41 protein-coding genes, 1 pseudogene and 1 riboswitch (2 of these 43 cut by a window edge) are annotated in these 57,671 nt (G+C 39.3%); of the genes and pseudogenes, 18 read left to right on the forward strand and 24 right to left on the reverse strand.

Annotation, left to right across the window (positions count from 1 at the left end):
- The 3 genes from MLE13_RS04085 to MLE13_RS04095 form a co-directional block, all read left to right on the forward strand.
- Nucleotides 1–376, forward strand: partial view of a methylthioribulose 1-phosphate dehydratase gene (locus MLE13_RS04085; protein ID WP_240748187.1) — the 3' portion only. The gene continues 239 nt to the left of window position 1, outside the view; only the last 376 of its 615 coding nucleotides appear in the window; its start codon lies beyond the left edge, outside the window; the stop codon is at nt 374–376.
- Nucleotides 377–391: 15 nt separating this feature from the next.
- Nucleotides 392–922 carry a 1,2-dihydroxy-3-keto-5-methylthiopentene dioxygenase gene (locus MLE13_RS04090; RefSeq protein WP_240748188.1) on the forward strand — a complete coding sequence of 177 codons (531 nt, stop codon included), beginning with the start codon at nt 392–394 and terminating at the stop codon, nt 920–922.
- Between the two features lie 141 nt (nt 923–1,063).
- Entirely contained in the window at nt 1,064–4,264 is a 3,201-nt protein-coding gene (locus tag MLE13_RS04095; RefSeq protein ID WP_240748189.1) for a hypothetical protein, read from the forward strand.
- 74 nt (nt 4,265–4,338) lie between these two features.
- Here the strand turns inward: MLE13_RS04095 and MLE13_RS04100 are convergent, their stop codons facing one another.
- A complete protein-coding gene (locus tag MLE13_RS04100) occupies nt 4,339–5,208 on the reverse strand; it encodes an amidase (protein ID WP_240748190.1) in 870 nt (289 codons plus the stop codon).
- Nucleotides 5,209–5,255: 47 nt separating this feature from the next.
- Nucleotides 5,256–5,343, reverse strand: a riboswitch (cyclic di-GMP riboswitch).
- Between the two features lie 125 nt (nt 5,344–5,468).
- On the opposite strand from MLE13_RS04100, the gene mgtE reads away from it, so the two are divergent.
- The 4 genes from mgtE (at nt 5,469) to MLE13_RS04120 (ending at nt 8,914) form a co-directional block, all read left to right on the forward strand.
- Nucleotides 5,469–6,827 (forward strand): magnesium transporter, encoded by a 1,359-nt coding sequence (gene mgtE / locus MLE13_RS04105; RefSeq protein WP_240748191.1) that lies wholly within the window; start codon nt 5,469–5,471, stop codon nt 6,825–6,827.
- Nucleotides 6,828–6,919: 92 nt separating this feature from the next.
- Nucleotides 6,920–7,333: a DUF4395 domain-containing protein gene (locus MLE13_RS04110; protein WP_240748192.1), complete on the forward strand. Its 414-nt coding sequence runs from the start codon at nt 6,920–6,922 to the stop codon at nt 7,331–7,333.
- Between the two features lie 204 nt (nt 7,334–7,537).
- A complete protein-coding gene (locus MLE13_RS04115) occupies nt 7,538–8,407 on the forward strand; it encodes an IS4 family transposase (RefSeq protein WP_240748193.1) in 870 nt (289 codons plus the stop codon).
- A gap of 9 nt (nt 8,408–8,416) precedes the next feature.
- Entirely contained in the window at nt 8,417–8,914 is a 498-nt protein-coding gene (locus MLE13_RS04120) for a transposase (protein WP_346429154.1), read from the forward strand.
- Nucleotides 8,915–9,444: 530 nt separating this feature from the next.
- Here MLE13_RS04120 and MLE13_RS04125 read toward each other — a convergent pair.
- The 9 genes and pseudogenes from MLE13_RS04125 to MLE13_RS04165 form a co-directional block, all read right to left on the reverse strand.
- Nucleotides 9,445–10,722: a glutamate-5-semialdehyde dehydrogenase gene (locus MLE13_RS04125; RefSeq protein ID WP_240748195.1), complete on the reverse strand. Its 1,278-nt coding sequence runs from the start codon at nt 10,720–10,722 to the stop codon at nt 9,445–9,447.
- A 28-nt stretch (nt 10,723–10,750) separates the two neighbouring features.
- Entirely contained in the window at nt 10,751–11,521 is a 771-nt protein-coding gene (gene proB, locus MLE13_RS04130) for a glutamate 5-kinase (RefSeq protein WP_346429151.1), read from the reverse strand.
- A gap of 439 nt (nt 11,522–11,960) precedes the next feature.
- Nucleotides 11,961–13,404: pseudogene (locus MLE13_RS04135) on the reverse strand (carbon starvation CstA family protein).
- Nucleotides 13,405–13,696: 292 nt separating this feature from the next.
- Nucleotides 13,697–14,341 (reverse strand): DUF4352 domain-containing protein, encoded by a 645-nt coding sequence (locus MLE13_RS04140; protein ID WP_240748196.1) that lies wholly within the window; start codon nt 14,339–14,341, stop codon nt 13,697–13,699.
- Between the two features lie 22 nt (nt 14,342–14,363).
- On the reverse strand, nt 14,364–15,782 hold the full coding sequence (locus tag MLE13_RS04145) for an alkaline phosphatase (protein WP_240748197.1): 1,419 nt from the start codon (nt 15,780–15,782) through the stop codon (nt 14,364–14,366).
- A 148-nt stretch (nt 15,783–15,930) separates the two neighbouring features.
- The gene (locus MLE13_RS04150) at nt 15,931–17,136 is read right to left on the reverse strand and encodes a multidrug effflux MFS transporter (protein WP_240748198.1); all 1,206 of its coding nucleotides are present in this window, start codon (nt 17,134–17,136) and stop codon (nt 15,931–15,933) included.
- 149 nt (nt 17,137–17,285) lie between these two features.
- Nucleotides 17,286–18,359 carry a branched-chain amino acid aminotransferase gene (locus MLE13_RS04155; protein ID WP_240748199.1) on the reverse strand — a complete coding sequence of 358 codons (1,074 nt, stop codon included), beginning with the start codon at nt 18,357–18,359 and terminating at the stop codon, nt 17,286–17,288.
- Between the two features lie 146 nt (nt 18,360–18,505).
- Nucleotides 18,506–19,120, reverse strand: a complete 615-nt coding sequence (locus tag MLE13_RS04160; protein WP_240748200.1) for an NUDIX hydrolase — start codon at nt 19,118–19,120, stop codon at nt 18,506–18,508.
- A 61-nt stretch (nt 19,121–19,181) separates the two neighbouring features.
- Nucleotides 19,182–22,328 carry a DEAD/DEAH box helicase gene (locus MLE13_RS04165; protein ID WP_240748277.1) on the reverse strand — a complete coding sequence of 1,049 codons (3,147 nt, stop codon included), beginning with the start codon at nt 22,326–22,328 and terminating at the stop codon, nt 19,182–19,184.
- Between the two features lie 424 nt (nt 22,329–22,752).
- On the opposite strand from MLE13_RS04165, the gene MLE13_RS04170 reads away from it, so the two are divergent.
- Both MLE13_RS04170 and MLE13_RS04175 read left to right on the forward strand, forming a co-directional pair.
- Nucleotides 22,753–24,012 carry a YeeE/YedE family protein gene (locus MLE13_RS04170; protein ID WP_240748201.1) on the forward strand — a complete coding sequence of 420 codons (1,260 nt, stop codon included), beginning with the start codon at nt 22,753–22,755 and terminating at the stop codon, nt 24,010–24,012.
- Between the two features lie 136 nt (nt 24,013–24,148).
- On the forward strand, nt 24,149–25,132 hold the full coding sequence (locus tag MLE13_RS04175; RefSeq protein ID WP_240748202.1) for a cation diffusion facilitator family transporter: 984 nt from the start codon (nt 24,149–24,151) through the stop codon (nt 25,130–25,132).
- A 79-nt stretch (nt 25,133–25,211) separates the two neighbouring features.
- Here MLE13_RS04175 and MLE13_RS04180 read toward each other — a convergent pair whose 3' ends face one another.
- Complete coding sequence (locus MLE13_RS04180) at nt 25,212–26,093, reverse strand: HAD family hydrolase (protein ID WP_240748203.1); 882 nt, start codon at nt 26,091–26,093, stop codon at nt 25,212–25,214.
- A 231-nt stretch (nt 26,094–26,324) separates the two neighbouring features.
- Between MLE13_RS04180 and glcT the strand changes: the two genes are divergently transcribed.
- From glcT to MLE13_RS04195, 3 genes are all read left to right on the forward strand, one after another.
- A complete protein-coding gene (gene glcT, locus MLE13_RS04185) occupies nt 26,325–27,167 on the forward strand; it encodes a glucose PTS transporter transcription antiterminator GlcT (protein WP_240748204.1) in 843 nt (280 codons plus the stop codon).
- Between the two features lie 159 nt (nt 27,168–27,326).
- Nucleotides 27,327–29,363: a glucose-specific PTS transporter subunit IIBC gene (gene ptsG / locus MLE13_RS04190; RefSeq protein ID WP_240748205.1), complete on the forward strand. Its 2,037-nt coding sequence runs from the start codon at nt 27,327–27,329 to the stop codon at nt 29,361–29,363.
- A gap of 166 nt (nt 29,364–29,529) precedes the next feature.
- Nucleotides 29,530–30,072 (forward strand): ECF transporter S component, encoded by a 543-nt coding sequence (locus tag MLE13_RS04195; RefSeq protein WP_240748206.1) that lies wholly within the window; start codon nt 29,530–29,532, stop codon nt 30,070–30,072.
- A gap of 76 nt (nt 30,073–30,148) precedes the next feature.
- Here MLE13_RS04195 and MLE13_RS04200 read toward each other — a convergent pair whose 3' ends face one another.
- The 4 genes from MLE13_RS04200 to MLE13_RS04215 form a co-directional block, all read right to left on the reverse strand.
- Entirely contained in the window at nt 30,149–31,648 is a 1,500-nt protein-coding gene (locus MLE13_RS04200) for a malate:quinone oxidoreductase (protein WP_240748207.1), read from the reverse strand.
- A gap of 284 nt (nt 31,649–31,932) precedes the next feature.
- Nucleotides 31,933–33,072, reverse strand: coding sequence for a mannitol-1-phosphate 5-dehydrogenase (locus MLE13_RS04205; RefSeq protein WP_240748208.1), 1,140 nt, complete (start codon nt 33,070–33,072; stop codon nt 31,933–31,935).
- A 5-nt stretch (nt 33,073–33,077) separates the two neighbouring features.
- Nucleotides 33,078–35,165: a BglG family transcription antiterminator gene (locus tag MLE13_RS04210; RefSeq protein ID WP_240748209.1), complete on the reverse strand. Its 2,088-nt coding sequence runs from the start codon at nt 35,163–35,165 to the stop codon at nt 33,078–33,080.
- Nucleotides 35,166–35,259: 94 nt separating this feature from the next.
- Nucleotides 35,260–37,158 carry a PTS mannitol transporter subunit IICBA gene (locus MLE13_RS04215; RefSeq protein WP_240748210.1) on the reverse strand — a complete coding sequence of 633 codons (1,899 nt, stop codon included), beginning with the start codon at nt 37,156–37,158 and terminating at the stop codon, nt 35,260–35,262.
- Between the two features lie 524 nt (nt 37,159–37,682).
- Between MLE13_RS04215 and ahpC the strand changes: the two genes are divergently transcribed.
- Both ahpC and ahpF read left to right on the forward strand, forming a co-directional pair.
- Entirely contained in the window at nt 37,683–38,252 is a 570-nt protein-coding gene (gene ahpC, locus MLE13_RS04220) for an alkyl hydroperoxide reductase subunit C (RefSeq protein WP_240748211.1), read from the forward strand.
- 12 nt (nt 38,253–38,264) lie between these two features.
- The gene (gene ahpF, locus MLE13_RS04225) at nt 38,265–39,812 is read left to right on the forward strand and encodes an alkyl hydroperoxide reductase subunit F (protein ID WP_240748212.1); all 1,548 of its coding nucleotides are present in this window, start codon (nt 38,265–38,267) and stop codon (nt 39,810–39,812) included.
- 74 nt (nt 39,813–39,886) lie between these two features.
- Here the strand turns inward: ahpF and MLE13_RS04230 are convergent, their stop codons facing one another.
- The gene (locus MLE13_RS04230) at nt 39,887–40,228 is read right to left on the reverse strand and encodes a winged helix-turn-helix transcriptional regulator (protein WP_240748213.1); all 342 of its coding nucleotides are present in this window, start codon (nt 40,226–40,228) and stop codon (nt 39,887–39,889) included.
- Between the two features lie 134 nt (nt 40,229–40,362).
- On the opposite strand from MLE13_RS04230, the gene MLE13_RS04235 reads away from it, so the two are divergent.
- The gene (locus MLE13_RS04235; protein WP_240748214.1) at nt 40,363–40,857 is read left to right on the forward strand and encodes a lactoylglutathione lyase family protein; all 495 of its coding nucleotides are present in this window, start codon (nt 40,363–40,365) and stop codon (nt 40,855–40,857) included.
- 67 nt (nt 40,858–40,924) lie between these two features.
- Here the strand turns inward: MLE13_RS04235 and MLE13_RS04240 are convergent, their stop codons facing one another.
- Nucleotides 40,925–42,037 (reverse strand): diguanylate cyclase, encoded by a 1,113-nt coding sequence (locus MLE13_RS04240; protein ID WP_240748215.1) that lies wholly within the window; start codon nt 42,035–42,037, stop codon nt 40,925–40,927.
- 69 nt (nt 42,038–42,106) lie between these two features.
- A complete protein-coding gene (locus MLE13_RS04245; RefSeq protein ID WP_240748216.1) occupies nt 42,107–42,481 on the reverse strand; it encodes a DUF1761 domain-containing protein in 375 nt (124 codons plus the stop codon).
- Between the two features lie 342 nt (nt 42,482–42,823).
- Here MLE13_RS04245 and MLE13_RS04250 point away from each other — a divergent pair, with 342 nt between their 5' ends.
- Together MLE13_RS04250 and MLE13_RS04255 are read left to right on the forward strand one after the other, a co-directional pair.
- Nucleotides 42,824–43,669 (forward strand): alpha/beta fold hydrolase, encoded by an 846-nt coding sequence (locus MLE13_RS04250; RefSeq protein ID WP_240748217.1) that lies wholly within the window; start codon nt 42,824–42,826, stop codon nt 43,667–43,669.
- Complete coding sequence (locus tag MLE13_RS04255) at nt 43,669–44,880, forward strand: PP2C family protein-serine/threonine phosphatase (RefSeq protein ID WP_240748218.1); 1,212 nt, start codon at nt 43,669–43,671, stop codon at nt 44,878–44,880. Before MLE13_RS04250 ends, MLE13_RS04255 begins: the two co-directional genes overlap by 1 nt.
- 70 nt (nt 44,881–44,950) lie before the next feature.
- On the opposite strand, the gene MLE13_RS04260 is transcribed toward MLE13_RS04255, so the two are convergent.
- Nucleotides 44,951–47,362 (reverse strand): bifunctional diguanylate cyclase/phosphodiesterase, encoded by a 2,412-nt coding sequence (locus tag MLE13_RS04260; RefSeq protein WP_240748219.1) that lies wholly within the window; start codon nt 47,360–47,362, stop codon nt 44,951–44,953.
- A 333-nt stretch (nt 47,363–47,695) separates the two neighbouring features.
- Between MLE13_RS04260 and MLE13_RS04265 the strand changes: the two genes are divergently transcribed.
- Complete coding sequence (locus MLE13_RS04265; protein ID WP_240748220.1) at nt 47,696–48,631, forward strand: NADP-dependent oxidoreductase; 936 nt, start codon at nt 47,696–47,698, stop codon at nt 48,629–48,631.
- A gap of 78 nt (nt 48,632–48,709) precedes the next feature.
- Here the strand turns inward: MLE13_RS04265 and MLE13_RS04270 are convergent, their stop codons facing one another.
- The 5 genes from MLE13_RS04270 to MLE13_RS04290 all read right to left on the reverse strand — a co-directional run.
- The gene (locus tag MLE13_RS04270) at nt 48,710–49,957 is read right to left on the reverse strand and encodes a hypothetical protein (RefSeq protein ID WP_240748221.1); all 1,248 of its coding nucleotides are present in this window, start codon (nt 49,955–49,957) and stop codon (nt 48,710–48,712) included.
- A 90-nt stretch (nt 49,958–50,047) separates the two neighbouring features.
- Nucleotides 50,048–52,264 (reverse strand): catalase/peroxidase HPI, encoded by a 2,217-nt coding sequence (gene katG, locus MLE13_RS04275; RefSeq protein WP_240748222.1) that lies wholly within the window; start codon nt 52,262–52,264, stop codon nt 50,048–50,050.
- 263 nt (nt 52,265–52,527) lie between these two features.
- Nucleotides 52,528–54,972 carry an EAL domain-containing protein gene (locus MLE13_RS04280; protein ID WP_240748223.1) on the reverse strand — a complete coding sequence of 815 codons (2,445 nt, stop codon included), beginning with the start codon at nt 54,970–54,972 and terminating at the stop codon, nt 52,528–52,530.
- A gap of 312 nt (nt 54,973–55,284) precedes the next feature.
- A complete protein-coding gene (locus MLE13_RS04285) occupies nt 55,285–56,634 on the reverse strand; it encodes a GH1 family beta-glucosidase (RefSeq protein WP_240748224.1) in 1,350 nt (449 codons plus the stop codon).
- Nucleotides 56,635–56,681: 47 nt separating this feature from the next.
- Nucleotides 56,682–57,671 carry the 3' portion of a LacI family DNA-binding transcriptional regulator gene (locus MLE13_RS04290; RefSeq protein ID WP_240748278.1) on the reverse strand. It continues 48 nt past the right edge of the window, so 990 of the gene's 1,038 nt are visible here — the last part of the coding sequence; its start codon lies off the right edge, out of view; it ends in the stop codon at nt 56,682–56,684.

Genomic DNA, 57,671 nt, shown 5'->3' on the forward strand with positions numbered 1-57,671 from the left:
CTTATTGCATTGTGCAATTTACAGAAAGACCCAAGCCGGTTGCAGTCTTCACGTCCATACGGTTGCCAATAATGTCATTTCCGAATTATATGGCGATGCTGGAAAAATCGATTTTCAAGGACAGGAACTGATTAAAGCTTTCGGATTATGGGAAGAAGATGCTGTTCTAACAATTCCCATTATTGCTAATCACGCAGATATCCCAACACTCACCCGTGAGTTTGAAGCCACTATTTCGGCAGATAAAGGAGCCGTGCTAATCCGTAATCACGGCATTACCGTGTGGGGGAAAAATAGTTTTGAGGCAAAAAAACTACTTGAAGCCTGCGAGTTTTTATTTCAATACCAATTAGCATTACAACTACAGTTAAAATAAGAGAGGAAGATTAGTATGGCCATCATTAAAATTCAAGGAACAAAAAAGACAATTGAAGCGCACGACGACGTAGCCGCATTTTTGGAACAACAAGAGGTCGTTTATGAGCATTGGGATATCGATAAATTACCAGCGCATCTACGTGAAAAATTCGATTTAACGGATGCCGAAAAAGATGAAATTCTTCAAGCATTTCAAACAGAAGTCAGTGATATCTCAGAACGTCGGGGCTACCAGGCAGCGGATATTATTTCATTATCAGATTCCAACCCTAAATTAGATGAGTTATTAAAAAACTTTCAACGCAAACACATCCATACAGATGATGAAGTGCGCTATATCGTCAGCGGACATGGGGTTTTCATCATTCAAGGAAAAGACGAAAATTTCTTTGAAGTTCATCTGACGCCAGGCGATCTCATTTCGGTTCCTGAAAACATTACGCATTACTTTACACTTGCTGAAGATCGAAAAGTCGTAGCCATTCGTATTTTCGTCACAACTGAAGGATGGGTACCTGTTTACCAAGAAGAAAGCAGCGTATAAATTTACTATCTAATAAGAAGAGACTCGACTATATCGAGTCTTTTTATTTTGAGAAAAAAGGTAATTTCTTTCTATTTATAATGTCTTTTAAGCTATAATGGCTTTTGAGTTATATTTTAAAATTAGAAATGAGCGATTCATATGAAAAAAATGATTTGGTTTTTTGGTGGAGTGATACTTTTACTTGCCCTTCCTATCCTAATTTGGTTTTTAAAAGAAGAAAAAATAGTCAATATTGCGATTATCGATAAAACTGTTCCAACTGAAAGTTATAGGGAACATAAAGGCTTAACATGGCTATTAAATCATCAGCGCTACGTTTCTGAAACAGAAGAAGCCTACAATGCTACGACCGATTACTACGGCTTTGTTCCAGATGAAAAAGATGAAAGCTATACGATTCGTGAATTACCTACAGATTATTCCGGAACTGACCTCATTTACTTGGCAGATTCTTATGGAGTTTACGAAGAAGATCTCCCTTGGCAGACTAAAGAAAAAACACCAGGTAGTTCATCCATGATTGCAGGCGGCCTCCAAATGGATGAGTGGCAGGCGATTAAACAACAAGTACAGTCTGAAGGTACAGACTTAGTCATGGAGTTCAACACGTTCGCTTCTCCGACTTCTAAAGAAGTTTCACAAGATATGAACACATTTTTAGGTCTCGAATGGAGTGGTTGGAGTGGTCGCTATTTTGAAGAGCTACAAACTTCTAAAGGTGCCGTTCCTCAATGGATTGTTACTAATTATGAAAAAAACGATGTGCAATGGCAGTTTGAAGGTGCGGGTTTTGTACTAGTTAACGACGATTCCGGTGAAATTGTTGTTCTTTCTGAAGATGCTGAGGAAATTGGCAGCGATGGTCTTAACCTTGCATTTACTGAGCAAGGCATTGCTCAGTTTGATTTGAAAGAAAGCCCTTCTTTCGATTATTGGTTTGATATTAATCTAGCTGCTCCCGAAACTGAAGTTCTCGCAGATTATCAATGGGACTTGCAGGATTCAGGTAAAGAGAAATTGAAAAAAGCGGGCATTCCACAGAACTTCCCAGCAGTATTCCACCAATCCAAATACGGTGCAGACCTTTACTATTTCGCAGGGGATTTTGTTGATATCAATGATGTTCCGAATTTCTATCGCTTTGCAGGTTTCTCAAAACTGCGCTCTTTCCTGTCTACAGAATCACTGGATGCTGAAAAGAGTTTTTACTGGAAAACATATATCCCAATGATGGAGTCCATTTTGGCAAATGCCGAAGACAAAAAAGCACCTATTGACAAGGCACAAAAAACGCTGGCTGTCGAAAATGGCATTTCATATCCTTCTCGTATAAACGATCAAACATTTGAAGTTTACGAAGACGGCGAATGGCAACCTCTTACTATTAAAGGTGTAAACTTAGGCATGGCCAAACCTGGAACGTTCCCTGGTGAAGCAGCTATTACACGTGCGGAATATGACCGCTGGTTTAAAGCAATTGGTGATATGAATGCGAATGCGGTGCGTGTTTATACCCTTCACCCCCCTGCTTTTTATGAAGCGTTTGCTGCTTATAACGCTAGCGCAAAAGAACCACTTTACTTGTATCACGGGGTTTGGATTGACGAAGAGCCCTTAGTAGAATCTTTAGATGCTTTTGATCCTGACATTACCGAGCGCTTTCAGGCAGAAGTCAAAAAAATTGTGGATGTTGTCCACGGCGATGCTGTCGTTGAACAACAGCCGGGACATGCATACGGCAACTATAAAACAGACATCTCTCCTTATGTGATTGGTTGGATGGTTGGTATCGAATGGTACCCGGTAATGGTCGATCAAATGGAGCAAGATTATCCCAATCTTGGCGAATATCAAGGCCAGTATGTCTACACAGAAAATGCTAATCCGATGGAAAATTGGTTAGCCCAGCAATTAGACCTTCTCGCTTCTTATGAACTCGATACATACGAAAGTATGCGCCCTTTAAGCTTTACTAACTGGGTGACAACCGATAATATCGATCAGCCCGCAGAGCCAAGTGTTCAAGAAGATATGGCTACTGTTGATCCGAATCATATCAAAACCAAGGATATAATAGATACAGTCGGCATGTTCGCTTCGTATCATGTTTATCCATACTATCCGGATTTCTTGAATTTAGAAGAACGTTATACAGAATACGTTGATCATCGCGGAGAATTCAATAATTATGCCGGATACTTGAAAGATTTAAAAGACTCTCACGACATGCCGGTTCTTATTGCTGAGTTCGGAATTCCCGCCTCGCGTGGCATGACGCATGAAAATCCATTTGGCTGGAACCAAGGGTTTATCTCTGAAAAAGAGCAAGGTAACATTGTTAGTCATATGTACGAAGACATTCTTGAAGAAGGCATGCTAGGCGGTATGGTCTTTACTTGGCAAGACGAGTGGTTTAAGCGAACATGGAATACAATGGATTACGACAATCCGAACGAACGACCATTTTGGTCTAATGCTCAAACAAACGAACAACAATTTGGTCTCTTGAGTTTCGATCGCCATAAAGTAAAAGTAGATGGTATAGACGATTGGAAAGATGGAAAACTGTTGTACGAAAAAGATGCGGGCGCGCTCAATAGCGTTACGATGGATTCCGATGAGCGATATGTCTACATTAAAGCCCAATTCGATCCTGCTAATAAGAAATGGTGGACTGAAAAAGACTTTAATCTATATTTTAGTATCCGTAATGACAAAGGGATTGCCATCGAGGATTTCGAAAAAACTGAGTTTTTGGCGGACTTCCAGTTGAAGATTGAAAATCTAGAACAAGCACAGCTGCAAATCGCTGGCGATTACGATAGCTTTTACTATGATTATCATGAGCGTTTGAAAATGATTCCTGCAGAAGAAAACATTGAATCGACATTCCATCCAATTCGACTCGCTCTAAATAAAGAATTTGTACGACCGGACACTAAAGAAACTGTCCCGTTCGCTTCATATGAAACAGGCGTGTTCCAATTTGGGATTGCTAATCCAGAGCATGAAGATTATGATTCGTTGAATGACTATTATTATGACGAAAAGACCGGGGTTATGGAAATTCGCATTCCATGGATGTTGTTAAATGCGAAAGATCCCGCAAAACGAGAATTTACAGGTGACCTTCAAAAAGATGGCATCGAAGCTTCTCAAACAATCAAAGGTCTAGATATTGCGGCGAACTTAACAAGCAAAGACGGAGAAGTTGTAGAGGCTTTTGATTCTAAGAAAGTTGCTCAATATTCGTGGGAAACATGGGGATTACCACAGTCTGAAGAACGATTAAAACAATCCTATTACATTCTCCAAGAAACGTTTGGAGAAACCGAATAATATGAGAAAAATTAAAAACTGACGGAGAAAAGGACCATCCTTTTCTCCATCAGTTTTTTAGATTTTAATAAACTTTAGGGTTTCATTGTTTTCCAGCTATCTACATGATGAACAGCTACGCCACCAAATCCAGATGCTGTCGAATAATAAGCCGACACTTTCGCTAACTCACCATTCATGAAAGCTTCGCCTTCTTCAAAGAAAGAAATATTATTGCCTTCATCGGTTTGCCCAGTTTCAACTCCGACTACAACGGTTTTCCCATATTTCTCTGCATAAGCTACTTCATTTTTTACGAGTTCTGTAATCATTGCTGCTGAATCTCGGTATGCCATTAACGTAACACTATCTGTATTAGCAATTACCCATTCGGCGAGTACACCTTTGCCGTACGTATTTTTATAAGCGATTTCATCGAACCAGAAAGGCATATCCGCCTCAAGTGGTAAATTCATCGCTGCTGTACTAGATGCTGCTTTACTTAAAAGAGCTTGATAAGATTTAATCGTTGCTGCTCGGTTTGTATTCCAACCACTATATAAATAAGGCTCAACGTCCAAGTGAACACCTGCAAACTTCTGAGCCGGTAAAGCTCTCTGTTGATAAGTAGATAGCCAGTTCATCAAACGATCCTGTTTAGCAAAGCCTTTAGGTGCTACCCAGTCATTTGCTCCGTCCAATGCATAAATGGTCATGCCTGCTGCTCCTGCTTTTTCGATAAAACTCTGATAAGTCGTAGCTGGAATGTCTTCGTCAATTTGTACATAGACCTTATTGACGTCTTTGCTTTCTAGAAATGCTAGTGTGCCCGCTTCATCACTATAAATCATCCACGGATTCCATAACCATGTCGCTTTTACATCTAACTCCATCGCATGAGCGTTGACACCCGTTTGTGTCAGCATAAACAACAACAATACACCCGCCATCATTAATTTTTTCATTTTCCAATACCCTCCCGTTCTGTAAGCCGTGGCTCAAAGAACGAGACCCTGGCAACCTGACGACCTTGCGTTTTTCAACGGTTAGGCTCATGGCTTTGCGTCCTCCCCTTTCGGTGGAGTTTGCCTTTTTCAGATTTTTATCATTATATGTTAAATAATGCATTTTTGCCATCTTTTTAAAAAAATTCTTTTCATATGAAAGATTTAACGTAATAATCAACAATAGCATCTCAGTATTTTTTACAAAAGGAGTGGATCCCATGTCCATAGCATTACGTGAAGACGAAATTACATTGGCTTTGATCAAGTCGTTAAAAGAAGGCAAACTAACTGAATTTCAAGAAATTCTAGATGAGCTACAGCCATACGATATGGCTATTCAATATCGACACTTGCCAGACAAGCACCGCAATAAATTCCTTCTCTATTTATCTATTCGGCAATTAACAGAGTTGATGCAAGAACTTCCTAAAATTGAACAAATCGACATTCTTCAGAAATTAGGGGTAGAAAAGTCTTCCAAAGTATTGGACCGCATGGATAACGACGATTTGGCATTGCTACTGGCAGACCTTGAACCGGAACGCATTGAAGAGCTATTGTCTCAAATAAATCAAGACGATTCTAAGTTTGTCCAAAGCACGATGACCTATCCTCCTGAAACAGCCGGTCGACTAATGAATAACCGTTATGTCTGGATTCCGCGTCATTACACAATTCGTGATGCCATTGATAAGATTAGGCATTTTGCAGAATTAGCGGAATACCTCAACTATCTTTATATTGTCGATGAAGATAAAAAACTGCTTGGAGTGGTTTCCTATAAGGATTTAATCCTTGGGAACCTTGAAGACAAAATTGAAGAAGTGATGTATAAGCGCGTTGTCAAAGCTGACGTGTTGATGGACCAAGAAGATGTGGCTCAAATCATTAGCCGTTATGATTTTGTCACGTTACCAATTGTTGAAAATGACAATACACTTGCTGGGATTATCACCGTAGATGACGTAATCGATGTCGTCATGCAAGAAGCGAATGAAGATATTGAAAAATTATCAGCTTCTGGTAAATCGATCGACTTTAACACTCCTGCTTGGACAGCGGCTTATCGGCGACTGCCTTGGCTGATTTTACTCTTGTTTATCGGATTGTTTTCAGGCAGTATTATTAGTCGCTTCGAAAATACGCTACAAACCGTTGTAGCTTTAACGTTTTTTATGCCGTTAATTGCCGGGATGACTGGAAACACTGGTACGCAATCCCTGTCTGTCGTTGTTCGCGGACTGGCTTCGCAAAAGCTTGATTTTAAGCAAACCATTAAGCTGATCATTCGAGAATTATGGGTCGGTATCATTATTGGCGTTATTTGTTCTATCCTTATTTTACTCATTGCTTATGTGTGGCAAGGCAATTTGGCGTTAGGCATTGTCGTTGGTGGATCATTATTAATGACATTAATCATCGGAACGTTAGCTGGAACGATTATCCCTCTTATTTTGTACAGATTCAATATTGATCCAGCTGTTGCTTCCGGTCCTTTAATTACGACCATTAACGATATTCTGTCTTTATTGATTTATTTCGGTATGGCGACTTTGTTTATTTCTCAGTTGATGTAAAAAAAATAATAAAAAAATCTTTTTCTAAGCATTTTTCTTTAAACCTAGTAAGTCTCTTGGTATAATGGGTTGAAACCTAAGGAGGCGTGTTTATGACTATTCCAAAACCCCTTGTCCAAACCAACCAAGCTTTTATCGTCGTTACAGTCGTTATGGCATTATTGCTCCACCCAGCTATTTTATTATTCCCATTTGTTGTTGGAGCTTATACATTAATCACTAAGAAAAACCCCGTTATTTTATGGAGCCGCCGTTTTTTGAAAAAGCCCATGGCGAGCTACCTGCAAGAAGATCGAGATCAACAATTGTTTAACCAATGGATTGCCACTATCTGTTTAGGTTTATCACTCGTTTTCTTTTCTGTTGGTTTGCCGTTACTTGGATTTGCCTTCAGTGTGATGGTTATTATCGCTGCAGGCGTTGCATTGATGGGTTACTGCATCGGCTGTACGATTCGTTACCGTTATATGATGTGGAAACACAACCGCACCAAAGTACAGGCATAAAAAAGACGGCGAGCAACTGCTCACCGTTTCAGACTGTAGACAAAGTCTATTGAAAATGTATAGTTGTGTATAACCACAACCGTTCCAGCCACTGCGCTTTCCATGGGCTCAGCTTCAGCCCATAGCTGTCAACTTAAGAAAAAGGACTAACTTCTCTCGAAAGATGGTATGGAAGACTATCCATCAACGAGAGGAGTTTTTTCTATGACAGCTCCAGATACACTCAACTACCTCGATCCACTATTTGCATTCCTGGCACCAGAGAAGGTCGATGCCCTAGCCAAAGAAACGGGATTTATTCAACGAAAAAGAAAACTAACCGCCAGCGATTTTCTGTCGTTGCTTTTTCAGGCCCATGGAAATTTCATCGATCCTAGCTTGCAAGAACTCAGTACCAAGCTTCTGGCCGATCAGGAAATCGACATCAGTCGTACCGCAGTCGATAAGAAATTCACTAAGCAAGCTGTCCATTTTCTTCAACGGTTGGTCGAAGAGTTATTCCAGATTCAACAATCTCTTGAACTAGTGAAACATCCAGTGGCAGTGGATTGGCCGTTTACTAGCTTGCGCATCTTAGATGCCACGCACCTCGAGGTGCCCAATTCGTTGAAAGCACACGCGAAAAAAACACGCCAAAGCTCGGTGAAAATCCAACATGAATTTGATGTGTTGACGGGACGGCTGACCTTTTTGCGTATCGATTTTGGCAACGTCAACGACACCATTATGGGTGGGAAACGGGTGCCGTTTCTGGACGAGCAAGAATTGTGCTTGCAAGACCTTGGCTATTTTCATTTCCACTCATTCGAGCAGATTGATGAAAACCACAACTACTTTCTCACCAAGTTTCGGAATGATGCTTATTTAGCCTATCAAAACCCGTTCCCTGCCTATCATCCGGATGGATCTGTGGTGAAGAGTAGCGAGTATCAGCGCATTGAACTCGAGCGCCTTTGTGAGAACATGGCACCGGGAGAAATCTTGGAACTGGAACAAGTTTACTTTGGGCGAGATGCGCATTTTTCAGCACGATGTGTGCTATTTGCCCGAAGCGAAGAACAACGCCAACAATGACTGCAAAAAATTCAGCGCCGGGCATCCAAAAGTGGGAAGAAACCCAAGCAGCTGGTTCGTGATTTAGCTGGAATAACCGGCTATATGACCAACCTACCCGAACCTGTTTCAGGTTCGCACCTTGTTGAATTGTATCGCATGCGTTGGCAAATTGAATTGAATTTTAAGGCGTTGAAATCCTATTTGGAAATCGATCATTTCCGATTGGTCAAACAAGAGCGTTGGCTCTGCCATATATATGCCACATTACTGGTTTTCCTGTTAAGCCAATTGATTGCGTATCAAATTCGGAATGCGATTTGGGGAGTCGAGGAGAAAGAAATTAGCGAAACCATTGCGATTCGAAGCATCGCCTGTGAGTTTTTGGCGCAAATGTATGAAGCCGTCAAGCAAAAAAAGAAGACGCTTCTGGCTTTTATTCCCTTGATTTCCCACTTATTCAGCAGGACTGCACGGAAGCCGAATTCCGCTAAAGGAACAGCCTTGAAACGCCTTCAATTCATCTAGAATCATCCAACCACAGCCTCCCCAAAAAGGGGGGCTAGTTGGCGTTCTTAGTTATCTCCATTTCCGATATTTCCCGAATTCAAACCCCGATGTCGTACAAAATTAATGGAAATACTCAACGTCATTTCTTAAGTTGACAGCTATGTCAGCTTCAGCCTCCTCGTCACTTGCGTTCCTGCGGGGTCTTCAGCTTTCGCTGTCCCATAGGAGTCTTCGTGACCAGAACGGTTGTTAGCATATAGCTCAAATTAGAAAGTAACCAGTGATTCCACTTTTTAAGAGGATTAATGAGTAATCACACAAGGATCCGAAGCGCAATGCGGCGACTCCTGCGGAAAAACGGAGTGATGAGACCCCGCAGGAGCTTGCGACGAGGAGGCTCAGCACTTCGTCCGCGGAAAGCGTCCGCATGGAGCGCAGAATCCGGTATAAACAAGATGAAAAGAATATTCATTCTCTACCAATTATAATTATCTTTTGTCTATATGCTAAGACGGAGAGCAACTGCTCTCCGTCTTTTCTTATATCTATTATTTTATTTGGCCGTTACCGCGTATAATGTATTTCGTTGATGTTAAAGCTGGTAAGCCCATTGGTCCTCGCGCATGAAGCTTTTGTGTACTAATGCCAATTTCTGCACCAAACCCAAATTCGAAACCATCTGTAAATCGAGTCGATGCATTGTGATACACCGCGGCCGCATCAATTTCCATGAAAAATTGATCGACGTTTTCTGATGTTTTCGAAATAATTGCTTCTGAATGTTTCGTTCCGTACGAATTGATGTGCTCAATTGCTTCACTAACATTTCCAACGGTTTTTATCGCGACTTCAAGTCCGAGGTATTCTGTACCCCAATCCTCTTCTTCTGCAGGTATCACATTAGGTGAGAGTTTTTGTACAGGCTCGTCACCATGAATCGTTACTTGTTGATCTTGTAAAGCGCTCACCAATAGCGGCAAATGCTTGTCGGCCCAAGCTTGATGGACTAAAATGCTTTCACAAGCGTTACAAACAGATGGACGCTGTGTTTTGGCATTTAATGCGATGTCAATTGCCATTTGAACATTCGCTGTCTCATCGATATAAATATGACAGTTTCCTGCTCCTGTTTCCAATACTGGAACTGTAGAATTCTGAACGACCGTCTGAATCAACTTCGCCCCTCCACGAGGAATCAACACGTCTAAGTATTGGTTCAATTTGAACATGTGAGATGCAGCTTCTCTGCTCGTATCTTCTAATAGCTGTACGGACTCTACTGGTAACTCACTTTTTTCTAACGCTCGGTGAATAACAGCAACTATTGCTTTATTTGAATGGATGGCTGTTGAACTGCCACGCAATACTACCGCATTCCCTGTTTTCAAACATAAACTTGAAGCATCTACTGTGACATTCGGACGCGCTTCATAAATCATGCCGACAACACCTAAAGGCACGCGGATTTTGGACATGGTTAAGCCGTTTGGACGTTCCCATTTCTCAAGCACTTCACCCACTGGGTCTGTTAGTTTCGTTAGTTGTATCAAGGCATCCGCCATGTCTGTTATCCGAGACTCATCAAGCTTTAGACGATCTATTAAAGACTCACTCATATCATTTTGACGGCCAACTTCTATGTCTTTGTTGTTTTCCGTTAAAATATAGGTTTGTTCTTCTAATAATTGCGCTGAAATAGACCGCAAAGCGTGATTTTTTTGTTTTGTCGTCGATTTTGCCAGTATCGCAGAAGCGGATTTTGCCTTTTTCGCTTTTTGTAGAAGTTCGCTTTGATCGGTTTCTTGCTCTTGAAAAAGTTTCGTCATCCAATTGCCCCTTTCAATTTTTCGTTCGTTATACACTCATTTTTGTTTTTATACCGATATAAGTTCCATCGCCTGTGCCGTGAAAAATATCGACTAATTTTTCGCTACCTGTTCCAGATCCGATAAATACTTGAACTCCAAAAGCAAGTGCCGTACGAGCTGCTTCAACTTTAGACTTCATGCCCCCTGTTCCAACATCAGAGCCTTCAGAAGAAGTTGCAGCTATTAACGCATCAGGAATGTCATGTAAGTGAAGGTATTTCTGAGCTTGAGGATTGGTTCTTGGATTTTCGAGATATATGCCATTAATGTCTGTTAAAATCATGAGGAAATCGGCATGAATTAATCCACTAACTAACGCCGACAGCATATCATTGTCACCAAAAGTTAATTCTTCCGCTGAAACCGAATCATTTTCGTTAATGATTGGCATGACATTCCGTTCCAATAATTTGGAAATGGTCGCATTGGCATTTTTATAAAGATCTTTCGTCAGCAGCAATTGTGCCGCTACAATATTGTGCTTTTTGCATTCATCAGCGTACGCTTGTAATAACAAGCTTTGCCCGACCGCTGCAGCTGATTGCTTATCGACTAATGTATTTGGTCGCGATAAGTACCCCATGCCCATACACCCTGCAGCAACAGCTCCAGATGAGATTAACACCACTTCGTGTCCTTCTTCTTTTAAACGAGCCAGTGCATCCACGTGCTCACGCAATTTCTCAATTGACAGCTTTCCTTGTTCATCTGTTAACGAACTACTTCCGATCTTCACAACAATTCTTTTCTTCTCCACGTGCATTCACCACCCGTTTTTGATAAATAAAAAAAATCTTCCATTTGTTCAAAAACGGAAGAACCTTGCCCCCGTGACTAAATTTCTCTAGGCTTGTTTATCGAATTTCTTGAATAGAGTTATTATGCACTCTTTCGTATTTTAAGTCAACAATATAATAAACGAATTCCTTATTAACAGACTTCATCTGATTTTTATATACAATATATATGAATATTTATTCAAAATGATGATAAACTACTTATCCTTATTATTGCGTTACATGTCTATTAAGAGCTTATTCGAGGATTTTTAGTTTAATTATTCTGTATAAAAAGAAAAATTAATTTTTAAAAGATATATTAGTCTACCATATATTTTTCTATCAACACACGGCACTTTTGACTGAGAACTTGCTACCGCAAAAAAAAGCATGGGAAGAGATCCCATGCTTTTTTCTCTAATTTTCTAAAGCGCGATAGTTTACTTCTAACTGCTTTAAACTTCTATATTTCATAATTTGAGTTACGTACCACCCAACAACTACTAATGTGATGCAAGCTCCAATAATTGCAGACACATGATAATCCATATTCAAACCTTCTGGTGCGTAGAAGATGTACATGGAAACGACTGCTGTCATAAAGATTGCAGGTACTCCTGCTATCCAATGGAATTTGAAGTTTTTCAATAAGTATACTGCTGCCGTCCAAAGCATAAACGTCGCTACCACCTGATTGGTCCATCCGACATAGCGCCAAAGGAAAGTGTAATCGATTGTCGCCATATAGAATGTTGGAATCCCTAGTGGAATCGTGACCAACAAAACTTTCACTTTTCCTTGCATGTTAACAAATTTCGCAAGAATATCCGTTACGATCATTCGAGAAGAGCGAAGTGCTGTGTCGCCCGTTGTGATAGGTAAGATAATAACTCCAAAAATGGCGAGCAAACCACCAATCGATCCAAGTAAAGTGATTGAAATTTCATTAACTACACCAGATGGGCCTCCTGCAGCAAGTGCTGCTCCAAGTCCCTCAGTACCATTAAAGAATGTCATTCCGGCTGCTGCCCAAATCAAAGCAATCACACCTTCAATGATCATTGCACCATAAAAGATTTTGCGGCCCATCTGATTCTTTTTTCATCGTTCTTGCAATGATTGGACTTTGCGTGCAGTGGAATCCGGAAATTGCACCGCAAGAAATGGTGACCATCAACAATGGCCAAATTGGTAAAGTTCCTGGGTGTAGATTTTCAAACGTAAGGTTTGGCATCGGTTTCCCAGAGAATACTAACGCAACTGCTACTGCAATTGCCATGAACAGTAAAATCCCACCTAATAAAGGGTAAATCCGACCAATCACTTTATTGATTGGCAAAATCGTCGCTAAGATAAAATAGAAGAAAATGATTGCTAATGCCGTGATAAAGTTAATCGGTGTAATTTGTGCGATTAACTGTGCTGGACCCGCGGTAAAAGCTGCAGTCACTAGCAACATGAGCACAAGAGAAAGACCATTGATAAACACTTTTGCATTCTTGCCTAAGTATTTCCCAACTAAGGTTGGAAATTGTGCGCCTCCATGACGCATCGACATGACACCTGAAAAATAATCATGTACCCCTCCGGCAAAAATACTGCCAACGACAATCCAAACAAAAGCTACTGGACCATAGAGTGCACCTGCAACTGCACCGTATATCGGACCAAGACCCGCTATATTCAATAATTGAATCAAATTCCCTTTCCACCAGCTCATTGGGACAAAGTCTAATTTGTCGGTTTTTGAATAAGCAGGTGTTGGTGTATTATCATCAATACCAAAAACCCGTTCGATGAATTTCGAGTAAAATACATAGCCTAAAATAAGTAAAGCGAGAGCTGCAAAAAAGGTTATCATATGGCGGTTCCTCCTGATGTTTTCTTAAGTATAAAGAATGATAACATGTTTTTTCAATATATAAACATAATATTTAGAAAAAAACAAATATACTGTAAAATAACTATAATGAGACCGCCTGAACTGTTTTTCTTGATTTTATATACCTACATAGGAAATATTTCTTATAATTCTAATAATAATAAAACAAAAAGAAAGATATTTATATTATATTCTAATCTATTTTTGATTTAAAAAAAGTGCGCAGGCGATGTTCCGCCTGTGCACTCATCTTTTTAAAATTAGCGATCAACTATTCGAATCGTGTATTGAATTCCAATGCTTTTGCAATTTTTTCTTCGCTGCTATCAAAAACATCACTTGTCGTAATTGTTATGGAGTCAATATCACTTTCTTCAACAATAAAGCCAATATTGCCTTGTTTGGTTTCTCCCGGCGCAAGTTCTCCGTTTAAACTTTCTAAGTAAATATCATCTTCCCAAAGTTTGAGTTCTTCTTCATCCGTCTCAAACAAAGCTACTGGAGCAAAATGCACCGGTTCATTGGAAGTATTGGTAATTTCTACGAACATTTTCACGACACTGAATTCTTGATCATGGGTATAGGCATGAAAAAAATCTATCAGACTGTAATCAGGTTTTACTTGAAGAATTTTCGATTCTGCTACCGTCAGCTCGACAGGATCAATATCATAGGTTTCCATAGTCATATTGACTGCTTCGACTATGGCTTCCCCTTTAGCATCTCGTTTGTTTTGCCCAACTTCTTGGAGCGTGCGGTCATCTGTGACTTGGGGACTCAAGACATAGTCTTCGTAATACTTTGGAACTTCGTTTTCTTCAGCAACTGTCGAAGCTACAGCTATCGAATCGTCAGGATCTGAACATCCTCCAAGTATTACTGCTGAAAATAGTAAGAAATATATAGCCTTTTTCATGTCATTGCCTCATTTCGTTGCATTACTTATCGTTGATTTCTACTTTTGCTTTCAGTAAATCAAAAATAATTTTAGCGTGATCTGTGTTGTCGAGCTTTCCTGCAAATTCATCACTTGCGGGTCCATATGCGTAAACTGGAACATCTTCTCCTGTGTGACCACCTGTTGTCCATCCTGTGTGGGTACGCTGATTGAAAATCTCTTCGATAGCGTTGTCTATAGTTGTATACTTGTTACTTTCTGCTGCTTTTTTCACTGTTTCTATTTCTTCAGCTGTCAATTCCAGATCAATGTATTCGCTTAGCGTTTCTTCTACACCAACCCCGTCCACAATTTGCTGTGCCATAAAATCAGGTGTACGTTTTGCGGCTTTGATTGGCTCTCCGAACCAGTTGTAAATGCCATCTGCTCCAATAGAAAAGCCTCCTGTTGAATGGTCGGCTGTAGCTACCACTAACGTATTGCCGTCTTCTTTCGCAAATTTAATTGCAGCTTGGAATGCTTTGTCGTAGTCTTCCATTTCGCTCATGGCTGCCACGATATCGTTATCATGTCCTGCCCAATCGACTTGACTGCCTTCTACCATTAAGAAGAAACCATCTTCATCTTCTGACAAACGATCGATGGCGGATGTCGTCATTTCTTCTAACGACGGCGTGCTATCATCACGGTCGATCATTTTCGGAAGACCTGCCGGTGCGAACAAGCCAAGCACTTGCTCATCATCATTGCTTAATAGTTCATCACGGTTTGTAAGGTAGCTATACCCGTCTTCTTGAAACTCTTCCGTAAGATTCCGATCTGTTCGTTCGAATAAATCGACACCTCCACCTAGTAAAACGTCGACTTTATGTTCTCCGTTAATCAGTTCATCATAGTAATCATCTGCAATGGCATTCATGTTTTTTCGTGCAATGTCATGGGCACCGAACGATGCCGGTGTCGCATGTGTAATTTCAGAGGTCGCGACCAGTCCTGTGGCTTTGCCTTTTTCTTTAGCTGCCTCAAGAACTGTTTTCACTCTACTTTCATCATTGTCGACAGCAATTGCACTGTTGTATGTTTTAATCCCGGCTGCCATAGCTGTAGCAGCAGAAGCAGAATCCGTGATGTTTTGATCGGGATCTTCAGGATATGTTGATTGTTGTCCGACCAAATACGCATCGAGAGCCGTATCTTCAACCATTTTAGTAGAAGGGTCATTTTGCAAGTAGCGATAAGCAGATGTGTACGAGGTACCCATTCCATCACCAATTAGAAAAATAACATTTTTCACTTTCTCTTTTTTGCCTTTTTTGTGATCTTGTCCGTGGGCTTTCCCTTGGTTTTTGTCAGGAGTACCCGCTTCAGCTGATAGCGTAAATGAGCTAACCCCTGTTAATGCTAATGCCGAAGCTAAAGCAATTGGCAGAACTTTTGTTTTCAACTTTCTATGTATCATTTTCTCTCCTCCAGTCATTTGATCTACATGCTCAGTATAGAAGTCGATTGTTAAGGATTGATTAGAGAATTGTTTAGCTTTTGTAAATTGTCAAAAACAGGTATTTTTACACAATACAAAAAGCCCAGAAAAAATTTCTGGGCTCCAATTAGTTGGCAATAGATGAAGTTGCATTTTTGGCTAACAGCAAATAGGAAAGTAATGCGATCAAACACATTGAAAAAATCACGAGCCCCATTGGAACCGCCGTGTTTTCTCCTGCAATCCCTACTAATGGTGCAGTTGCGGCCCCGAGGATAAATGGTAATAACCCGAGTAATGCAGATGCACTTCCTGCAACATGTCCTTGGCTTTCCATGGCAAGCGTGAAAGAAGATGTTCCGACCACCCCAATAGCCATGATGAAAAAGAAAATAGGGATGACAACTGCCCATAAAGGTCCTTGCATGAGCACGACGGCCAATAAAATGGCCCCTGCAACTGTTGCCATGTAAAGAGCTGTTTCTAAAAATCTTTTTTCAGACCAAATGTGTGTAAATCGACCAACTGAGTAACTCCCGATAATCAACGCAATTCCGTTCATCCCAAATAACAAACTAAACATTTGAGGAGAAGCGCCATAAATATTTTGGTAAATAAATGGCGTACCGGATACATAAGCAAAAACTCCACCAATTAAAAACCCTTGTGCTAACGCATAACCTGTAAACTGTCGATTCTTCAAAATCCCAGAAAAATTACTGAATGTGGATTTTATATTGCTTGGCACCCGTTTTTCAGGCGGCAAACTTTCTTTTAAACGAGAGGCAGAAAGCACTAGCAAAAAGATTCCCAATACCGTCAGTAACACGAAAATCCCTTTCCAATCTGTAATTAAGAGCACTCCACTACCTATTGAAGGAGCGATTAAGGGCACCAAATTACCGATAACCATTAATAATGCAAACAAACGTGTCAATTCGGGCCCTTGACTAACATCTCTCACTATTGCCCGGGAAATAACGAGCCCCCCAGAAGCTGCAAAACCTTGTACAAAGCGTAAAAATACAAATATGTAGATGTTTGGAGCAAATATACAAGCGATCGATGCGCCGATATAAGCCATTAAAGAAATTAATAAGGGTTTGCGCCTGCCGTGCATATCACTTAGTGCACCTGCAACTAATTGCCCTATTGCTAACCCCAACAAACATGCTGTGAGACTTAATTGAACAGAACTGGCATTGGTTTTATAAACATCTGCTAAAATCGGGAACGCCGGTAAATACATATCAATCGTAAAAGGAACTATCGTAGTTAAAGCACCCACCAATAAAATAAAATGAGTGCGTGTAAGACCAGTGGAACTTTTCAAAATTTCTACACCTTCTTTTCTATCATCACTTATCTATAAAGCCCAATACGAGCTGAAGTAAACTACATAACTAAAAAACCCGCAACTATCAGTTTATCACAATGGATAAGCTGACAGCTACGGGTTAAAATAATGCAATTAACTAGATGTTATTTTACTTCCACAGTCCAACCAAGTGTATCTTCAATTTTTCCTGTTTGGATTCCTGTAATAGTATCATAAATTTTTTGTGACAATTCACCGATTTCGTGGTTGTTAATAATCATCTTCTTGCCTTTCCAGTTCAGCTCGCCAACTGGAGAAATAACGGCTGCTGTACCAGTACCAAAAACTTCTTCCACTTGACCGGCTTCGAAAGCTTCAAAAAGCTCATCAACTGAAATTCGTCTTTCTGTTACGGATATTCCCCATGTGCCAAGTAATTCAATAATCGACATACGCGTAATACCTTTAAGGATACTGCCGTTCAATTCAGGTGTCACGACTTCTCCGTTAATTTTAAAGAAGATGTTCATGCTTCCGACTTCTTCGATGTATTTTTTCTCAACACCGTCTAACCAAAGAACATCCGCATTGCCTTCTTTTTTAGCATTGGCTTGCGCTTGGTATCCAGAAGAATAGTTCCCTGCTGTTTTAGCCATACCCGTTCCGCCTTTTACGGCACGCGTGAATTTATCTTCTACATGAATAACAACCGGTTTAAGACCACCTGGGAAATAAGAGCCTACTGGCGATAAAATAACCATGTATTTATACGTTTGAGATGGTCCAACTGCAAGATTCGCATCTGTTGAAATGATGTAAGGTCGGATATAAAGAGACGTTCCAGGTGTTTTTGGAACCCAATCTTTTTCAAGTTTGATCAGTTCAGTCAAATGCTCTAAAGCTAATTTCTCGTCAATTGGCGGGATGCTCAAACGTTCGCTTGAAAGATTTAAGCGTTCAAAGTTTTCTTCCGGTCGGAACAATAAAATCCGTCCGTCTTCTGTACGATACGCTTTCATGCCTTCAAAAACAGTTTGCCCGTAGTGGAAAATCATCGCTGCAGGGTCTAAACTAATCGGTCCATAAGGGACAATTTTCGGGTCATACCAGCCTTTTTCTGTTTCGTATTCTAAGACATACATATGATCTGTAAAAGTAGTCCCGAATGGCACTTGGTCTTTTACCGGTTTTTCTTTTTTGTTTGTATTTTCAAGAACCTCTAGCTGGTACGTAGTCATCGTCAGGACTCCTTTTATAAAAATAATTTTAATTATCAGTCATATGAATAATTATACACGTTCATTCGATACTTTAAAAGCTTATCGGTTCTATAATTCAAAAATCACGATAAAAGACCTGTTCTTTTTCGAAATAAAAAGACCATTCAGCGAATGATCTCAATAAAGTGAGCAAGGATTTTGGCAGTGAGTCCCCAGATTACTTTGTCCTCATAAATATAAAAATATTCATCAATTTTGCGTGCATGCCAATTGTAATTTTCTCCTCCAGCAATTAAATCGTAAGGAAAATTTTTCTCTGGCTGAATATCAAAATGAATGTGATACATTTTCGGCTCTTTTTCTAAGAAAAAAGACAACGGGACTGTAAAGATACTGTCGACTTCTGATGGGTTTGGACTAAATACGACCTTTGGATCAATCACACCTGCAAATGAGTAGATAATCATCCCAAAAGGCGAAACAATATAGTCGAGTGGATAGACGTTTGAGATGTCAGCTTTTTCTATCCCTAGTTCTTCGATTGTCTCTCTTATCGCAGTGTCTTCTTCTGTCTGATCTTGATCATCAATTTTTCCTCCGGGGAAACAAATTTCTCCAGGTTGGTTTCTAAGGTCATAAGAACGAACTTCGAAGAGGACATGGGTTTCTCCATCTTTTTCAATAAGAGGCAACAAAATCGCAGATTTCGAGAACTCCTTATTTCCTAATACTTCAGGAGTTCGGTTTTTCATTTTTTCTAACAAATTTTTTGGATCCATCTCCACACCTCATCTCTTCTATCTAGTTTACCAAATCCCCTAACATAATTCTTTTCAGGCACTAGATCGTTAAAATTTCTCGGATATCTTCTGCAGACATTGCCTTCAACGGTTCTTCTCCCGATAAGATCACATCGTCAATTAAGTTTTTCTTTTTCATTTGCAATTCATTGATTTTTTCTTCGATGGTGCCTTTAGCAATAAGCCGAACTACTTGGACTTCCTTTTCTTGCCCCATACGATGTGCCCGATCCGCCGCTTGTTGTTCGACAGCCGGATTCCACCACAGATCATATAAAACAACTGTGTCAGCACCCGTCAAATTCAAGCCCGTACCACCAGCTTTTAACGAAATTAAAAATAAATCTCCTTGTCCCTCGTTGAATCGGTTACAAAGCTCCACACGTTCTACCGGTGGTGTTTGACCATCGAGGTAAAAATATGGAACTCCTTCTCTCGCTAATTGATTGCCGATGATGCCAAGCATTTGTGTAAACTGCGAAAACACAAGTACGCGGCGTCCAGTTGCACGGCATTCTGCTAATATCTCCATTAGCTGATCAAACTTAGCAGATCCTCCGTCGTAACCTTCTACGAACAAAGCAGGGTGGCAACATAATTGACGCAACCTCGTTAATCCTGCCAAAATGCGAATGCGGTTTTTTTGAAAACTGTCTTTGTTTAAGTGCTTTAATGCATCTTGTTTTAGTTCAGCTAAATAAGCTGCGTATAATTTCTTTTGCTCTTTTTGCAACTCTGAAAAATGGATAGATTCCACTTTGTTCGGAAGTTCTGTTAACACATCGGTTTTAATACGACGCAAAATAAAAGGCCGCACACGCTTTTTGATATGCTCTCGTCTCATTTCACTAAACAGCCTGCGATTTGGCAAGAGTTCGGGAAACACTACGTTAAAAATTGACCATAACTCATCTAATGAGTTTTCAATGGGGGTGCCTGTCAGCGCAAATCGGTGATCTGCTTTAATGCCTTTTACGGCTTTTGCTGTTTGTGTCACTGGATTTTTAAAGGCTTGTGCTTCATCTAAAAACACTGTATGGAATGTTTGGTCGCGGTACAGCACTTGGTCCATACGCAAAGAAGGGTAAGACGTAATAACCACGTCTAACGCAGGTATTTTTTTAATCAAAGAAGCTCTTGTTGTTTTATCGCCATCAATGATTCCAGCCTGGACGCCTGGTGCAAATTTCGTTAGTTCGTTTAGCCAATTGTAGACGAGTGATGACGGAGCGACGACAAGTACTGGTTGCTGTTTTTTACGGACATCGGGCAGCACCGATACGATAAAAGCAATACTTTGCAAAGTTTTTCCAAGACCCATATCATCAGCTAAAATGCCACCAAATTTGTATGTTGCCAATAGCTTAAGCCAGCGAAATCCAGCTTCTTGATAATCGCGGAGCACGCCATTTAAGCTTGACGGAATATCCGTTCCCAATGCTTCTGGGCGATTTAAATTTTGCAGCAAGTTTGCAAAATTCGTCCCCGGATCTAGCAACTGTCCTTCCTCTAAAGAAGCCACCAAATGCAGGCCGTGGATTAACGGAATCCGAATTTCTTCTCTACCAAAGTTAGCCGCATCGACATTTAATTCACGTAGAAAGTCACTCAAATCAAGGAATTCTTGAGTTTCCAACGACATTAACGTACCGTTAGGGATTCGATAATAAGGTCGTTTTTCTTCTAAAGCTGTTAAAATTTTTTTAATCTCTGCTTCAGGAATATCTTGCATATCAAAACGAAATTCTAACCAATCCGTTCGTTCACTAATTTCAACTTTCACTTTCGGTCCGCCATAGCTTTTTTGGACGCGCATTTTGACAGCAGTCGTTGCGAAAATCTGCATCTTTTCTTCTAACACCGGAATGACATGATACAAAAAATGATATTCCGAATCTTCATCCTGCATGTAAAAGCCGCCATCGGTTTGCGTAAATGCACTGTCTTTCATGAGACGTATGATGTTTTTTTCTTCTTCAAGCTGTCTACGAATTCCTGGATAATGACGAAATTCATCTTCTGGCTCTTCGCAAGGATTAATGACGAGATGACCATAATGAAACTCTACACCCGCTAGCAAACGGTGCCTAATTCGGTCGAGAAACAATTTAGCGCGTAGAGGCGTTTGCTCAAGCCGCTCTGCTACTGCATCAGCGATATACACGTTCCCTAAACGCTCTAATCCCGGCACCACTGTTGCCATGAAATAATCTATTTCTTCTGCTGAAAGGAGCAGTTGATCCAGTCCATTCGGTAGTAATTCTTTCAGTTCTGACAGGCGTTTCGCATCTTCATTAGCCAAATATACTAATACGCCCTCTGCAAATGCTAATTCATAAGCTTGTAGAACGAGTACTTCTTCAAGACCTTCTACATCTAATCGAAATCCGCCTGTCCGGTGTTCACTAAAATGAAAAGACAGCGGCAATTGCTTTTCAATCGATACGCCATCCGTAATCCTCCCTGCTCCAACAAGTTTAACGTCAGGTGCAGATTGCAATAAAGGCAATAGTCGCTCCCAATCTGAAGCCGCAACGACAAGCATATCGCTATTTTCTAGTCTACTGTTCTTGCTAATTTGAGTTTTCGCTAAGTAATCGAGAACGGCTTCCGTACTACTTTCTAGCCGATGTTCTTTTGGGGAATAATCAACACCAGATGGTTCACTGTATGTTTTTTCAGATCTCACTGCATTTAGAAATTCTCCGATATATTGAATGGGCTCATTAGCCGCAGCTATACGCAAACCGAGATACGCGGCGGCGTCTCCCAACAAAACCGGCAGCACACTAAATTCAATTTGGTATGTTTGACGTTGGTCGAAATACTGTCGTCTTCCCTTAGTTCCCTCAGCCTGTCGAGAGAACAACTCCATCATTTTCCTTGTTGGATTTTCACGTTGTTGCATACTATCAATGGCCAGCATAACCCCAGCAACGTGATGGCAGTAAGTTGTCACAAAACCAACTGGTGGGCAGCTACAAGAAGCCAACACTTCTCCATCTACCTCTTCCTTTACGCTAACATAAAATTCGTTGCGCCCTGCAACAACGCCTTTTATAAGTCGGTCATCAGTAGGGTCCTGCATTAAGCGAATTTTTCCTGCCTGAAAAAAGGACTTTCCTTTTTTGAAAGCCGCTTGTCCGCATAATTTTTTTATTGTGGATTCATTAAGTGAAAAGTTCATGAGGTACGTTCCTTCCTGAGATAAAATACTTGGAACAATTGCGCAGAAGGTTGTTATTCCTTCATTATCCATGACTAAGGAAGCCGAATCAACGATGACGAAAAGGAAAGTCACTTCACTACCTTCTTCCAACCTACGGACTTGCAGCACTTTCTTTTGCGTATCTGTCTACCGGAAACCTTTACATTTGTATCAACAATTATAATAATATTCCTGCAATAGGCTTTTGCCGGTAATCTCCGATAATTCCCTTAACTCTATCTTCAATTGGCATGTCTATTATAGGCTGTAAGCTCTCGGCTTTAACTCGATTATCCAATTTGAAATATGGTTCTTTTTTGAGTGCTTGTTATTGACACTCTTTATACCAAGTATTATGATAATCAAATATTACCAACTAAACTACTCGGAAAAGGATGATTTAATGATAGTTGTCGAAAAAGTTCAACCGATTAATGATGTAAAAGGTCCTGTTGCAGAACAAAATCAAGCGTTATCAAAACCGCAAGTTTCATTAATTGTTAGCGGATTAGTTGGGGCAGGATTAATATTTATTTATTTATTAGCTACTCAACACATTTCCCAACCCATTCTTCTTATTATAGGGCTATTGCTCGGTTATACTCTATTTCACGCACGTTTTGGTTTTACTTCGGCATTTCGACGTTTGGCTTCTGTTGGCAACGGACAAGCTATGCGGTCACACATGCTCATGCTAGCAGTCGCTGTAACATTATTTGCACCTATTTTGGCATATGGCTATTCGTTCTTTGGTACAGGCGTAGCCGGTTATGTTGCCCCAATTGGGGTTAGCCTAGTTGTCGGATCCTTCCTTTTTGGTATCGGAATGCAACTTGGTGGCGGCTGTGCATCTGGTACCTTGTATGCACTTGGCGGCGGGCGCACAGTTATGTTCGTCACCTTAATATTCTTCATCATTGGTGCTACAATCGGCGCATATCACTTACCATTTTGGACTGAAGAAATGCCAGCATTTGAACCGATTTCACTGGCAACTTCTACTGGACTTGGTTATGGCGGAGCTTGGCTCGTATCAATATTATTTTTTGGTTTGGTCGCATGGATCAGTTTAATCATCGAGAAAAAAAGACGCGCTCCCAAAATGGCACCTGTTCCATCTGCTTCTGGATGGAAACGAATTTTCCGCGGCTCGTGGCCTTTATTTGCTGCAGCTATCGTATTAGCCAGCTTAAACGCATTGACATTGATGGTTCGCGGAACACCTTGGGGCATTACTTCAGCCTTCGCTTTGTGGGGTTCAAAAATTGCTGCATTGTTCGGAGTTGATGTAGCAAGCTGGGGTTATTGGCAAGGCCCTAATGCAGCAATGCTTGAAACTTCGATATTTGCAGACTCTACGACCGTTTTAAATTTCGGCGTTATTATCGGAGCATTTATCGCTTCAGCCGCTGGTGGCTTGTTCAAATTCTCTAATGTAACTTTAGGCAATTTCTTTGCATCTGTTATTGGTGGCTTGTTGATGGGCTATGGTGCTCGATTGGCATTCGGATGCAACATTGGCGCTTATTTTGGAGGCATCGCATCTTTTAGTTTACACGGTTATATTTGGGGTGTGCTTGCTTTGGCTGGAACATTTGTTGCTTTGTATTTACGTCCGTTATTCGGACTTTCCGTTCCTAAATCCAATGATTCCGTTTGTTAAGCTCCCAAACAGGCAGTCGAGTAAAATTGACTGCCTGTTTTTTGATATTGGTGTGTTTTAACTTTAGAACTATAAGGGAATAAAAAGAAGTATTGCTAAATTTATTTATATCTTATAACAGGGAGGAGAAACCGACATGAAAGAACTTTTTGGCTTGATGAAGTTTGGCACGAAGTCCGCTTTGTGGGCAGCCATTATTAATACAATCGTAGCCATTCTCAAAACAGCCGCTTATTTGATTACGGGAAACGTAGCAATGTTTGCTGAAATGATGCATAGCTTTGGGGATGCTGCGAACCAATTTTTTGTGTTTATTGGTTCTGCATTGAGTAAAAAAGAACCGACAGAACGCTTTCCGGGAGGATTTGGGCGATTGGTCAACCTTGTGCTACTCGGAGCTGTTTTAATTGTTGGGGTTTTGGCCTATGAAACCATTGTCGAAGGAATTCATCACATTTCAAATGCCACTCATTCAGAAGATTGGTTTTGGTTGAATATGGGTGTGCTTGGTACTTCTGCATTGCTCGAAATGGCAGTTCTCTACAAAGCAATGAAGGAAATTACAGAACATCTTCCAAAAGAACAAATACAAGGCTTTAAATTGATTCCTGAAAGTTATAAGCATGTTAAAGATGCTAAGCCCGCTTCGAAGCTTGTATTTTTAGAAGATAATGTTGCAGTTGGCGGTGCGTTACTTGCAATGGTCGCAATTGTTGTTGCTACTTATACACCTTTCCATAGCGCTACAGGCTATGCTTCAATCATCATTGGTGTTGCACTTATTTTTGTTGTAGGTCGTATCTTTATGGATAATGCTGCGGGAGCACTTGGAGTGGCCGATGTGAAAATGCAGGCAAGAATGGGCGCACGTATTTTACAGCATCCTCATATTAACGACATTCAAGACTTAGATGTTATTAAAGAAGGCGAAAGCCTACATGTCGAACTAAAAGTTGAAGTTGATCCTCATATGACGATCAAAGAAGCTGATGAAATTCGAAACTATATTGAGAAAAAAATTAAAGAAGCTGTAGATAATGTCACCGATGTAATTATTGAGTTTGATGACGATGATGACGTCGACACGTGGAGTCAGATCTCAAATGGGGATCAAAAGTAGTTTTTAGACTTTGGGACACTAGCAAAAAAAGGCAATCAAAGCCGCGAAAAATCTCCGGTTTTGATTGCCTTTTCTTTTTTTATGCTTTCGGTTCTTTTATAACCATATTATCTAATACCACCGTTTTCAAGTAATGGGAAACGCCATTTTCATCGCAAGTAAATTCAGTAACTTCATCTACTTTTTCTTTAATATGATCCGGGGCATTTTTCATCGCTACAGCATGGCTAACATATTCGAACATTTTAAGGTCATTATCGCTGTCTCCGATGGCTAACGTTTCACAGCCTGTTAAGCCAAACCGCTCCAGCATTTCTTTGATCCCTGATGCTTTATTGACATCTGAAACCATGACTTCTGCATTGTGCGGAGATGAAGGTGTCATCGAAAAACTCATCTCTCCTTGCAATTCCTTTAGCTCGGCTTTCCATTCTTCGATTTCATCGCGTGTTCTTGCGAAAAAATAAAATTTCGAAAAATGATTACCGGTTATTTCTGAAGTCCACTCAATATCTTCCTCTATTGCTTTTTGACGTGAAATCCATTCGTTAATCTGAACGGAATCAGGCTTCGGATCACGAATTGCCGCTTCGACAAAGGCTTTGTCTTGTTCTAGCACCAATCGCGAGTTGCCATGCGGGAAAAGTTCGTAATAGATTTTCCGTTTACGTGCTTTCTCAATAATCGTTTTTACCAACTCTAGCGACAACGCGTGTTCAAATACAACTTCCTCGCCAATATAGCCTGCCATGCCATTTGCGGTAATAATGCCATCTACTGCAAAGCCTTCTGGCAACATTTCCGCTAGTTCGTCTGCCGATCTGCCTGTCGCAATGAAAACAAAAGTTCCTTGATCACGCAGTTGATCTATAACTTGCTTTGTTTCAGAACTAACTTCGTTATAATGATTTAATATCGTTCCATCCATATCTAAAAAGATGGCCTTCGGGTTAATAATCACTCCATTACCTCCTGTTATCCTATGCACATGATACCCCTCAGTATACGCCGTGCTATTTCTAAACTCAACGAAAGTACAACTCTCTGTCGGTAAAAGGATTAGAACTACTGCGCAAAGATAGAAAATGTTAGAATAATAAAAAGAGAAATTTTCAGATTTTATTTGACGTTACAGGAAATTTGTTTATCTATGCTAGCTGTTTAAAATAACCAGTGGCAGATGGAGGTTAAAATGAAACAGGTCTTGACCATTCAAAAAGTATTAAATAATAATGTCGTTATCGCTCATAACGATGTTTATAAAGAAGTGGTATTAATCGGCAATGGTCTCGGTTTTAACCGAAAAAAAGGAGATTCTGTTCCTTTTGACCAAGCCGATAAAACATTTTTGCTTAAAGATGAAAAAGAAATGGAGCAATATGTAAACCTACTTCCGTATATTGAAGAAAAACTCATCGCATTTATCCAAGAATTACTTCTTTTTATCGAAGAAAAAATGGGCAAAGAACTAAATGAACATATTCACGTTGCATTAACCGATCACATTGCCTTTGCTATTAACCGTGCCAAAAAGGATATTCAATTCTCCAACCCCTTTTTATTTGAAATAGAGTCTCTATACCCTAAAGAATACCTTGTTGCTAAAGATGTTGTTCAAAAAATAGAAGAACGAACAGGTGTCTTTTTTCCAGAAGGTGAGGTTGGCTTTATCGCTCTACATATTCACAGCGCGGTAACGGATAAGTCTTTACGTGATATTAAGCGCTATCATTCCCTACTTTCACAACTGGTAGAGATTATCGAAAACAACTTGGATATTCAGCTGGACAAAAACAACATCGATTATCACCGCTTAATCCAACATCTTCACCGAGCAATTGACCGTGCCGATAAAGGCACTGTTATCAGTGAAGAAAATAAATTGGCTGCTATGTTGAAAAGTGAATATCCTGTGTGCTATAATCTTGCTTGGAAGCTCATAAAAGTAATGCAAAACCAATTGAATAAGCCCGTAGATGAATCAGAAGTCATGTATTTGACGATTCACTTGCAGCGCTTGACACATAAATTCTGACCATACGTGTTACTGATTCGATCAGGCATGAGTATGAAAAGACGGAAGTTAACCAACAGGACAATACTGTCCTTTTATTGACTTTTCCCTTTTCTGCTCATGCCTTTTATTATGGATTCAATTGTTTTTTCATATACAACCCATAGAGGAGGAAATTACATGTCATTTAATTTATTCGGTACATTGCAAAAAGTTGGTAAAGCTCTAATGTTACCGGTTGCACTCTTACCAGCTGCCGGTATCTTACTAGCTTTCGGTACAAGTTTTGCACAAGAATCATTTTTGGAAGCGGTTCCTTTTATGGGAGCTAATTGGATTCAGCAATTATTATATGTAATGGCAGAAGCGGGCGGAATCGTCTTCGCTAACCTTCCTTTACTATTTGCTGTTGGTGTTGCAATCGGTCTTGCCGGTGGCGATGGTGTAGCAGGACTTGCGGCCATCATCGGTTATTTGATCATGAACGTCACGATGAAGGCATTTGGCGGAATTACGCTAGAAATGACTACTGACCCGGCTTACGCCAACGTACTCGGAATTCCTACGCTGCAAACAGGAGTGTTCGGAGGGATTATCGTCGGTATTTTAGCCGCCTTCTTGTACAATAAATTCTATAATATCCAGCTGCCTCAGTTTTTAGGATTTTTTGCAGGAAAACGGTTTGTCCCAATTATTACTGCGTTTTCAGCTGTTTTCCTTGGAATTGTTATGTTCATGGTTTGGCCTTTTGCTCAAGGTGGCCTGAACGCTCTTTCTCACTTTATGCTAGAAACAAATCGTACGCTTGCGGCTTTCGTTTTTGGAACCGTTGAACGTTCATTAATTCCATTTGGTTTGCACCATATTTTCTACTCACCATTTTGGTTTGAATTTGGTCAATATACAACTGTTGCTGGCGACATTGTTCGCGGCGACCAACGTATCTTCTTTGCTCAACTGCAAGACGGTGTAGACTTTACAGCTGGTACATTTATGACGGGTAAATTCCCATTCATGATGTTTGGCCTTCCAGCTGCAGCTCTTGCGATTTATCACACAGCGCGTCCTGAGAAAAAGAAAGTTGTCGGCGGTATCATGGCTTCTGGTGCGTTAACATCTTTCCTTACAGGAATTACAGAACCTCTTGAATTTACGTTCTTGTTCGTGGCACCTGTATTATTCGGTATTCACGCTATATTCGCAGGTTTATCGTTTATGACCATGCATTTGCTTAACGTAAAAATTGGTATGACATTTTCCGGTGGATTGATCGATTTCCTATTGTTCGGTGTAATGCCTGGTAGAACAGAATGGTTCTGGGTCATCGTTGTTGGTCTAGTGTTCTCGGTCATTTATTACTTTGGTTTCCGTTTCGCTATCCAGAAATTCAACTTGATGACACCTGGACGTGAAATTGACGAAGAAGACGATGAAGAGACAGAAGAAATTGGCGACTTGCCATATGAAATTCTTGCCGCTATGGGCGGACAAGAAAATATCACGCATCTTGATGCTTGTATCACACGTTTACGTGTCAGTGTTGAAGATAAAGGCAATGTTGATAAAAAACGTTTGAAAAAACTAGGCGCTTCAGGTGTTATGGAAGTTGGCAATAACATTCAAGCCATTTTCGGACCTGTATCGGATAGCTTACGCGGTCAAATGCAGGACATTATCAATGGGAAATCACCTCGTCCAGCTGCAAAAACGGCAGCTCCAACTAAAGATTCTGTTGTTTCAGCAACGCCACTTGAATTCAACAGCCCGATGACAGGTGATATCTTACCGATTTCAGAAGTTCCAGATCAAGTATTTTCCGGTAAAATGGTTGGCGATGGCTTTGCGATCAAACCGACTGAAGGAAAAGTTTTTTCTCCAGTAAACGGTAAAGTCGTCACTGTATTCCCTACTAAACATGCAATCGGTATTGCAGCTGATAATGGCACGGAAATTCTGATCCATATCGGAATTGATACGGTACACTTGAAAGGTGAAGGTTTTACTTCGCATATTGAACAAGGTGATTTGGTTGAACAAGGACAACTCTTAATGGAAATGGACTTGGATTATATCGCTGAACACGCAGCATCTATTATTACGCCTGTCGTCTTCACAAACCTTGAAGAAGGACAGTCGATTAAGCTCAATAAATCCGGTGCTGTAACAGCTAAGGATGCAGATATTATGGAAATTATCAACGGAGAATCTGTTGTGTAATTTAGAAACAGGTAGTTAAAAATCGGTCACATTTGGATTTTCCAAATGCGACCGATTTTTTTGTTTTTTCATCTGACCCTTAAGTTTTGTTGGAAATTGACGCTTTTAACTAGTCCAATGCTCTGCTAATCTTATCTGAAAAGAAAAGATAGGATGGTTACTAACTATGCAAAAAACAACTAGCTATTCACCAACAGCTAATTCTCGTACCTTTGATTTGATCTTAAGTTCGATGGCCATTGCACTTGTCTTTGTTGCCACATTACTATTGAATATTCGTTTACCGATTGCTGCCAATGGTGGGCTTGTTCACCTTGGTACAGCTATGCTTTTCATCATCGCAATTCTTTTTGGTCCTAAAAAAGGATTAATCGCAGGTGCTATTGGGATGGGTTTGTTCGATTTAGTTTCAGGCTGGACTTTATGGGCGCCCATTACAATCATAGCGCGCGGGCTTCAAGGATACTTAGTCGGGAAAATCGCTTGGTCAGGTAATCGAACTGGTAACAGTACGTCTTTCAATATTTTAGCTGCTGTTGTTTCAATGCCACTTATGATTGCTATCTACTATGTAGGCGAAGCTATCATCTTCAGCAGTTGGATTATCCCAGCCGCTTCAATTCCAGGAAACATCGTCCAAAACGTAGTTGGATTGATTATTGCGATTCCTGTAGCTATCGCTTTAAAGAAAACACCTTATTTCAAATAGAATACTTTGTTTCACAACAAAACCCCGTCCATCTTTTTCAGATGAACGGGGTTTTAAAAATGCGTTTTGTAACAGTTTATTGTGTGATTGTGTTTTTCTCGTCCAATTGCAATGCTTTTGCAGTTGACGCGTGAATTTCTTGAAGTAGCTCAGGGTTTTCAGACAATGACACGCCGTATGACGGGATCATTTCTTTGATTTTCGGTTCCCATTCGCCCACTTGTTCCGGGAAGCATCTCTGGAAAATTTCAAGCATCGCATGAACTGCCGTAGATGCACCAGGTGAAGCTCCTAACAATGCAGCAATTGAACCGTCAGTAGCAGTTACAATTTCTGTACCAAACTGAAGCGTCCCTTTGCCTTTATCGGTATCTTTAATCACTTGTACACGTTGTCCTGCAACGACTACTTCCCAATCTTCTAGTTTCGCCGTTGGGATAAACTCACGTAATTCTTCTACGCGTTTTTCATTCGATAGCAACACTTGTTGAACAAGATACTTGGTCAATGACATTTCTTTTGCCCCTGCAGCAAGCATCGTAAAGACATTATTCGGTTTTACAGAGCCGATCAAGTCCATATTCGATCCTGTTTTCAGGAATTTTGGAGAGAATCCAGCAAACGGTCCGAACAATAATGATTTTTTGTTGTCGATAAAGCGTGTATCTAAATGCGGTACGGACATTGGCGGAGCGCCAACTTTTGCTTTGCCGTATACTTTTGCATGATGCTGCTCCACAATTTCCGGATCGTTGCAGACTAAGAACATGCCACTAACTGGGAATCCACCAATATGCTTCGATTCAGGAATGCCTGTTTTTTGTAACAACGGCAAGCTTCCGCCACCGCCGCCGATAAAGACGAAGTCCGCATTATGGTATTCGATTTTGTTGTCTTCAAGGTCCTGTACTTTTACTTCCCATGTGCTGTCGGCGTTACGTTTAATGTCTTTAACTGCATGGTTGTAATTCATTTCGACTTGTTGTTCGCCCAAGTACTCAAACAACATTTCGGTTAACGCGCCAAAGTTGACGTCAGTCCCCGTATCGATTTTTGTTGCTGCGATTGCTTCAGTTGAAGTACGGCCCTCCATAATCAGAGGCATCCATTCTTTTAACTTTTCGGTTTCCGTTGAGAATTCCATCCCTTTAAACAACGGACTTTTCGTCAAAGCTTCAAAACGATTTTTTAAAAAGCGGACATTGTCTTCGCCTTGAACCATGCTCATGTGAGGAATCGACATGATAAAGTCTTTTGGGTTTTCAATGCGTTTATGGTTTACAAGAAACGACCAAAATTGTCTAGAAAGTTGGAATTGTTCGTTGATGCTGCTCGCTTTTTTAATATCGATCGAGCCATCCTCTTGTTCAGGTGTATAATTCAGTTCGCAAAGTGCTGCGTGTCCTGTACCTGCGTTATTCCATTCGTTAGAACTTTCAGCGCCTGCTTTTTCAAGTTTCTCAAACACTTTAATATTCCAATCAGGGGCTAGCTCTTTAAGCATTGCTCCCAAAGTTGCACTCATAACTCCGGCGCCGATTAAGATAATATTTTTGTTATTCTGTTGGTTGTCCATTAAAACCTTCCTTATCCCGTATATTTGCAAATAGGTGCAGCTTGCTCCTGATCAAATAATACAAAAAGCCAGGTTCAACCATAAAACACACCTTTTCTGCCTCAATTATATAATTATATCATATTTCCTGATTGTACCTATCTGCTTTTGCCTGTCCATTATACCTCACTTCAAGCGTCTGCAAAAGCAAGACCTTCTTTTCAAATTGTTAAACGACAAAAAATGGCAGACACGTGAAGCGTGTCTGCCATTTGAGTTTTACTTATCCTTTAATCCAACCTATATTAGGCTTTCAATGCATGATAGCGGCGCACTACTTCTTGTGTAATGTCACTGTCTTCAGACAAACCACTAATGGTAGTCAGAACAGCTGCCGGTCCCTTGTCTTGAATTATTTTCTGAATCTCCATCGCTTCTTCATCTTCTGGATAATCAAACAATAACGCAGCCGCAATCGCGTTTGCTAAGTGAGTATAAGATAACCCAGCTTTTTGTGCTTGTGTAGCAGGGCGAATCAATCGATCTTCAGGTCCTAGCTTACGAATAGGTGCACGTCCTACTCGTGTAACCCCGTCATTTAAATACGCATTTTTAAAGCGTTCAATATTTTTGTCGATATAAGCCAAATGCTCTTGTTCATCAAGTCCATATTCCTTTACTAAATACGCGCCAGTCTCTTTGAGCGTTTCTCTGACTTGAGAAACAATTTTCTCATCCGCTAGTGTTTCGTCAATTGTTGATTTCCCTGCTAAATACCCCAAATAGGCAATAACAGCATGACCCGTATTCACCGTAAACAATTTCCGTTCAATAAAAGGAGCGAGATCTTCGACCAATGTCATGCCCGTTACTGACGGAATCGTTTCTGTAGTTTCTACTACCCATTCGAAATACGGTTCAACTAACACATCCAAAGAGCTCTGGTCTTGGATTGGTACAATGCGGTCAACTGCTGAGTTAAAGAAATATACTTTCCCTTCCAGTTTCGCTTTTGTCTCGTCATCCAAACTGTCTAGAATGTGTTGCTTTAAAATATCGGTCGCGCCAATTTGGTTTTCACAAGCGATGATGTACAACTTCTCATCTGTCGCCGAAACACGCTCTGTTAGGCCACGAGCAATTAATGGGGCGATTCTCGGCAAGATGTTTGGACCAATTGCCGTTGTTAAATAAGTCGCCTGTTGAATCACTCCAATCACATCTTCGGCATGCGTCATATTATTGATGCCTGAAACGTTTTCAATTGTGATTTGTTCTTCCTGCGATTGAGCTAATTTTACGTGATAGCTTTTTTCTTCATTTAACTTATTGATTACTTGCTCTGCCACGTCCACAAACGTCACGTGAAAGTCTGATTTGGAAAATAAAGCCCCGATAAATCCTCTACCAATATTTCCTGCCCCAAAATGAACCGCTTGTTTCACTGTCATCATTCCTTTATCAAATTATTTTGTAGATAATCTAAAAAAATCTCTTCTAACTTCTGTCGAATAGCTTTTTCATTGGAAGAAGTAAAAATCATCATCGATTGATCATTTTCAATCAAACTTGTGCTGATTAAACTTAATATTTCCTGTTGTCGATCAGTCAATATAGTTGGCGCCAGCATTAAGAGCAAATTTTTCATTTGCATGTCTTTGCCATCCATTCCTTTTACGATTAGTGGGTGATCTATATGGATGACTTGAAATAATAGCTCTTGTATTGAGTTATCACGGCAATGGAAAAGGGCCATCGTCGTATTAGGAATCCCAAGACCGCCTTTCTTCTCTCGTTCTCTTAGTTCATGTAATGCAGAAGCGACGTTTGTTACTAATCCTTCTTTTTGGGCTACGTTTATGACTTCCTGTAAAATTTCCCAATGATCAGTGGCATATTGTTTTCGAACAACTTTAAAGTTGCTCAAAATTACATCCATACTGTTCTGCACTTGTTTTATTTCTTGAAGCATCTGTTGGATATTTGGTCGGTTTTTCGTTATTAATGCTTCGCTCGGTTTTTCCGGATGTAAATAATGAGTTTTATCGGTAATTTTCTTCACATTATTTTGTAGATAACTTTCAATATACCCGATATCTCGCTCGTTTAACAAAGGGCTTACTCTAATATAATCCACTTCTGTAACAGGTAGCCGGATAGTCGAAATGACCAAATCATACTTCTTAAAGCTAGCTGCTTGAAAATCATTAATTGACAGAATCTCGACTGAATTGATTTCAGGAAGTTCTTTTTGGATGCGACTTGCAAGCATCTTGGAAGTGCCGATACCTGAAGGACAAATAACGACAGCATCGATTTGAACCTTTTCTTCTCCCATCAATAAAGCAGAGCCAAAGTGAAGAACAATAAAAGCCGTCTCATCAGCAGAGAAGTCTAAACCCTCAAACTCATTTTCTATCCCTTGTTTAACAGCCATAAACAATACCGGATATTTACGTTTGATCTCGTCAGTTAACGGATTAAACGATTCGAGATTTTGGTTTAAGCGGAAAATTAACGGCTCCATATGCGCCAATAACCCTTGATACAACGAGAAGTCGTCAATAAGATCGACGCCTAACTGTGACGATACGTCACGAATTAAATTTTTAACTTTTCGTCCTAACAAGAAGCTATCGTAGTAAGAACCGTCAGCCGCTTGGACTTTAGATCCCTTTAATATGACCGATAAAAAATGCGTGTCAGCTTTTGTTAACTGAACAGAAAGTTGGTCACTCAACTCTTTGCACACCTTCTCTATCAATTGATACTCGCTAGTAGAGCTCTTCTCTACCAATTCTATAGTTTCCAGTAAAAACCCTTTTTCTGTCCGTTGAAGCGTCATGCAACTATAAACAACTAATCCTACATAGTCACTATCGGCTAACTTTGTTTGTTCCTTATTGATTTTTTTATTTACCAACTGATCCACTATTGCCAAATACTGCGGATAAAAATAGCCAAGAATGTTTTCTTTCTCACTTTTTCCTTGTTGAAGAAAATACAAACTCTCGATTATCTCTTCATAAAAATAAGCTAACATGTAACTGCCTAGTGCATGCCGCTTATTGGCTTCGCCACCGTCGATCTCTATACCGACACCTTTTGTTCTCGATAATCGAACCGAAAACTTCTGTAGCCATTCAGATAGATCATCTAAATGAGCAGATAATGTAGCGCTACTGATTCCTAACTGACCTGCGAGCACTTGCTTTTTAAAAAACGGACCTTCGTGCAATAAAATAATCAGCAGCTTTAACTTCCGCTCTTCAGGGGTTTCATCTGCAGGACTAACTGTTATCAAATTCTGTATGAGTCGATAAATTTGGTCATTAGGTCCCGTAATTAAAAGCCCTTCATCTGCTGTCCGTTCAATGGTTAAATCAAACTCCTGCAAAGTCTTCTCGATTGATTTTAAATCTCGTTGAATTGTCCGAGCACTGACATCTAAATACGAAGATAAGGAGTGAACCGTATGTTTTCCAGAAGTTCTTACAATCAATTCAATAATAGATTTTTCTCTAAACGTGATAAACATGGCTGTCCCTCATTTCGCTTTTAAATGCCTTCCCCGACTTGAAAAAGTAGATAGAACAAAAAGGCAGGAAATCCCGCCTTTCTATTATTCTTATTTAATTGCCGTTGATGATATCGATTATTTCTTTCGCAGATTTCGCTTCTACTAACCGATCCACATTGGTTTGATCGGCACAAATCACTGCGATTCCAGAAAGAATTTCTAAATGTGTTCCATCTTTTCCAGCAATCCCGAAAATTATTTTTGCACTCTCTCCTTCAAAGTCTACTCCATTTGGTACTTGAATAACAGTAAAGCCTGACTTGAAAACAGATTTTTTCGCATCTTCTGTACCGTGAGGAATTGCGACGTTATTGCCCATGTACGTTGTCGTGATTTCTTCACGCTTTAACATTTCGTCTACATAAGAGTCTTCGACATAACCAGCTTTGACTAATGCCAGACCTGCAAAGATGATTGCCTCTTCTTTCGTACGGAAGTTCTGTCCGATAAAGACGTTTTCTTCACGTAGTAATTGTTCATCTTGCGGATTGTGCTGAGCATTTGTTTCACTTTCTTTAACTAACACACTTTGTTCTTCTATTTCACCGTTTTGCAACCGCTCAATCAACTGGTCATATTCCGGACTTGATAAGAAATTATCAACTGAAATATGATAAGCATCCGGAATCTTATTTTCGGCACGCGGCGTCAGTTTTTCTTGCGTAATAACAATCTCGGAATCTGAAGGAATTGTGCTGATTGCGGTATTGGATACCGATACATTCAACCCTGCTTCTTTTACTTTTTTGCGTAAAAGAGAAGCTCCCATCGCACTTGAGCCCATTCCTGCATCACAAGCAAATACAATTTTTTGTGCCCCTGCTGGGAAAACTCCATTAGTAGCTGTGTTAAGTGACGGTATTTCCTGGGAAATAGAACGTTTCTTTCCTTTCATTTGTTCCATTTTCTTCGTAGCTTCTTCCATATCTTCATCTGTTTGTTTACTCGCTTTTAAAATGACTGCTGAAATAACAAAGGAAACGGTCGTTGCAACAAATACTGCTGCAAAGTTGGCTAAGTATGCCATTCCTTCAGGTGGTGTAACAGCTGCGATTGCTAGAATACTCCCTGGTGATGCTGGAGCAACCAAACCGCCACCCATTAAAACAAGTGTGAATACGCCACTCATGCCACCAGCTACAACAGCTAACAACAACATTGGTTTCATTAATACGTAAGGGAAATAAATTTCATGAATCCCACCTAGGAAGTGGATGATCGCCGCACCTGGTGCAGATTGCTTGGCAATTCCTTTTCCAAATAGCATAAATCCAAGTAGCACACCAAGTCCAGGTCCTGGGTTGGCTTCTAGTAGAAACAGAATTGATCTACCTGTTTGTTGAACTTGCTCTAGCCCAATAGGTGTTAACACACCGTGGTTAATCGCGTTATTCAAGAACAAGATTTTTGCCGGTTCGATTAAAATACTCGTTAGCGGTAGTAATCCCGCTTCTAACAACCAGTCTACGCCCGCAACAAGAACATCTGTAAACGAACTAACAGCCGGTCCGATTCCGATAAATGCAAGAAGCGCTAATATCCCACCTAAAATACCTGCTGAGAAATTATTCACTAGCATTTCAAAACCTGTTTTTATTTTACCTTCTATCAATTCGTCAAATTTCTTAATAGCATATGCTCCAAGCGGTCCCATAATCATGGCACCCAAGAACATTGGTGTATCAGGAGCCCCGATAATAACCCCCATTGTCGCAATCGTACCAACTACGGCGCCTCGTTGTTCGTAAATCAACCGGCCTCCTGAATATCCAATAAGAAGCGGCAACATGTAAATAACCATTGGGCCTACTAATTTGCTAAATTCCTCATTCGGGAAAAAACCTGTTGGAATAAATAGGGCTGTAATTAACCCCCATGCAATAAATGCACCAATGTTAGGTAAAACCATAGAACTTAAAAAGTTACCGAATTTCTGTACCCGTACTTTCATGTGATCCTCTCCTTCTAAAAATAGTTTGTCATGATGTACTACTATCATAGACTCTGAATGGAAGCGCATTCAACAACTAGGAAAGTCATCTTTGTCGGGCTTGTCACGACATGGCTGTTGTTTCTCGAAATTGCAAAACAGCCATTAGAAGTACACTGATATATCGTTCCACTTATGAGTATGTGTACATCTTCTCTATCAGTTACAGACACCTATTTGAGAAATCTAATTATTTTCTTACAGTTAATAATATTCTGAAATCATTATTTCAACTGGTTACTTTCTTTCTGAATTTGATAAAGAATTGCTTGAAATTTAATAATTTATGCCATGTTCACTCAATATTCATAGGAATTCCAGAAAATATCAGAAGACTAACGGGTTCTCTTTGACAAAAAGTCGAGTTCATATAACAATGAGAATAGCATTAGAATAATTATAATCAAATAACGATAATTAATTGAACAAATCATTTTTAACTCGTTATCCATAGTTGTTCTAAAAATATTAGGAGGTCATTATTTATGTCATTAATCGGGAAAGAAATCCAACCATTTAAAGCTTCAGCATACCAAGCTGGAAGCGGAGATTTTATCGAACTAACAGAAGAAAACCTAAAAGGTCAATGGAGTGTCGTATGCTTTTACCCAGCAGACTTTACATTCGTTTGCCCAACTGAACTAGAAGATCTTCAAAACCAATACGCAACGCTGAAAAGCTTAGGAGTTGAAGTGTATTCTGTTTCTACAGATACTCATTTCACGCACAAAGCTTGGCACGACCATTCAGATGCAATCGGCACGATTGCATACACAATGATTGGCGACCCGTCACAACGCATTTCTCGCGGCTTTGATGTACTTGACGAAGAAGCAGGTTTGGCACAACGTGGAACATTTATTTTAGACCCAGAAGGTATTGTTCAAGCTGCAGAAATTAATGCAGATGGCATTGGCCGTGACGCAAGTACGCTTGTCGGAAAAATCAAAGCAGCACAATACGTGCGCAACAACCCAGGCGAAGTCTGCCCTGCAAAATGGGAAGAAGGCAGCGAAACACTTAAGCCAAGTCTTGATCTTGTAGGTAAAATTTAAGGAGTGCAGGACATGATATTAGATACGGCAATAAAAGCTCAATTAGAACAGTATCTACAATTGCTTGAAAATGATGTGTTGTTAAAAGTCAGCGCAGGCACCGATAAATTTTCTCGTGACATGACAGCATTGGTCGAAGAGATATCAGCTATGTCTTCTCGCATTACTGTAGAGCATGCAGATCTTGAAAGAACGCCAAGCTTTAGCGTCAACCGTCCAGGACAAGATACCGGTGTTGTATTTGCTGGTATTCCGTTAGGGCATGAGTTTACGTCCCTGGTTCTTGCGTTATTGCAAGTGAGCGGACGTGCGCCAAAAGTTGAGCAAAAAGTAATCGATCAAATTCAAAGCATCCAAGGCTCGTATCATTTCGACTCCTACATTAGCTTGAGCTGCCAGAACTGTCCTGAAGTTGTTCAAGGGCTCAACTTAATGAGTATTCTCAACCCAAATATCACACATACAATGATTGATGGCGCGGTGTACAAAGCAGAAGTTGAAAGCAAAGACATTATGGCCGTACCGACTGTTTTCTTAAATGGCGAATCGTTCGGTAGCGGACGCATGACACTTGAAGAACTGCTAGCTAAACTCGGTAGCGCTCCAGACGCCTCCGAATTTGCGAACAAAGAACCGTATGATGTGCTTGTTGTCGGTGGCGGACCGGCTGGAGCTAGCGCTGCCATTTACGCGGCACGCAAAGGCATACGTACCGGCATTGTTGCTGAACGCTTTGGCGGTCAAGTAATGGATACGTTGAGCATCGAAAACTTCATTAGTGTGAAAAAGACAGATGGCCCGAAATTTGCGGCAAGTCTTGAAGAGCATGTGAAGGAATACGATATCGACGTTATGAACTTGCAACGCGCAAAAAAGTTGGAGAAAAAAGATTTTTTCGAGCTTGAACTTGAAAACGGTGCTGTCTTAAAAGGCAAAACAATCATTCTTTCAACAGGTGCACGTTGGCGCAATATTGGCGTGCCAGGAGAAGAGGAATTCAAGAATAAAGGCGTCGCTTACTGTCCACATTGTGATGGTCCATTGTTTGCGGGCAAAGACGTAGCGGTCATCGGCGGCGGGAACTCCGGCGTCGAAGCAGCAATCGATTTGGCAGGTATCGTAAATCACGTGACTGTTCTGGAGTACAACTCAGAACTCAAAGCCGATTCTGTTTTACAAGATCGACTACGTAGCCTACCCAATGCAACAGTCATCACAAACGCTCGAACACAAGAAATTACCGGCACGGAAAAAGTAAACGGCATTTCTTATCTCGACCTTCAAACTGGAAACGTTAACCACATCGAATTAGCTGGCGTGTTTGTTCAAATCGGCCTTGTGCCAAATACAGACTGGCTAGGTGATTTGGTAGAACGCACACAGCATGGCGAAATCGTCATTGACCAACGTGGCGCTACCAACGTTTCAGGTGTGTTTGGTGCTGGAGACTGCACCAACATTCCTTATAAACAAATCATCATTTCAATGGGGTCTGGTGCGACTGCCTCACTGAGTGCTTTTGATCACCTTATTAGAAGTAAAGTTCCTGTTTTGGTTTAATAAAAAAGTAAAGGATGGTAGACGACTCGAATAGATCGAGTTTGTCTACCATCCTTTTTAAGTTAGTTTTGATCTTAGTCTCCACTTATTTCAATATCATTTTCACTCGCATACTGCTTTGTCCAATCACATAAGTCATGTATCAACGGAATCAAGCTCTCCCCATACGCTGTCATAGCATACTCAACCGTAACCGGAACTGTTGGATACACTTTTCTAGATATAATTTGACTACTCTCTAACTCTTTGAGTTGCTCAGTAAGCACTTTTTGACTGATGTTCGGAATGCTTTTTTTAAGCTCACCAAACCGTTTACTTTCCTCAATCAAATACCAAAGGATCATCAGCTTCCACTTTCCACCGATTAAATCAATTGTCAGTCCTAACGAGCAAACATAGTTGTTTTTAACTGCCATTGTCTGTCTCCTTTTTCTCTTTCGTAGTCACTTTTTCGTAACTATACCACTAAAAAGTGCCGTATTGTACTCCGCAGAACTACTCTGTATGATGAAACTTATCGTGATGATAAAAATAGACAGGAGCGATAAACATGGCATATCCAAGAGCATTCTCACACATCGGTTTATCCGTTACAGATTTAGATAAAGCCGTCACTTTTTATAAAGAAGTGATGGGTTGGTACGTTATTATGGAACCATCTGAGGTAAAAGAAGAAAATGATACGCCTATCGGACAAATGTGTATCGACGTTTTCGGCGCTGGTTGGGGAACTTTCCGGATTGCGCACATGTCGACATCTGACGGCACAGGTATTGAAATCTTCGAGTTTCCTAACAGCGAAAAACCAGAAAACAACTTTGAATACTGGAAATCAGGCGTCTTCCATTTCTGCGTACAGGATCCAGACGTAGAAGGATTAGTAAACAAAATAGTAGAACACGGCGGCAAGCAAAGAATGCCAATTAGAGAGTACTATCCAAACGACAAGCCTTATAGAATATGTTATGTAGAAGATCCATTTGGTATTATATTTGAAGTCTATAGCCACAGCTATGAAATTACGTACTCTTCAGGAGCTTATTAAAAATTTAAACGTAACCCCCCATTGCGAAATGCAATGGGGGGTTACGTTTAAATTTCGTAAAAACAAGTTAGTTTCCAATATAACTTGGACAAATTCGATTTCTTCCAGTACGTTTTGCGGTATATAAACAGTCATCCGCAACATCCACGATTTGCACTGTGTCGCTAACCGTTTCGGGATACGTTGCCACACCAATAGAAACCGTTATATGAATTTTTTCTTTCGGTGAAATTTGAAACTTATGTTGCTCTACGGCTGTTCTTATACGCTCTGCTATTTCTATTGCATGTTGATGTGGACAATCGGGTAACATGACGGAGAATTCTTCTCCCCCATTTCTAGAAACCACATCAAATGAGCGAGTACTGTTTTTCAACACCTTCCCCAGCTCAATCAAAATTTTATCACCAATCGGATGACCGTACGTATCATTAACATGTTTGAAATGATCAATATCAATCATCAACAAAGACAGTCTCTCATCTTTTTCAGCAGCATTACTAATGAGTATATTCCAAACGCTATCGAATTGACGCACATTATTTAAACCGGTAAGAAAGTCAGTAGTAGAGTCTTTTTCATATTTCATCAATAAATATTGTGTTTTCCGTATGTATCCAACAAATACAACGGAAGTCAATCCACCTATTGTCGAAACTAGCCAGTATGAAAAAATTAAGCTTTTTAAAACCGTAACCTCTTTCACTAAATATGAAATGATCACACTAAATACAATATTTGAAAAGATAATCATGAAAAAGCTTTGTTTATATGCGTTCTTCTTAAAGTCAGCACTCTTACATAATTTATGAATGACAATAAACCCTAAAATTAAAACAGTCATTAACACCATGGCTGCAACAGCTGACGTTGTAAACCCAAATATAAACCTAGTTAAAATGATTAAAATTGCACTAATAACAGCTTGAGGCACTCCTATAAAGATAATCAACAGCATAACTGGTAGAAATCGCAAGTCAACCATTGTTTCTGTTGTTACTTGTATGGAAAAAAACATTAAAATATAGCCTAATAACCCTCCTGCAAAACCGTCTATTAAAATTGAGACGATGCGATTTTTCCGCTCTAGTTTAAGCTTCATTCTAATTTGCAAATAGATAAAAATTAGCGAAACCATTATACAAAGATTCACAAATAAATCAGTCAATATTGTCGACAAAAATAATCCTCCCTAATCTCCCAAACTAAAACATTTCATCCTATATTTTTACTGTATTAACTATCTTTATTACACAAAAAAACCATGCAGCGCTCCTAGTAAAGTAAAGATAATTAAATGATCTCCAATTGCAATTGCACAATTTTTTGCACTAACAAGTCCAAATAACGTATTTTTTAAGTACACGATTGAAATCAGCAAGCCTACGATACTCCCTACAACAACACCGTCTAGCAAACTAGTAGATCCCGTCGCTTGAACAAGAACGCCAATAAAGATTGAACTTATAAATGCCACGATTCCCGCAACCACATATTTTAATGGACCTGTGTTTTGATTTTTCTTTCCGACTAGGACGCTGTAGTAAATCCCACCATAAATCATATACAAAATTCCACCAGCCAGGATTGCCCAGTAATTTAAAGAGCTTACGTCTATCAGCATATTTTTACCTCTTTTCACTGGAACTTGTTGTAGTAATAAATAAGTAAATGTCAAATATTCTATTTAATTAAACACGTGCGTCTCTATCACTATACTCTATTACGTTAATTTTTTACATATGCTACACTTTAGTGTAATTTATTGATAAAATCCTATTGTACTAAAATCTTTAACAAAAAATTTGTTATTTGAACTTACATGATATCTTTGTGACTTTCCTCATTTGACTAGGTCAATAAAGCCATTTTTTAGTTCAACTTACTTCGTGTTAACAGTGCGAAAATGTTATTATGAACAGTATATGAATACCTTTATAAATATAACGACTGAAGGAGGTTTACGATGAACCAGCATGTCTTAACTCGAAACAACGTGAAAATTACAGGTTCCGGAAAACAAGCCATGTTATTTGCGCCTGGATTTGGCTGCGATCAGACTGTTTGGAGTTTAATCTCCAAGTCATTTGAAAAAGATTATCAAGTTATTTTATTTGATTATGTAGGACTCGGACTTTCAGATGTTAAGGCATATGATTCTGATAAATACAGTAAACTTTCGGGGTATGTACAAGATGTATTAGATGTGTGTTCAGCATTAAATTTAACCGACGTGATATTTGTTGGCCATTCCGTGGGGGCCACGATTGGAATGCTTGCTTCATTACGTAAGCCCGCACATTTTTCTCAGCTCATTATGATTGGCCCCTCTGCTTGTTACTTAAATGATCCGCCTGGATATATTGGCGGTTTTGAAAAAGAGGACTTGCTTGGATTAATGGACTTAATGGCTAAAAATTATATCGGCTGGGCAAATGTTTTTTCTGCAACCGCTTTAAATAACCCAGATCTGCCAGATATAGAAAAAGATATCGAAGATCGTTTCTGCTCTACCGACCCTGTTATTGCTCGCAACTTTGCTGAAGCTTGCTTTTTTGCCGATAATCGACAGGATTTATCAAAAGTGACGATTCCTGCTTTGATTTTGCAATGTGCTAATGATGTAATTGCACCAGAATCTGCCGGCCAATACATGAACAAATCTTTACCTACTAGCACCATTAAATACATGAACGCGACAGGTCACTTCCCGCACATGAGTCATCCCGAAGAAACTGCGCAATTAATACGCGAGTATCTTTTAGAAACCTCTATTTCTTTGGAAAAAGAGGATGTAGGTGGTCTTACATAATGGACGAACAATTAAACCAAGCACCGTGTGGATTTCTTACGCTTACGAAGGATGGCATCATCTTATCTGTAAATGAGACATTGCTTCGAGTGCTTGATTACACTTCAGATGAACTGATTGACCAACATATTAATTCTATTCTTACCAAATCAACGCGTATTTTTTTTCACCTATATTTTATGCAACTTGTAACAGTTCAACATCGAGTAGAAGAAATGTACCTCTCATTAAATGCTAAAAATGAAGAGGAGACACCTGTTCTTATTAATGCCGTCCTGAATGAACAACAAGGACAACAGGTTATTGCATGTATTATTGTTCCGATTCGGAAACGAAATGAATTTGAAAATCAATTGCTTATCGCTAAAAAAGTAGCTGAAGATGCCTTTAAAGAAAAAGAAAAGGCACATCTTCAATTAGAAGTCGCTCTTCAAGATCTTGAAGCCAATCAAAAAGAGCTTCTAGAAATCAATAAACAAAACCAAAAGTATAATTTGGACACTTACCGGGAACTACAACTTGCCAAAAAAATACAAGAGCGTTCATTAACTAAACCAATTTGTAACGACAGCATTCACATAGAGTCGTATTACAAAGCCTCAAGTGGATTATCTGGCGATATTTATGGCTTTTATCAAGTTAATGATCATCAATACGGCATTATTTTGTTAGATGTAATGGGTCATGGCATTTCTTCTGCACTTATAACAATGTCTCTGCAATCCTTATTTCACCGTCTTATTTCAACAGGCGTTTCGGCGAGCATGGTCATGAAAGAGTTAGATAATCATTTACACACCTTATTCCCTAGTAATGAAAGTGTGTGGCATTATTGTACGGCTATTTACTTGTTCATCGATACAGCGAAACACACTATTGAATATGTGAATGCGGGACATCCGCCATTAATCTACCAAGAGCTAGATGGTGAGCAACTCGAGTTGTATGCAAGTTCTCCTCCTCTTGGAACATTTGAAAATATACACTATAAGACTAAGACCTTCTCATATAAAAAAGGCTCTCGAATCTTCTTATACACAGATGGTGTATCCGAATCTCTCGAACCCGAACCTGTAAATTCTCTATTATCAAAGCATTCCACACTTTCTTTAACACATTTCAAAGAAAAGATTTTGCAATCACTTAAAGACCGAAAAGAAGCTAATTATAAAAAAGATGATCAATGTTTTATACTGGTTGATTTAAAATAAAAAACGCTTGAAATTCAAGCGCTTTAGGACTGTAGACAAACTCGAACCCATCGAGATGTCTACAGTTTTTTTAAGCTCGTTTGCTCTTATCATCCAATTGAAAAAAACGATGACTGCGGATCATTTCAGTGGCGTGTTCTTTAGAAACAGCTGCACTATAATAATAGCCTTGAATTTGATCGACTTTATACGTTTCCAACAACACTTTTTGTTCTTCTGTTTCAACGCCTTCTGCAACAAGTTTGCAACCCAAACCGTGTCCCATCGTAATGATTGCTTGTGTGATGCTCTTCATTTCTTTTTTATCAACAATATCTTTAATAAAAGAACGATCGATTTTGATGGTATCGATGGGGAAACGTTTTAAATAACTTAAAGAGGAATAACCTGTTCCAAAGTCATCAATTGAAATTTTAATGCCTAGCTTCTTTAAACTTTCAATCGACTTTAATACGTATTCTTCGTTATTGATCAACAGACTTTCTGTCAACTCTAATTCTAACCATTGGCCTTCTAAACCTGTTTCTTTTAAAACTTCAGTGACTGTTTGGACAAGACTTCCATAATGAAATTGATAGGCCGAGATATTTATAGCCATTACAACGGGCGGAAGTCCTTCATCTTGCCATTTTTTATTTTGAATACAAGCCTCGCGTAATACCCATTTGCCAATTGGGTTGATCAAGCCGGTTTCTTCTGCGAGCGGGATAAACTCACTCGGTGAAATTGTCCCCATCTCAGGATGAAACCAGCGAATCAATGCCTCCATTCCTCCAATTTCTTCATTAGGCATTGTAATTTTTGGTTGATAATATACTTGAAACTCTTCTAACTCTAGAGCTTTGCGTATATTGTTTTCCAATTGCAACCTTCTTATTGGTTGATGATTAAATTCATTTTGATAAAAAACATAGTTTGATTTTCCTGACTCTTTAGCTTTATACATCGCTATATCCGCATTTTTTATCAATAGTTCACTATTGCTTCCATCTGCTGGATACATGCTTATGCCAATGCTTGTGCTAATATAATACTCATTGTTTTTTAATAAGAATGGTTTTAAAATGGTTTCATTTATTTCTCTTGCCATGTCATGCACTGCTTCTTTACTTTTTATATTACTAAACAGGACCGTAAATTCATCTCCCCCAAATCGTGAGACAATCGCAGTTTCCGTTATACAATTTTTTAATCGGCTTGCGACTTCTTTAAGTAAGGAATCGCCAGTCGAATGCCCCATTGTATCGTTGATTATTTTAAACCGATCCAAATCAATAAATAACACCGCGAAGGCATTATTGTTTTTTTCATTCTTGATAGAGTCGATGAGTTTGTCGACTTGCTTTTGGAATAAGACACGATTTGGCAATTCTGTTAATGCATCGTAATGAGCTTGTTTCGTAAGGTCTTTTTGATACCCATTGATTTCATTAAATATTTTATTAATAATTCCCCATGCACCTAATATAAATAACAGCAAAATAAGAAACGTGACATACATAATCACATTGGAAAACGATAAAAAGGCATTACGGGGAACTGGTTTGATCAATCCTACTACCCAATTCATATCATCACTAAATTCCACATTTTCATATGCTACAAAATAGTCTTTTCCGTCTTTTTGAATCACGTTAGTTCCACTTTTCGTTTCATTAATTTGGTCCCATAGCTCTGTATTTCCAGTCAGTTCATTTACGTGTGGAAGCATTGCCGCTCCTTGGAACTCTTCAAATTCTTCTTCTGAAAGATCATTTGCATTCACTACTGTCGCGGCAATAGAATCTCTTTTTTCTTTAATGCTACTAGCGATTAAATCACCCGTACTATTAACTACAAAAGCCTCAAAGTCGTTATTTTCACTATCTATTAATTCATTTGATAAATAGGATAAGTTAACTTCATAATGGATAAGTCCAACTTTTTCTCCTTTAGAAGGACCATCTTCTTGTATGACAACAGGGGTTACGTTTCCAAAAACCCAACGTCTGCTATCTGCTGACACATAAGGCATAGATTGATAGACTTCTCCGCGATTTACTGCCATCGCTGCTTCGTAAAATGGTTGCTCTTTTTCAGAAGGCGAAAGATCATGACTATGGGCAACTACTTTATCAACTCGAACGACTTCTTCGCCATTATGTGTATCGTCTAAAAAGCATGCTTCATCAGTTTCAGGAATTTGTTCTTTCACGTATTGGAATGCTTTGACTTGTTGTTCTTTCCAATACTCTTTCCGTTCTGGCTCTGTATAGTACTTTTCCCACGCAGGATTGTTAGCTAATAATAATACCGTTTGGCGCATTTTCGCTAGCTCTTTATCAACCGCATTTGCAACTTGATTGTTTTCGGTTTCCAATTCTGCCAAGGATAGTTCTTCAAACTTTTTCTCATTAATAAAATATAAAATTAACACTGGTATGATGCATATGACTACAGATAAGAGCATTAATCTACGTTTTGATGCCTTTTCGTTAAACATAATGAGATCTACCTTTCTCAGCTGAGTCATAACCATCTTCAAATATTTTAACATATCTGTATTTTTTAAAGTATCAAATAAATGAAAAAACAGTCTTTTAAAGTGTGATAAATTAACTAATTAAACAAGTTATATTTACCTACTTTATTATAACACCTCGAAATGGCAAATTTTTAATTTATGTACAAAAATTAGGTTTTCTATCTATTTATCCTTATTTACTACTAACACTACCGAAACAGGAAAATTGACTCTTCACTCTCCTGTTTGTTATGGTTCTCAGTACCAACCGGGAGACATTAAAATGTCTTCCATAAAACAGGAGGCTATTACATGAAAGCAATTGTTATTGATCAATATGGAGAAAAAAACGTATTAACAGAAAGAGAAGTCGAAAAACCATCGATTCAAGAAGATCAGGTACTTGTTGAAATTCATGCCACATCTATTAATCCAATCGACTGGAAAGTTCGTGCAGGATACCTTAAAGACATGTTGCCATTTGAATTTCCAATCATCCTTGGATGGGATGCAGCAGGGATCATTGTAGAAAAAGGAAGCAAGGTAACAAATTTTGAAATCGGAGAACGCGTTTTCACTAGACCGGCTACTACAAACCAAGGAACGTATGCTGAATACGTGCCAGTAGATGAGAATTTACTTGCTAAAATGCCTGCTTCAATGAGCTTTGAAGAAGCTGCTGCGATACCGCTTGCTGGATTAACTGCTTGGCAATGTTTAGTTGACTTTGGCGGCGTGAAAAAAGACGACAAAGTGCTTATACATGCTGGCGCAGGTGGCGTTGGTAACTTTGCGATTCAAATCGCTAAATCTTTAGGTGCATATGTAACAACAACAGCAAGTGAAAAAAATGATGCGTTTGTCAAATCACTAGGTGCAGATCGCGTAATTAATTACAAAACAGAAGAGTTTAGCGAAATGCTTGAGGATTACGACTTTGTCTTAGATTCAATGGGTGGAGAAGTGCAATCTAATAGCTACAAAATATTAAAACCAAAAGGCAAACTCGTTTCAATTGCACAACCACCAAACGAAGAAGAAGCAAAACAATATGACGTTGAAGCAGCTTTCTTATGGCTTGATCCGAAAGGTGAACAATTGCAAAAGCTAGCAGACATGTATGATGCCGGCGAACTAAAAGCAATTGTCGGAGAAACGTTTGCGTTTACTGAAGAATTTATGCAAGATGCCCACACGTTGAGCGAAACACACCACGCTCGTGGAAAAATTGTTATTACGTTAAAATAATCTTGTTATTTAACAATATTCAAAAAGCAGCGTCCGTCTAATTGACGGGCGCTGCTTTTTTCGGTTGGGTGAACGTTCTTATTTAACAAAAGTCCATACTGTTAACGTCGCTGAATCGGTACCTGCAGCTAATATAGCCTGATCGTCGTTTGACACAGAGACAATATTTGAACTTATATAGCCTTGTAGTGGGAATTGGTTAATCGTGTTAAAGCCCTCAGCAGTTCGTTGAACACCGATTAACTCATTCTTCCCTTGACTAGGCACCCATAACTCGATTTGACCATCAAAATCAGAATCCATTGAGGTATGCATATCGAGGTTTTTACTTCCTATCGAATGTGTAGAGTATTCGCTTCCAGAAGCTGTCACTTTTAAACTTTCACTTTCTTGGTCCCACTCTATAAATTGTAAAGTTCCACCTATATGCGGGGTAGTAATCTCCGCTAATTCTAATTTATCTTTAGAGAGAAATGCTCCAACAGTTAATGCGTGTCTCCAGCGATGACTTTGACCGAGCGGTTGACCTTCAGCGAGTTGCTTGCCGGTTTCATCAAATAATACCAACCTCGCTCCATCTCGATCGTTACTTAATGTTAAGACAATTTCTTTTGTTCCATTTTGATCCCAATCTACCCATATTGGTTTCAAACTTTCAATGACGTCTTTTTGAGGAACAGAGGCTTCTTGAATCAGCTTTCTTTCCTGTGCATCAATAATCGCAAAGCCACTTGCTTCTATTTGATCACCAAAAATACCATGGTCATATCGAGTAGATGGTTGTGTCAGCACAAGTATCCGATTTTTGTCATCAACTAATAAGTTGGAGTCAGGAAGCGCATTAATCGCAAGCCGCCCGAGTTCTTGTTCTTCATTCCCAAAAACTACATCCCCATTTTGATCGACATAAACAAATTCATTCTCTTGTAGTAAAAGTGGCGTCATCTCCAAATTACCTTTTGGTTGAGAAACTTCTGTTTGAATCATCATATCTGCTGAAGGTTTAATAAAAAACGGAACGGCTTTTGTAGTTTGTTCATTAGTTAGCTCTATCGTTTGACCACTTTCAGCATCTACTTTAAACTGTTGAATCTGACCATCATCTAATACGACAGTCAACTCTACATCTGCGTCATTGTTTACTTTCTCCGCTTCGATACGAATTGGGATACCATTAAGTTTAATCGTTGTTTCTGAATCCTTGCTTATATTAGTTTCTTCAGTACCATCAATCACTTCTTGTTCTACTTCTTGAACACCCTCATTAGATGAACAACCCGATAAAATAACGAGCATCGCAAAAAAAAGTACAGATAATTTACTCATTTAGCCACCCCTTTCGATTATGGACTGTAATAAAAATTGAGTTAAAAAAATCCTGGTCAGCACTATACGTCTGACCAGGATTTCTTTTGATTAGTTTTTCAAATCAAAACGATCGGCATTCATCACTTTGTTCCAAGCTTTGATAAAGTCACGAGTGAATTTTTCTTTATTGTCATCTTGTGCATATACTTCAACAATTGCACGAAGAATCGAGTTCGAGCTAAATACTAAGTCAAAGCGTGTAGCTGTACCAATTGCTTCTCCAGTTGCACGGTTTTTACCTTCGTATTTATTGAATTCTGCTGGCGTCCACTCGATGTTCATATCCAGTAACGTAGCAAAGAAGTCATTTGTTAATGCACCCGCATTATTCGTAAGAATTCCTTCTGTTGCTCCTTGGTAATTAGCATCTAATGCGCGCATCCCGCCAAGTAAGGCTGTCATTTCTGGAGCGGTCAAGCCCAGTAATTGCGCTTTATCAACTAGCATTTCTTCTGGGCTAATTGAGTATTCTTTTTTCTGGTAATTTCTGAAACCATCTGAAATCGGCTCTAACACATCAAAGCTTTCTGCATCTGTTTGTTCTTCGAGTGCATCTCCACGACCTTGAGTAAATGGAACAGCTAAGTCGAATCCAGCTGCTTTGACAGCTTGTTCAACTGCAACATTTCCTCCAAGTACAATCAAGTCAGCCATCGACACTTTGTTTCCAGTGCTTGCTTTAATGTTTTCATAAATTGCTAATACTTTTTCCAACTCTTCTGGCTCGTTAACTGCCCAGTTGCGTTGAGGTGCGAAGCGAATGCGCGCTCCGTTTGCACCGCCGCGTTTATCTGAACCACGATACGTACTAGCAGAAGCCCATGCTGTTTTAATCATTTGTTGTGAAGTTAAGCCACTTTCCAAAATCTTCGCTTTTAGCTCATCGATTTCGTCAGTTGTTAACGTGCTTGCTGCTGCTGGAACTGGATCTTGCCAAATCAATTCTTCTTCTGGCACTTCTGGTCCTAAGTAACGTTCTTTCGGTCCCATATCGCGATGAAGAAGTTTATACCATGCACGTGCAAATGCATCGGCAAATTCATCCATATTTTCATAGTAATGACGAGAAATTTTTTCGTAAACAGGGTCCATGCGAAGTGCCATGTCTGCTGTTGTCATCATTGTTTTTACTTTAATTGACGCATCTTCTGCGTCAGGTGCCATTTGCTCTTCAGACAAATCTTTTGCTGTCCATTGATAAGCGCCAGCAGGAGATTTAGTCAATTCCCATTCATATCCGAACAATTGCTCGTAGTAGCCGTTATCCCATTGTGTCGGGTTGGCAGTCCAGGCTCCTTCAACACCACTTGAAATGGTATCGCGGCCTTTTCCTGAACCGTATGAGCTCTTCCAGCCAAGGCCTTGATTTTCTATTACAGCTGCTTCTGGGTCGTCTCCTACTTCAGCAGGATCCCCAGCGCCGTGTGCTTTACCAAAAGTATGTCCACCTGCAATTAATGCAACTGTTTCTTCATCGTTCATCCCCATGCGTGCAAATGTCTCACGAATATCTACAGCACTCCCGATAGGATCTGGCTTGCCGTTTGGCCCTTCTGGATTTACGTAAATAAGTCCCATTTGAACTGCAGCTAGAGGATTTTCTAAATCGCGATCGCCTGAATAACGATTATCTTCTAACCACTCTTTTTCATTGCCCCAATAAACGTCTTCTTCTGGTGCCCAAATGTCTTCGCGCCCTGCTCCAAATCCAAATGTTTTAAAGCCCATCGACTCAAGTGCTACGTTTCCTGTCAACACCAACAAGTCAGCCCACGAAATTTTGTTGCCGTATTTTTGCTTAATCGGCCAAAGCAGTCGACGTGCTTTATCTAAGTTTACGTTATCTGGCCAGCTGTTAAGCGGCGCGAAACGTTGATTCCCAGTAGAGCCGCCTCCGCGACCGTCTGCAGTACGATATGTACCTGCAGCATGCCATGACATACGGATGAACAAACCGCCGTAATGACCATAATCTGCTGGCCACCAGTCTTGGCTATCTGTCATTAACTTATGCAAGTCTTGTTTTAACGCATCAAAATCCAATTTCTCAAATTCTTTTTTGTAATCAAACTCTTCCCCTAGAGGATTCGTTTTTGTATCGTGCTGGTGAAGAATATTCACATTCAGCATATTCGGCCACCAGTCTTTGTTTTGCGTTTTTCCTGGCTTGTTTGAAGTTGTAATTGCACTATCTTTATGACCACCTGTTACTGGGCATTGGCCTTCGCCTGCCGCTGTGTGGCGCTTTTCTTCATTGTTTTCCATTTTTGATAACCTCCTAATAGTATGAAAAAATAGTCTGTTTTCATCGAAATCGATTACCGCTATGTGTTACTCGTGTAAAAATGATTCTTACATTAGAATTATACTAAAGTAGAGCGTAGCTGAACAGTAATAAGACTGTCAATTTAAAGCTATTTTTCTAAAAAGCAAAACAGAACCCTAAAAATAAAGTGATGAACCTAAAAAGTAAAATTTCTACTTTTTAGGTTCATCACTTTTACTAGGAGCTTTTTGTATCGTAATGATTAACTAACGTCCACTCTGTTTAATAAACTAGCATTGTAATTATTCGCTAAAAACTCACCCATATCTTCTCCAGTTAAAGGCTCAGAATATAAATAGCCTTGTACTTCGTTACAACCAATTGATTTTAAATATTCTTCTTGCTCTACCGTTTCGACTTGCTCTGCAAGTGACAATAATTTCAAGTTTCTTGCCATGACGATAATGGTATCGATGATGGTTCTTGCTTTTTCGTCATGTTCTATATCTTGTACAAGAGAACCATCAATCTTCAAACGATCGATGGAAAAATTTTTCAAATGGTTCAAAGAGCTATAACCCGTACCGAAATCATCCATACTAATCGAAATGCCAAGATGTCTTAACCTATCAAAAATATCTTTTGCATATTCTACGTCTTTGATCGCCAAGCTTTCTGTTATTTCTAAGTCTAGTCGTTCAAGATTGTATCCGGTCTCTTCGAAAATTTCTTTAATCTTCCCAATAAAGTTGTGGTGGAAGAATTGTTTAATCGAGACATTCACACTCAAATACAAATTTTCGCACCCTTGTTCTTGCCAACTTTTCACTTGCTTACTAGATTCGCTTAACACCCATTCGCCTAGCTCGATGATTAACTCACTGTCTTCGACTATCGCAATAAAGTCTTCTGGCTTTATTAAACCTTCTTTCGGATGATTCCATCTCAGTAAAGCTTCTACACCAAATATCTTTCCAGTGGCATAGTCTATTTGCGGTTGATAAAAAATCTCGAATTGTTTTTCCTTAACTGCTTTTCTTACGTCTGCCTCTAATGATAGCTGTTTAGGGTTTTTTTCTTTTAAATAATTATGATAAAACTCATACATATTCTTCCCTTTTTCTTTAGCGCTATACATAGCTGCATCTGCGAACTTCATTAAGTCTTCTCCGACTCGGCTATCTTGAGGATACAAAGCGATCCCAATGCTCCCTGTTATGTAAAGCTCTTGATTTTGATGTCCTAGGAGGAAAGGCGTTTGTATTTGAAGCAAAATATCCTCTAATTGCTTTTGAAAATCTTCATGGTTTGAGATATCTGGAAAGAGGAAAGTGAATTCATCTCCACCTAATCTTGAAATGACTACATCTTTGTCCACTAAAGACCGGAAGCGATCGGCTAATACTTGAAGCAATTGATCTCCTATTTGATGCCCTAGAATATCATTCACTAATTTAAAGCGATCCAAATCCAAAAAGCAGACAGCCATTTGTGAGAAAGCCGTTGAATATGTAATTCTACTGTCTAGCTCTTCTACAAAAAATCGTCTATTTGGTAAAAGTGTTAGTGAATCATGATATGCCATATGGTGCATCTTTTCTCTTGCTTCTGCGATTTCAGTTATATCTTTTACAAAAACATTTATATGCGTCAACTCTTCATCTAAAAAGTTCGGGACTAATGTAATTTGCACATCAATATGATTTTTAAACTTAGTAAGCAACTTTGTTTCAAACATTTGGGAATCGCCATTAAACGCGATTTTCAAAAAACTTAAGAATTCAGGTCGTTGCTGTTCATGAATCAGTTCACTAAATGAGGAATATTCTTCTAGTTGCTCTGGGTTAAAGCCTGTCATTTCTTTTGTAGCTTCATTCACTTTATTGATTTCGCCTTTAGCGTCTACTGAAAATATAGCAATTGCTTGGTTTTCAAAGAGTGCTTCGTATTGATGCTTATTTTTATAAATAAGCTCTTTTTGTTTTTCGCTATACAGTTCGGAAATAAAACTTGGAAATAACTCTAAAAACACTAAACCAAATATATTAATCGTTAACGGCAATAAGGTGTTATTAAAGTAAAGCCAGTCATAAATTTCAACGTCATGATTATTAAATAAATCGAAATTAGAAAATAAGGTAATACTTGAAAATAAGGTGTACCGAATACTTGCAAACGCAAGGCCAATTGCCACACTTCCATAAATAATCCACTTAATATGTATTTTCTCTATTTTTCGTAACTGCCGAATAAATCGAAAAGTGGCAATTGCATTCCCTAACAACAAAATGTTCGCGCTGATGAACAATAGCAGATTCATGTTTAAATCGTTTTCAATCATTATTTTTCTAAGATCAATGTAATTGACTAAACTAATACAAAAAGCAAAAATCATAGAGCCGATTAACAATCGTTGAAATGTAACTTCTTTATAACAAATTGTACTGATCGCTGAATAAACAGAAAAAGAACAAAAAAGAATAATAGATACAATTAACAATAGTTTAATCGGTGTCATAGCACCTGTAAAATATGTATTGAGATAAGCAAAATAGATGACAAACCCTGCAACAAAAGAGGTGATGCGCACTTTATTTTTGTTTTTATCAATGTAATCAATTTTCATGATAATACTAACGCCTATAAAAGCAGCTATACTGGCCACTACAATTGACAGCATGTAATCATTAAGTAAAAAATAATCCATAGTTAAACCTCTTTCCTATCCAATCACACATGCCATAATAGAAAAATCGTTCATTTATCACTTTTCCACTCTGTTTTGGATGTGTAATTACCAAATTCAGAGTTTTTATCAATACATTATGCTTATTTTACGCAATAACACAACTAAACCTAATGAACTAAATTATATCCATAATACAGGTATATTCACCAAATTTCAATAGAAAATTCCGATAATTCCGCAAAAAATAAGACATCTATACAAGTTTGGTTTATTAGCCCAAAGTTGTATAAATGTCTTCACCTTTATCCGTATTATTCTAGTACAAAAAATTTAATAGAACATATCAAACCAACCATTTTTTATCGTTTGTTTATACCAGTAATAACTATCTTTTTTCGTTCTTTCTAGTGTGTTGAAATCAACGTGAATGATGCCAAAACGTTTATCGTAACCTTCAGCCCATTCGAAGTTATCTAGAAGTGACCACGTTAAATATCCTTTAATGTTAACGCCATAATCCATACTTCTCTTTAAAGCAGTTAAATGTTGCTTTAAATACTCAATTCTTCTTTGGTCGTGAACTCTTCCATTTTCCACACCATCATTATAACAAGCGCCGTTTTCTGTTATGTAAATCGGAACAGCACCATATTGATCTTTTATTTTGGTTAACACACGATAGAATCCTTCAGGATATATAAACCAATCAAAATCTGTTTTCTCAAATCCAATATCAATTCTTTCTAAATCAAATAAATCTTCATCTTTTTTATATCTACCAACACTGCCCGTATAGTAATTGATCCCTAAGAAATCAATGGGTTGATTGATAATTTCCATGTCACCTTCTTCAATTTGAAGCGTGACACCTTTTTTCTCGAACCAATCAATCATAAACTTCGGGTAACTTCCTTTAAAAACTGGGTCAAAAAACCATTCCATTAAGTATCCCATACCTCTGTTACAAGCATCAATATCTTCTTGCTTGTTACTAAAAGGCTCAAGCCATTCAACGTTAGGTGCGTAGCCAATACCGCCTTCAATCGCTAATTCTCTAAATCGAGTAACCGCTTTACCATGTGCTAGCAGTAAATGATGAGAAATATTAGTAGCCAGTTGAAGATCTTGCTTACCAGGTGCATGTATGCCAATAAAGTTAGATAAGAAAGACACACACCAAGGTTCGTTTATCGTTATCCAGTTTTTAATTTTGCCATTAAACTCTTTGAACATCAGTTCAGCATAGTCAGCAAAGGCATCTACTGTTTCCCGGTTGCCCCAGCCGCCAGTATCTTGCAAATCTTGTGGCAAATCCCAGTGATAAAGCGTACACATAGGCTCTATACCATTTGCTAGTAAGGCATCAACAAAGTTATGGTAAAACTCTAAACCCTTTTTGTTTATTTCACCAGAACCTGTAGGAAAAATTCGTGGCCATGAAACAGAAAAGCGATACGTATCAATACCTAATTCTTTCATTAACTGAATATCTTCTTCATAACGATGGTAACTATCGATTGCAACATCCCCGTTATCTCCATTTAATACTTTGCCTGGTGTGTGTGAAAACGTGTCCCAAATCGACAGTCCTTTTCCATCTTCAAAAGCAGCACCTTCTATTTGATAAGCAGCTGTTGCAGCTCCCCATTTCATATCTTTTGGAAATTCCATAATTGCCATTTTTACTACCTCCAATAACCAGAATTTGCGAATCCATCTCGTTCTTTTTAGCTTGTAATTTTGTTTTTATTGATCAAACTGCCACAAGATTCTCTTACAATTAGCTCTGAATCAATAAATACCGGCTTTAATTCCGCTTTGCCATTGATTAAGTCATTTAGCATATAAGCAGCGAGTTTGCCTAATCTTTCTTTGTCTTGTTTAACCGTTGAGAGAGGAGGGGCGCTATAGCGACAAGCATCAATATCATCACACCCCACAAGGCGAATATCTTCAGGCACCTTAAGTCCAGCTTCCTTGATCGCCATTAATGCGCCGAATGCCATCATATCGGACGCCGCAAAAACTGCTTCGGGACGCACGGGAGCTTGCAATATTTTTTTCATAGCGGTGTATCCACTATCCTCATAATAATCACCGTACTCAACCCACTCTTCTCTTACTTCAAGCCCAAATTGATTCATCGCCTGTAAATATCCTTGTCCTCTTAATTTGGTTACTTCAGAGTCCTGCTGTCCACCTATAAAACCAATATTTCTTACAGAACTTAAGTAGAGGTGTTGAACAACTTTACTAGCTAACGTAATGTTGTCCGTCATCACATAACTTGAATGCGGACCATCTAGCACTAGGTCAATTCCTATGCAGGGAATTTCGCTATTAACCAAATCATAAATCGAGTCTTCAATTTCTTCTCCTGTGATAATAATGCAACCATCTACATGGAAATGTTTACACCGGGCTAAGTAACTGCCGTTATCTTGAGAGAAATTTTCATTTGAAAACATCAATATGTCAAATCCCAATAGGCCAATATTCTTTTTGAACGCCGTCACAACTTCTGTGAAAAAAGGATGTGTAAATTCAACATTTACTTTTCCAGCATAAATCAAACCAATCAAATTAGATTTTTTTGTTGCGAGCGATTTAGCTGAAAAATTCGGCTGATATCCTGTTTGTTTAATAATATCCAATACTTTTTTCTTCGTGGTCTCATTAACTCCATGATAGTTGTTTATTGCTTTGGATACAGTGGC

The organism is Planococcus halocryophilus, from assembly GCF_022489025.1.
GTDB classification, from domain to species: Bacteria; Bacillota; Bacilli; order Bacillales_A; family Planococcaceae; genus Planococcus; species Planococcus halocryophilus_A.

Bases quoted from the DNA above. Each gene is read 5' to 3' on its own strand.
- mgtE (WP_240748191.1), top strand. From the start codon at position 5,469: ATGTCCATAGCATTACGTGAAGACGAAATTACATTGGCTTTGATCAAG.
- MLE13_RS04210 (WP_240748209.1), bottom strand. From the start codon at position 35,165: ATGTTTATCACGTTTAGAGAAAAATCTATTATTGAATTGATTGTAAGA.
- MLE13_RS04095 (WP_240748189.1), top strand. From the start codon at position 1,064: ATGAAAAAAATGATTTGGTTTTTTGGTGGAGTGATACTTTTACTTGCC.
- MLE13_RS04100 (WP_240748190.1), bottom strand. From the start codon at position 5,208: ATGAAAAAATTAATGATGGCGGGTGTATTGTTGTTGTTTATGCTGACA.
- MLE13_RS04215 (WP_240748210.1), bottom strand. From the start codon at position 37,158: ATGAAAGTACGGGTACAGAAATTCGGTAACTTTTTAAGTTCTATGGTT.
- glcT (WP_240748204.1), top strand. From the start codon at position 26,325: ATGAAACAGGTCTTGACCATTCAAAAAGTATTAAATAATAATGTCGTT.
- MLE13_RS04260 (WP_240748219.1), bottom strand. From the start codon at position 47,362: ATGTTTAACGAAAAGGCATCAAAACGTAGATTAATGCTCTTATCTGTA.
- MLE13_RS04235 (WP_240748214.1), top strand. From the start codon at position 40,363: ATGGCATATCCAAGAGCATTCTCACACATCGGTTTATCCGTTACAGAT.
- MLE13_RS04195 (WP_240748206.1), top strand. From the start codon at position 29,530: ATGCAAAAAACAACTAGCTATTCACCAACAGCTAATTCTCGTACCTTT.
- MLE13_RS04170 (WP_240748201.1), top strand. From the start codon at position 22,753: ATGATAGTTGTCGAAAAAGTTCAACCGATTAATGATGTAAAAGGTCCT.
- MLE13_RS04230 (WP_240748213.1), bottom strand. From the start codon at position 40,228: ATGGCAGTTAAAAACAACTATGTTTGCTCGTTAGGACTGACAATTGAT.
- ahpF (WP_240748212.1), top strand. From the start codon at position 38,265: ATGATATTAGATACGGCAATAAAAGCTCAATTAGAACAGTATCTACAA.
- MLE13_RS04280 (WP_240748223.1), bottom strand. From the start codon at position 54,972: ATGGATTATTTTTTACTTAATGATTACATGCTGTCAATTGTAGTGGCC.
- katG (WP_240748222.1), bottom strand. From the start codon at position 52,264: ATGGAAAACAATGAAGAAAAGCGCCACACAGCGGCAGGCGAAGGCCAA.
- MLE13_RS04160 (WP_240748200.1), bottom strand. From the start codon at position 19,120: ATGGATCCAAAAAATTTGTTAGAAAAAATGAAAAACCGAACTCCTGAA.
- MLE13_RS04200 (WP_240748207.1), bottom strand. From the start codon at position 31,648: ATGGACAACCAACAGAATAACAAAAATATTATCTTAATCGGCGCCGGA.
- MLE13_RS04155 (WP_240748199.1), bottom strand. From the start codon at position 18,359: ATGACTACGTACCAGCTAGAGGTTCTTGAAAATACAAACAAAAAAGAA.
- MLE13_RS04175 (WP_240748202.1), top strand. From the start codon at position 24,149: ATGAAAGAACTTTTTGGCTTGATGAAGTTTGGCACGAAGTCCGCTTTG.
- ahpC (WP_240748211.1), top strand. From the start codon at position 37,683: ATGTCATTAATCGGGAAAGAAATCCAACCATTTAAAGCTTCAGCATAC.
- MLE13_RS04285 (WP_240748224.1), bottom strand. From the start codon at position 56,634: ATGGCAATTATGGAATTTCCAAAAGATATGAAATGGGGAGCTGCAACA.
- MLE13_RS04090 (WP_240748188.1), top strand. From the start codon at position 392: ATGGCCATCATTAAAATTCAAGGAACAAAAAAGACAATTGAAGCGCAC.
- MLE13_RS04245 (WP_240748216.1), bottom strand. From the start codon at position 42,481: ATGCTGATAGACGTAAGCTCTTTAAATTACTGGGCAATCCTGGCTGGT.
- ptsG (WP_240748205.1), top strand. From the start codon at position 27,327: ATGTCATTTAATTTATTCGGTACATTGCAAAAAGTTGGTAAAGCTCTA.
- MLE13_RS04265 (WP_240748220.1), top strand. From the start codon at position 47,696: ATGAAAGCAATTGTTATTGATCAATATGGAGAAAAAAACGTATTAACA.
- MLE13_RS04115 (WP_240748193.1), top strand. From the start codon at position 7,538: ATGACAGCTCCAGATACACTCAACTACCTCGATCCACTATTTGCATTC.
- MLE13_RS04110 (WP_240748192.1), top strand. From the start codon at position 6,920: ATGACTATTCCAAAACCCCTTGTCCAAACCAACCAAGCTTTTATCGTC.
- MLE13_RS04270 (WP_240748221.1), bottom strand. From the start codon at position 49,957: ATGAGTAAATTATCTGTACTTTTTTTTGCGATGCTCGTTATTTTATCG.
- MLE13_RS04140 (WP_240748196.1), bottom strand. From the start codon at position 14,341: ATGAAAAAGGCTATATATTTCTTACTATTTTCAGCAGTAATACTTGGA.
- MLE13_RS04255 (WP_240748218.1), top strand. From the start codon at position 43,669: ATGGACGAACAATTAAACCAAGCACCGTGTGGATTTCTTACGCTTACG.
- MLE13_RS04165 (WP_240748277.1), bottom strand. From the start codon at position 22,328: ATGAACTTTTCACTTAATGAATCCACAATAAAAAAATTATGCGGACAA.
- MLE13_RS04125 (WP_240748195.1), bottom strand. From the start codon at position 10,722: ATGACGAAACTTTTTCAAGAGCAAGAAACCGATCAAAGCGAACTTCTA.
- MLE13_RS04145 (WP_240748197.1), bottom strand. From the start codon at position 15,782: ATGATACATAGAAAGTTGAAAACAAAAGTTCTGCCAATTGCTTTAGCT.
- MLE13_RS04250 (WP_240748217.1), top strand. From the start codon at position 42,824: ATGAACCAGCATGTCTTAACTCGAAACAACGTGAAAATTACAGGTTCC.